General features: G+C 69.4%; 50 protein-coding genes and 1 riboswitch (1 of these 51 running past the window's edge). Of the genes, 28 read left to right on the top strand and 22 right to left on the bottom strand.

Annotated features, from left to right (window positions below):
* A protein-coding gene (locus tag N5079_RS05470; RefSeq protein WP_261582353.1) for a MarR family winged helix-turn-helix transcriptional regulator crosses the window boundary here: on the bottom strand, window positions 1-133 show its 5' end (the start). The gene continues 338 nt to the left of window position 1, outside the view; 133 of the gene's 471 nt are visible here — the first part of the coding sequence; the start codon lies at window positions 131-133; its stop codon lies off the left edge, out of view.
* Window positions 134-249: 116 nt separating this feature from the next.
* Between N5079_RS05470 and N5079_RS05465 the strand changes: the two genes are divergently transcribed.
* Window positions 250-819: an NADPH-dependent FMN reductase gene (locus N5079_RS05465; RefSeq protein ID WP_261582352.1), complete on the top strand. Its 570-nt coding sequence runs from the start codon at window positions 250-252 to the stop codon at window positions 817-819.
* Between the two features lie 92 nt (window positions 820-911).
* Here the strand turns inward: N5079_RS05465 and N5079_RS05460 are convergent, their stop codons facing one another.
* Window positions 912-1,865: an MBL fold metallo-hydrolase gene (locus N5079_RS05460; RefSeq protein ID WP_261582351.1), complete on the bottom strand. Its 954-nt coding sequence runs from the start codon at window positions 1,863-1,865 to the stop codon at window positions 912-914.
* A 130-nt stretch (window positions 1,866-1,995) separates the two neighbouring features.
* On the opposite strand from N5079_RS05460, the gene N5079_RS05455 reads away from it, so the two are divergent.
* Window positions 1,996-2,880, top strand: a complete 885-nt coding sequence (locus N5079_RS05455) for a maleylpyruvate isomerase family mycothiol-dependent enzyme (RefSeq protein ID WP_261582350.1) — start codon at window positions 1,996-1,998, stop codon at window positions 2,878-2,880.
* Between the two features lie 4 nt (window positions 2,881-2,884).
* Here N5079_RS05455 and N5079_RS05450 read toward each other — a convergent pair whose 3' ends face one another.
* The 4 genes from N5079_RS05450 to N5079_RS05435 are packed head-to-tail and all read right to left on the bottom strand — an operon-like array spanning window position 2,885 to window position 6,249.
* Window positions 2,885-3,817: an ABC transporter substrate-binding protein gene (locus N5079_RS05450; protein WP_261582349.1), complete on the bottom strand. Its 933-nt coding sequence runs from the start codon at window positions 3,815-3,817 to the stop codon at window positions 2,885-2,887.
* A 31-nt stretch (window positions 3,818-3,848) separates the two neighbouring features.
* Window positions 3,849-4,511, bottom strand: a complete 663-nt coding sequence (locus N5079_RS05445; RefSeq protein WP_315967786.1) for an ABC transporter permease — start codon at window positions 4,509-4,511, stop codon at window positions 3,849-3,851.
* A complete protein-coding gene (locus N5079_RS05440) occupies window positions 4,508-5,155 on the bottom strand; it encodes an ABC transporter permease (RefSeq protein ID WP_261582348.1) in 648 nt (215 codons plus the stop codon). Before N5079_RS05440 ends, N5079_RS05445 begins: the two co-directional genes overlap by 4 nt.
* Window positions 5,152-6,249, bottom strand: coding sequence for an ABC transporter ATP-binding protein (locus N5079_RS05435; protein WP_261582347.1), 1,098 nt, complete (start codon window positions 6,247-6,249; stop codon window positions 5,152-5,154). The genes N5079_RS05440 and N5079_RS05435 overlap by 4 nt, the downstream gene beginning before the upstream one ends.
* 144 nt (window positions 6,250-6,393) lie before the next feature.
* Between N5079_RS05435 and N5079_RS05430 the strand changes: the two genes are divergently transcribed.
* The 6 genes from N5079_RS05430 (at window position 6,394) to hutI (ending at window position 14,509) form a co-directional block, all read left to right on the top strand.
* The gene (locus tag N5079_RS05430; RefSeq protein ID WP_261582346.1) at window positions 6,394-7,902 is read left to right on the top strand and encodes an aromatic amino acid ammonia-lyase; all 1,509 of its coding nucleotides are present in this window, start codon (window positions 6,394-6,396) and stop codon (window positions 7,900-7,902) included.
* A 24-nt stretch (window positions 7,903-7,926) separates the two neighbouring features.
* Window positions 7,927-8,787, top strand: coding sequence for a MurR/RpiR family transcriptional regulator (locus N5079_RS05425; RefSeq protein WP_261582345.1), 861 nt, complete (start codon window positions 7,927-7,929; stop codon window positions 8,785-8,787).
* 208 nt (window positions 8,788-8,995) lie between these two features.
* Window positions 8,996-10,666 carry a urocanate hydratase gene (hutU, locus tag N5079_RS05420; protein WP_261582344.1) on the top strand — a complete coding sequence of 557 codons (1,671 nt, stop codon included), beginning with the start codon at window positions 8,996-8,998 and terminating at the stop codon, window positions 10,664-10,666.
* Window positions 10,663-11,925 carry an allantoate amidohydrolase gene (locus tag N5079_RS05415; RefSeq protein WP_410007745.1) on the top strand — a complete coding sequence of 421 codons (1,263 nt, stop codon included), beginning with the start codon at window positions 10,663-10,665 and terminating at the stop codon, window positions 11,923-11,925. The genes hutU and N5079_RS05415 overlap by 4 nt, the downstream gene beginning before the upstream one ends.
* On the top strand, window positions 11,922-13,337 hold the full coding sequence (locus N5079_RS05410) for a formimidoylglutamate deiminase (protein WP_410007744.1): 1,416 nt from the start codon (window positions 11,922-11,924) through the stop codon (window positions 13,335-13,337). Before N5079_RS05415 ends, N5079_RS05410 begins: the two co-directional genes overlap by 4 nt.
* On the top strand, window positions 13,337-14,509 hold the full coding sequence (gene hutI / locus N5079_RS05405; RefSeq protein ID WP_261582343.1) for an imidazolonepropionase: 1,173 nt from the start codon (window positions 13,337-13,339) through the stop codon (window positions 14,507-14,509). Before N5079_RS05410 ends, hutI begins: the two co-directional genes overlap by 1 nt.
* Window positions 14,510-14,774: 265 nt before the next feature.
* On the opposite strand, the gene N5079_RS05400 is transcribed toward hutI, so the two are convergent.
* The 3 genes from N5079_RS05400 to speB are packed head-to-tail and all read right to left on the bottom strand — an operon-like array spanning window position 14,775 to window position 17,958.
* Entirely contained in the window at window positions 14,775-15,569 is a 795-nt protein-coding gene (locus N5079_RS05400) for an SDR family NAD(P)-dependent oxidoreductase (RefSeq protein ID WP_261582342.1), read from the bottom strand.
* Window positions 15,566-16,921, bottom strand: coding sequence for a transaminase (locus N5079_RS05395; protein ID WP_261582341.1), 1,356 nt, complete (start codon window positions 16,919-16,921; stop codon window positions 15,566-15,568). The genes N5079_RS05400 and N5079_RS05395 overlap by 4 nt, the downstream gene beginning before the upstream one ends.
* Window positions 16,918-17,958, bottom strand: coding sequence for an agmatinase (speB, locus tag N5079_RS05390; protein WP_261582339.1), 1,041 nt, complete (start codon window positions 17,956-17,958; stop codon window positions 16,918-16,920). Before speB ends, N5079_RS05395 begins: the two co-directional genes overlap by 4 nt.
* A gap of 196 nt (window positions 17,959-18,154) precedes the next feature.
* Between speB and N5079_RS05385 the strand changes: the two genes are divergently transcribed.
* From N5079_RS05385 to N5079_RS05360, 6 genes are read left to right on the top strand one after another with little or no spacing between them, the layout of a single operon-like run.
* Entirely contained in the window at window positions 18,155-20,194 is a 2,040-nt protein-coding gene (locus N5079_RS05385) for an ABC transporter ATP-binding protein (RefSeq protein ID WP_261582338.1), read from the top strand.
* The gene (locus tag N5079_RS05380) at window positions 20,191-21,030 is read left to right on the top strand and encodes an ABC transporter permease (RefSeq protein WP_261582337.1); all 840 of its coding nucleotides are present in this window, start codon (window positions 20,191-20,193) and stop codon (window positions 21,028-21,030) included. The genes N5079_RS05385 and N5079_RS05380 overlap by 4 nt, the downstream gene beginning before the upstream one ends.
* The gene (locus N5079_RS05375; protein WP_261582336.1) at window positions 21,030-22,025 is read left to right on the top strand and encodes an ABC transporter permease; all 996 of its coding nucleotides are present in this window, start codon (window positions 21,030-21,032) and stop codon (window positions 22,023-22,025) included. Before N5079_RS05380 ends, N5079_RS05375 begins: the two co-directional genes overlap by 1 nt.
* A gap of 21 nt (window positions 22,026-22,046) precedes the next feature.
* Window positions 22,047-23,603: an ABC transporter substrate-binding protein gene (locus N5079_RS05370; protein ID WP_261582335.1), complete on the top strand. Its 1,557-nt coding sequence runs from the start codon at window positions 22,047-22,049 to the stop codon at window positions 23,601-23,603.
* Window positions 23,600-24,694 (top strand): histone deacetylase family protein, encoded by a 1,095-nt coding sequence (locus N5079_RS05365; RefSeq protein ID WP_261582333.1) that lies wholly within the window; start codon window positions 23,600-23,602, stop codon window positions 24,692-24,694. Before N5079_RS05370 ends, N5079_RS05365 begins: the two co-directional genes overlap by 4 nt.
* Window positions 24,691-25,362: a TetR/AcrR family transcriptional regulator gene (locus N5079_RS05360; RefSeq protein ID WP_261582331.1), complete on the top strand. Its 672-nt coding sequence runs from the start codon at window positions 24,691-24,693 to the stop codon at window positions 25,360-25,362. The genes N5079_RS05365 and N5079_RS05360 overlap by 4 nt, the downstream gene beginning before the upstream one ends.
* Window positions 25,363-25,396: 34 nt before the next feature.
* On the opposite strand, the gene N5079_RS05355 is transcribed toward N5079_RS05360, so the two are convergent.
* The 3 genes from N5079_RS05355 to N5079_RS05345 form a co-directional block, all read right to left on the bottom strand.
* A complete protein-coding gene (locus N5079_RS05355) occupies window positions 25,397-26,161 on the bottom strand; it encodes a fibronectin type III domain-containing protein (protein ID WP_261582330.1) in 765 nt (254 codons plus the stop codon).
* Window positions 26,162-26,272: 111 nt separating this feature from the next.
* Entirely contained in the window at window positions 26,273-26,881 is a 609-nt protein-coding gene (locus tag N5079_RS05350; RefSeq protein WP_261582329.1) for a hypothetical protein, read from the bottom strand.
* Between the two features lie 554 nt (window positions 26,882-27,435).
* Window positions 27,436-27,597: a hypothetical protein gene (locus N5079_RS05345; protein WP_261582328.1), complete on the bottom strand. Its 162-nt coding sequence runs from the start codon at window positions 27,595-27,597 to the stop codon at window positions 27,436-27,438.
* A 300-nt stretch (window positions 27,598-27,897) separates the two neighbouring features.
* Between N5079_RS05345 and N5079_RS05340 the strand changes: the two genes are divergently transcribed.
* The 4 genes from N5079_RS05340 to N5079_RS05325 all read left to right on the top strand — a co-directional run bounded on the left by N5079_RS05340 (window position 27,898) and on the right by N5079_RS05325 (window position 30,628).
* Entirely contained in the window at window positions 27,898-28,128 is a 231-nt protein-coding gene (locus N5079_RS05340) for an alpha/beta fold hydrolase (RefSeq protein ID WP_261582327.1), read from the top strand.
* Window positions 28,125-28,436, top strand: coding sequence for a hypothetical protein (locus N5079_RS05335; RefSeq protein WP_261582325.1), 312 nt, complete (start codon window positions 28,125-28,127; stop codon window positions 28,434-28,436). Before N5079_RS05340 ends, N5079_RS05335 begins: the two co-directional genes overlap by 4 nt.
* Before the next feature lie 3 nt (window positions 28,437-28,439).
* Window positions 28,440-29,057: a hypothetical protein gene (locus N5079_RS05330; protein ID WP_261582323.1), complete on the top strand. Its 618-nt coding sequence runs from the start codon at window positions 28,440-28,442 to the stop codon at window positions 29,055-29,057.
* 206 nt (window positions 29,058-29,263) lie between these two features.
* On the top strand, window positions 29,264-30,628 hold the full coding sequence (locus N5079_RS05325; RefSeq protein WP_261582322.1) for a PhoX family protein: 1,365 nt from the start codon (window positions 29,264-29,266) through the stop codon (window positions 30,626-30,628).
* A gap of 172 nt (window positions 30,629-30,800) precedes the next feature.
* Here the strand turns inward: N5079_RS05325 and N5079_RS05320 are convergent, their stop codons facing one another.
* Entirely contained in the window at window positions 30,801-31,484 is a 684-nt protein-coding gene (locus tag N5079_RS05320) for a hypothetical protein (protein ID WP_261582321.1), read from the bottom strand.
* A 452-nt stretch (window positions 31,485-31,936) separates the two neighbouring features.
* The gene (locus N5079_RS05315) at window positions 31,937-33,229 is read right to left on the bottom strand and encodes a sensor histidine kinase (RefSeq protein ID WP_261582320.1); all 1,293 of its coding nucleotides are present in this window, start codon (window positions 33,227-33,229) and stop codon (window positions 31,937-31,939) included.
* Between the two features lie 272 nt (window positions 33,230-33,501).
* On the opposite strand from N5079_RS05315, the gene N5079_RS05310 reads away from it, so the two are divergent.
* Window positions 33,502-33,738 carry a hypothetical protein gene (locus N5079_RS05310; protein ID WP_261582318.1) on the top strand — a complete coding sequence of 79 codons (237 nt, stop codon included), beginning with the start codon at window positions 33,502-33,504 and terminating at the stop codon, window positions 33,736-33,738.
* Window positions 33,739-33,946: 208 nt separating this feature from the next.
* Here N5079_RS05310 and N5079_RS05305 read toward each other — a convergent pair whose 3' ends face one another.
* Entirely contained in the window at window positions 33,947-34,273 is a 327-nt protein-coding gene (locus N5079_RS05305; RefSeq protein WP_261582316.1) for an isoamylase early set domain-containing protein, read from the bottom strand.
* 261 nt (window positions 34,274-34,534) lie between these two features.
* On the opposite strand from N5079_RS05305, the gene N5079_RS05300 reads away from it, so the two are divergent.
* Window positions 34,535-34,699 (top strand): hypothetical protein, encoded by a 165-nt coding sequence (locus tag N5079_RS05300; protein WP_261582315.1) that lies wholly within the window; start codon window positions 34,535-34,537, stop codon window positions 34,697-34,699.
* Window positions 34,700-34,842: 143 nt separating this feature from the next.
* Here N5079_RS05300 and N5079_RS05295 read toward each other — a convergent pair whose 3' ends face one another.
* Together N5079_RS05295 and N5079_RS05290 are read right to left on the bottom strand one after the other, a co-directional pair.
* Entirely contained in the window at window positions 34,843-35,463 is a 621-nt protein-coding gene (locus N5079_RS05295; protein ID WP_261582313.1) for a LysE family translocator, read from the bottom strand.
* A 39-nt stretch (window positions 35,464-35,502) separates the two neighbouring features.
* Entirely contained in the window at window positions 35,503-36,246 is a 744-nt protein-coding gene (locus N5079_RS05290; RefSeq protein WP_261582312.1) for a metallophosphoesterase, read from the bottom strand.
* Window positions 36,247-36,371: 125 nt separating this feature from the next.
* On the opposite strand from N5079_RS05290, the gene N5079_RS05285 reads away from it, so the two are divergent.
* A complete protein-coding gene (locus tag N5079_RS05285; RefSeq protein WP_261582311.1) occupies window positions 36,372-37,019 on the top strand; it encodes a CGNR zinc finger domain-containing protein in 648 nt (215 codons plus the stop codon).
* Here N5079_RS05285 and N5079_RS05280 read toward each other — a convergent pair.
* Complete coding sequence (locus tag N5079_RS05280; RefSeq protein WP_261582310.1) at window positions 37,007-37,399, bottom strand: hypothetical protein; 393 nt, start codon at window positions 37,397-37,399, stop codon at window positions 37,007-37,009. The genes N5079_RS05285 and N5079_RS05280 overlap by 13 nt on opposite strands.
* A gap of 130 nt (window positions 37,400-37,529) precedes the next feature.
* Window positions 37,530-39,887, bottom strand: coding sequence for a PQQ-dependent sugar dehydrogenase (locus N5079_RS05275; protein WP_261582309.1), 2,358 nt, complete (start codon window positions 39,885-39,887; stop codon window positions 37,530-37,532).
* A 336-nt stretch (window positions 39,888-40,223) separates the two neighbouring features.
* Here N5079_RS05275 and N5079_RS05270 point away from each other — a divergent pair, with 336 nt between their 5' ends.
* On the top strand, window positions 40,224-40,982 hold the full coding sequence (locus N5079_RS05270; RefSeq protein ID WP_261582308.1) for a hypothetical protein: 759 nt from the start codon (window positions 40,224-40,226) through the stop codon (window positions 40,980-40,982).
* Here N5079_RS05270 and N5079_RS05265 read toward each other — a convergent pair.
* Window positions 40,958-41,749, bottom strand: coding sequence for a hypothetical protein (locus tag N5079_RS05265; protein WP_261582306.1), 792 nt, complete (start codon window positions 41,747-41,749; stop codon window positions 40,958-40,960). The two genes, N5079_RS05270 and N5079_RS05265, sit on opposite strands and share 25 nt — an antisense overlap.
* A 232-nt stretch (window positions 41,750-41,981) precedes the next feature.
* Here N5079_RS05265 and N5079_RS05260 point away from each other — a divergent pair, with 232 nt between their 5' ends.
* Together N5079_RS05260 and N5079_RS05255 are read left to right on the top strand one after the other, a co-directional pair.
* Window positions 41,982-42,584, top strand: coding sequence for a hypothetical protein (locus N5079_RS05260; protein WP_261582305.1), 603 nt, complete (start codon window positions 41,982-41,984; stop codon window positions 42,582-42,584).
* 66 nt (window positions 42,585-42,650) lie between these two features.
* Window positions 42,651-44,960 carry an ATP-binding protein gene (locus N5079_RS05255; protein ID WP_261582304.1) on the top strand — a complete coding sequence of 770 codons (2,310 nt, stop codon included), beginning with the start codon at window positions 42,651-42,653 and terminating at the stop codon, window positions 44,958-44,960.
* A gap of 31 nt (window positions 44,961-44,991) precedes the next feature.
* Here the strand turns inward: N5079_RS05255 and N5079_RS05250 are convergent, their stop codons facing one another.
* Window positions 44,992-47,730, bottom strand: a complete 2,739-nt coding sequence (locus N5079_RS05250) for an ATP-binding protein (RefSeq protein ID WP_261582303.1) — start codon at window positions 47,728-47,730, stop codon at window positions 44,992-44,994.
* Window positions 47,731-47,934: 204 nt separating this feature from the next.
* A riboswitch (S-adenosyl-L-homocysteine riboswitch) is annotated at window positions 47,935-48,009 on the top strand.
* A gap of 14 nt (window positions 48,010-48,023) precedes the next feature.
* Here N5079_RS05250 and metH point away from each other — a divergent pair.
* Window positions 48,024-51,662: a methionine synthase gene (gene metH / locus N5079_RS05245; protein WP_261582301.1), complete on the top strand. Its 3,639-nt coding sequence runs from the start codon at window positions 48,024-48,026 to the stop codon at window positions 51,660-51,662.
* An 81-nt stretch (window positions 51,663-51,743) separates the two neighbouring features.
* Here the strand turns inward: metH and N5079_RS05240 are convergent, their stop codons facing one another.
* Window positions 51,744-52,940 carry an FAD-dependent monooxygenase gene (locus N5079_RS05240; RefSeq protein WP_261582300.1) on the bottom strand — a complete coding sequence of 399 codons (1,197 nt, stop codon included), beginning with the start codon at window positions 52,938-52,940 and terminating at the stop codon, window positions 51,744-51,746.
* Window positions 52,941-53,208: 268 nt separating this feature from the next.
* On the opposite strand from N5079_RS05240, the gene dnaE reads away from it, so the two are divergent.
* From dnaE to N5079_RS05225, 3 genes are all read left to right on the top strand, one after another.
* On the top strand, window positions 53,209-56,793 hold the full coding sequence (dnaE, locus tag N5079_RS05235; protein WP_261582299.1) for a DNA polymerase III subunit alpha: 3,585 nt from the start codon (window positions 53,209-53,211) through the stop codon (window positions 56,791-56,793).
* A gap of 10 nt (window positions 56,794-56,803) precedes the next feature.
* Window positions 56,804-57,154 carry a DUF6300 family protein gene (locus tag N5079_RS05230; protein ID WP_261582298.1) on the top strand — a complete coding sequence of 117 codons (351 nt, stop codon included), beginning with the start codon at window positions 56,804-56,806 and terminating at the stop codon, window positions 57,152-57,154.
* Between the two features lie 280 nt (window positions 57,155-57,434).
* Window positions 57,435-57,671 (top strand): hypothetical protein (locus N5079_RS05225; RefSeq protein WP_261582297.1); only part of this gene is annotated, 237 nt, incomplete at its 3' end.

Here is a 57,671-nt window from a genome sequence, read left to right as displayed (position 1 = left end):
CGTAGTCGGCACCTGACAGTCCGGTCTCGCGCTGGAGCCGGCGTTCCAGTCGGCTGAGCAGGCGCGAGTGCATGGAAACGAACCCCCGCCAGGCGAGCTGCTCCCGATCATCGAGCCACCGGACCTCACTCATGCTTAAAAGAATACGGCGGAATAGTTGACGTGTCATCGGTCCTGTGGTGCGATATAGTTGATCCATCAATCAGATGATCAGTCTGACAGACCTTTGCTTGAGGGAAGAGGAATACGATGACCAAGGTAGCCATCATCCTGGGCAGCACCCGGCCGGGCCGGAACGGCGAGGCCGTGGCCAAGTGGGTGTACGACCTCGCGTCGAAGCGGGATGACGCCGAATACGAGCTCGTCGACCTCAAGGACTTCCCCCTCCCCCACCTGGACGAGCCGCTCCCGCCGGCGTACGGCCAGTACTCCCACCCGCACACGCAGGAGTGGGCCGCGAAGATCGCCTCCTTCGACGCCTACGTGTTCGTCACCCCCGAGTACAACCACTCGACCTCCGGCGTTCTCAAGAACGCCATCGACTACCTGCACGCGGAGTGGAACAACAAGGCGGCGGGCTTCGTCAGCTACGGCAGCGTGGGCGGGGCGCGCGCCGTCGAGCACCTCCGGCTCGTCATGGCCGAGCTCCAGGTCGCCACCGTGCGCTCGCAGGTCGCGCTGTCCCTGTTCACCGACTTCGAGAACTTCAGCGTGTTCGCGCCCGGCGCGCACCAGGAGGACTCGCTCAAGGCCACGCTGGACCAGGTCGTCGCCTGGGGCGGGGCGCTGAAGTCCCTCCGCGCCGCTCAGGCCGCCTGACCCGCGAGCGCGAACTGGGCGTCACGCCGTCCGGCCGGCAGGCCGTGGCGTGGCGCCCAGTGGCTTTGCCGGCAGGACCCGCGGAAAGCTTCCTAAAGCGAACAGTGCAGGGGGCCGCCGTTGAACGTGATGGCGTCGGCGAAGGCGGCGAAGAGATCGACCGCTGTGCCGTCGGCGGTGGCGTAGGCGAGGTGCAGGTTGAGGACGATGCGCTCCCTGTCCGGCCACGCCGCGAACTCGCCCAGGTCGCAGCGCTCGGCCGCCTGAAGCGGGGTGAGACCGTCGGACCGGCCCCGCCGGGCGGTGTCCAGGACGAAGCGGTAGTACCGGGCGTGTGCCTCCAGGACCTCCGCGAAGCCGTCCCCGTCGATGAGCGGGCCGTGCCCCGGCACCACGAGCTCCGCCGGGAACCGCTCCAGCCACCGGACCGAGTCGAGCGCCCCCTGCAGGCTGCCCATGAAGACGAGCGGGGTGACCTGGTGGAAGATCAGGTCGCCGGTGAACAGCACGCGCTCGCTCGGAAGCCACGCCACGACGTCGCCCTGCGTGTGCGCCGCATATCCCGGATGCGACAACTCGATCCGCCGGTCCCCGGCGTAGAGCGTCAGCTCGTCCCGCAGGACGACGGTGGGCGCGCGGTGGGCGGCGATCCCCCAGTCGGGTGACGGCGACCACACCGGCGGCGTGTGCGTGAGGACGGTGTCGGCGAGGATCCCGTCCCGCGTCGCCTGGTGGCCGACGATGACGGCCGACTCGGGGAGCAGGGCGTTGCCGTGCGTGTGGTCGCCATGCAGGTGCGTGTTGACTGCCAGTCGCACCGGCGCTCCACCGGAGACGGCCTCGACCGCGCCGAGGAACCGCCGGGTCCGTGCCGCTGTGGCGCAGGTGTCGATGAGCACCACGCCGTCATCGCCGATCACGGCGCCGGCGTTGTTGACCCACCATGAGCCGTCGGGCTGGATCCAGGCATGTACGCCGGGGGCGACCTGGTGCAACCTGGCCTCGGCCGTCCGCGTGCTCCGCTCGGAAGATGTGGAGTCGCTCATCTGTCTGCCTCCATGCCGTCGTTATGGTTCCTAAGGTCAGCGCACGTGAGGATAACGGCCTCCCACCGGCCGCTTGTTAGCCTGACCCCGTCCAAAGAGCACGGTCCAGAAAGCTCTGGAGGGCGGAAACGTGGCCGGAGAAATCACGCACGGTCAGTGGGATGCGGCACGTGGCTCTCTCAGAGAGACCGGGGAGCGGTTCGCGGCCATGGTGTGCTCCACGCGCGATCCTCATGCCAAGGTGACCGCGGAGTGGTCGGTGGCCGAAACCGCCGCGCATGTGGGCACCATCGCCTCGTGGTACACCGCGATCATGGATCCGGACGGGATCTCGCATCCGTTCCCCACCCTCGAGCAGGACATCCTGGGCGCCACGGTGGACACCGTCGCGAAGCTCAACGAGCAGGTCCTGAGCGAGTACACCGAGCGCGATCCGGAGGCGCTCGCGGAGCGGCTGCGCGCCGACATCGACCGCATCCTGGAGGGGAGCGAGCGCCTCGACCCGGCGAAGCCGGTGTTGTGGCTCGGCAGCGCGCGGGTTCCCGTGGCCGGGGTCGTCGCCCATCTGGTCAACGAGCTGATGATCCACGGCTGGGACATCGCCCGCGCCACCGGCGCGCGCTGGCCGATGCGGCCGCAGGACGCCGCGCTGTTCTTCGACCTGTTCCTCGTCGGCATGCTGCGCCACGACATCGGCCGTCTGGGGGACGACAACGAGGCCTCCAAGGGGGACCGCCGCATCGCGGTCGAGTTCCACTCCAGGCACACCGCACCCGTGACCATCGTGCTGCACAGGGGCCGGCTGTCCGTCGAAGATCCAGGCCCCGGCGCGGACGTACGGCTGTCCTTCGATCCGGTGGCGCTCCACCTGATGCTGTTCGGTCGCATCAGCAAGGCGCGGGCCGCGCTCACCGGCAAGGTGCTCGTCCGAGGCCCGCGGCCCTGGCTGCTGCCCGCGTTCCTGCGCTTTGTGCGCCTGCCGTCGAACTCCCATCCCCGGTCGCCCGGCGCCTGACGCGTCAGCCGGAGAGGCCGTGGGCCTTGGACCACTCGGCGGCCACGGTGTCCGGGTCCTGGTGCTCGACGTCCACGAGGGCGTCGAGCTTGCTCAGCTCCTCGGTGGTCAGCGCGGTGTTGAGCTTGGCGAGGGCCGTCTTGACCGTCTCGGTGGCCTTGCCGGTGCGGATCAGCGGCACGATCCGCTGGGCCGGGATGAGGTGCTTGGGGTCGGTCAGCATGACCCAGCCGTTCTTGACGATGTCGGCGTCGGTGCTGAAGAGGTTGGCCACGTCCACGTCGCCGCTCTTGAGGGCCCCCTTGACCAGCGGCCCGCTGGCGTCGAGCGACTTGAACGCCTTGAACTCGGCGCCGTAGACCTCCTTGAGGCCGACCAGCCCGATCTGGCGGGTCTTGTCCTCGGCCGGTCCGCCGAAGACGAGCTTGCCGTTGTGCTTGGCGAGGTCGGCGAGCGTGCTCAGGCCGTACTTCGCGGCGCTCTCCTTGGTGACGGTGAAGACGTCCGCGTCCTCGGCCGCCGACGGCGGCAGGACGGCCAGGCCTTGAGGGAGCTTGGCGGTGAGCGCCTTCTGCAGGGCGTCGGAGTCGCTCTCGGTCGCCTTGGGGTCCAGGTAGAGCAGGAGGCTGCCCTGATATTCCGGCAGGAGGTCGATGTCGCCGTTCTGCAGGGCGGGCACCACGATCTCCCGCGAGCCGAGGTTGGGCTTGACGGTCACCGTGAGCCCGGCGCCCTTGAGGACGTCGGCGTAGAGGTAGCCGAGGATCTGGTTCTCGGAGAAGTTGGCCGTGCCGATCACGATCGCCGAGTCGCCGGCGGCGGCGGAGCCCGGCGCGGACGCCGGCGTGTCGAGGGTGGTGGCGCCCCCCGAACAGGCGGCGAGCATGGGCAGTACGGCGAGCGCGAGCGCGCCGGCCGCGAAGTTCCTACGGTTCATGGGGGCTCCAAACTGAGGGGTGACACTGCGACTAGGTGAGGCGGTGGCGGAACAGGACGCGGTTGACCCCGGCGAGGATGAGGTCGACGGTCACGGCGAGGCCGGCGACGAGCACTGCCCCGCCCAGGACTTGGGTGAGGTCGCGCTGGGCGAGCCCGTCGAAGATGTAGCGGCCGAGGCCGCCGAAGCTGACGTACGCGGCGATCGTGGCGGTCGAGATGACCTGTACGGCTGCCAGCCGCAGCCCCGTCATGATCAGAGGGGCGGCCAGCGGGATCTCCACCCGCCACAGGGACTGCAGGCCGGTCATCCCCATGCCGCGGGCGGCGTCCTTGGTGTCGGCCTCGATCGCGATCATGCCCGCGTAGGTGTTCGTCACGATCACCGGGATGGCGAGGGCGATGAGGGAGACGTACACCGGGGTCATGCTGAGCCCGCTGGCCAGGAAGACCAGCGTGACGACCCCGACGGTCGGAAGGGCCCGCCCGAACCCGGAGATGTTGATGGCGAAGAACGCGCCCCGGCCGGTGTGCCCGATGAACAGTCCGATGGGCAGGGCGATGAGCGCGGCCACGATGGTGGACAGGAAGGAGTACTGGACGTGCTCCAGGAGGCGCTGGGCGATGCCCTCCGGGCCGGCCCACTGGCCGGAGGAGGTCAGCCAGGCCGCCAGCTGCGACAACAGGTCGATCACGCGCGTGCTCCCTTCCGGATCCACGGGGTGCAGAGCCACTGCACGAGGACGAGCAGCGCGTCGGCGGCCAGCGCGAGCAGCAGCGTGAGGACGACTCCGGCGATGACGGGCGTCGGGAAGTTCCGCTGGAAGCCGTCGGTGAAGAGCTGGCCGATCCCGCCGTACCCGATGTAGCTGGCCACGCTCACGAGGGAGATCGTCATGACGCTGGCCACCCGGACCCCCGCCATGATCACGGGCAGGGCCAGCGGCAGCTCGACCTTAAGAAGGGTGCCGACGCGTCCTCTGCCCATCGCCAGCGAGGCCTCCCGCACCTTGGCGGGCACGCTGTCGAGCCCCTCGACGGTGTTCCGCAGCAGGACCACCAGCGTGTAGATGGTGAGACCCGTGATCGCGGTCGTCCTGGTCAGCCCGGTGATCGGCAGCAGGATGACGAAGAGCGCCAGCGACGGCACGGTGAACATGATGTTGGAGAGCCCCAGCAGGACTCCGCGGAGCGGCCGGATGCGATGCGCGACCACGGCGAGCGGCAGCGCGATCAGCAGGCCGAGCAGCACGGCCGGAATCGCGGTCGACAGATGGTCGAGCGACAGCGCCCACAGGTCATCGGTGTGCGTGGACAGCCACTGCCATTCGATGGTCACGTCAGGCTCCGCTGGCGGGCGTGCAGCACGTCCTGCCCGGTGACGCCGGTGACCACGCCCGCGGCGTCCACCCGCACCGCCACTCCGGCGGGGGAGGAGACCGTCTCGTTGAGCGCCGACAGCAGCGAGTCGGAGTCGCGGAGCCCGCGTGCGGGCGCCAGCGCCAGGCCCGCGACGGCGGAGGTGCCCGGCAGCCCTTCGAGCGCGCCGGTGTCGAGCCAGCCCGCCGGTCCGCCGTCGGGAGAGACCACCAGCAGCCACCGCCCCGCCGCCGCGTCGCGCGCCTCCTTCACGGTGGCGGTGCTCCGTACGGACCCGACCGGCTCGTACGGCACGCCGGCCAGCGTGACGAGGGAGAGCAGCTTGAGCCCGCGCTCGGATCCGAGGAACCCGGCCACGAAGTCGTCGGCCGGCCGGGCGAGGAGCTCGGCGGGCGGGGCGCACTGCACCATGTGGCCGCCGGTACGGAAGATCGCGATCTGGTCGCCGAGCCGTACGGCCTCGTCGATGTCGTGGGTGACGAAGACGATGGTCTTGCGCAGCTCGGCCTGGAGCCGGATGAGCTCGTCCTGGAGGAGAGCCCGGACGACGGGGTCCACGGCGCCGAAGGGCTCGTCCATGAGGAGGACGGGCGGGTCGGCGGCGAGCGCCCGGGCGACGCCGACGCGCTGCTGCTGCCCTCCGGAGAGCTGGTTCGGGTAGCGCTTGCCGGCGTCGGCGGGCAGGCCGACGACCTCCAGCAGCTCGGCGGCGCGGGCCCTGGCCTTGCGCCGCCCCCAGCCGAGCAGCGTCGGCACGGTGGCGATGTTGTCCAGCACCGTGCGGTGCGGGAACAGACCCGCCTGCTGGATGACGTATCCGATGCCCCTCCGCAGCCGGGCGGCGGGCAGGTCGCGGACGTCGCGCCCGCCTAGCGTGATCGTCCCCGCCGTGGGGTCGACCAGCCGGTTGATCATCCGGAGCGTGGTGGTCTTGCCGCAGCCGGAGGACCCCACGAGCACGGTGATGCCGCCCTCGGAGAACTCCACCGAGAGGTCGTCAACCGCCGTCGTGCCGTTGGGGAACCGCTTGGACACGGAGTCGAATCGGATCATTGACACCACCTTGCCGTTCTGCATGTAGTCATGCAGACTCTTGGATGAATGAAGATATGTCAATAGCTGAATGTTAAGTCTTGATTACTCGCGTTTGCGCAGATCAAAGGGGGGACGGGGGTAATGCCGTCTCGTAATGCAGACATGAACATCCCGCTGATCGAGCTGGACGGACGCGGCTTGGATAGCGACACGGTGGCGCTCATCGCCGACGGCGCGGCGCGGGTGAAGCCGGCGCCCGGGGCGCTCGACGTCGTCGCGAGCTCCTGGCGCATGGCGGACGAGCTGGTGGCCACCAGGCGCGTCTACGGGCGCAGCACCGGCGTCGGCGCCAACCGCACCCTCGACGTCGCGCCCGGCGATCTCGGGCTGCACGGCCTGCGGCTGCTCCGCAGCCACGCGGGCGGGATCGGCGACCCGCTGCCGGGCAGGCAGGTCCGCGCGATGCTGGCCGTACGGCTCAACCAGCTCCTCGCGGGCGGCGCCGGGCTTCGGGTCGAGGTGGTCGAGGCGCTCGCCGCGGCGGTGGAGGCGGGGGTGCACCCGCTCGTCAACGAGTACGGCGCGGTGGGCACCGGCGACCTGTCCGCGCTCTCCCAGCTCGGGCTCGCCCTCGCCGGAGAGCACCCCTGGCTCATGGCCGCCGACAGTGGCGAGGGCCCACGCTCCGCGCCGCCGTCCCCGATCAGCCTCGAAACGAGCGACGCGCTCGCCCTGATCAGCAGCAACGCGCTCACCCTCGGGCAGGCGGCGCTGGCGCGCAGCGCCGTGGACGGGCTGCTCCGGGCCTCGCACGTCGTGGCCGGGCTTTCGCTGCTCGCCGTCGGCGGCTCGCTGGAGGCGTACGCCGAGCCGGTGCACGCCGCCCGTCCCCATCCGGGCAACGTCCGCGCCGCGGCGGAGGTCCGGCGGGTGGTGGGCGCGCCCGACCGGCCGGGCCCGCCGACCGGCCGGATCCAGGACCCGTACGCCTTCCGCTGCTTCCCGCAGATCCACGGGCCGGCGCTGGAGGCGTCCGAGGCGCTGGAGCGCGTGCTCGCGATCGAGCTGAACGCCGGCGCGGAGAATCCGCTGATCAGCGCGGACGGCCCCGACGGGCCCGCCGCCTACCACCACGGCGGGTTCTACTCGGCGCACCTGGCGCTGGCCCTCGATCAGCTCTCCCTCGCCACGCTGCCGACCGCCCGGCTGTCGGCCGCGCGGCTGTCGGCCCTCGCCGAACCGGCCATCACCGGCCTCCGGCCGTTCCTGGCCGACGAGGTGTCGGCGGGCTCTGGGATGCTCATCCTCGAATACAGCGCGAACGCCGCCATCGCCGAGATGCGCAACGCGGCCGCCCCCGCCTCGCTCGGCCATGCCGTACTGTCCCGGAGCGTGGAGGAGGCGGCGAGCTTCGCCTCGCAGGCGTCCCGCCAGGCGCTGCGCATGGTCGAGGCGTACCGGCTGGTCCTCGGCTGTGAGCTGGTCGCCGCCGTGCGGGCGCTGCGCCAGCGCGACGACGTGAAGAAGGCGGAGTGGAGCGACCTTTCTCTCCCGGCGGGGCGGGCGTACGCGCTGGCGGACGCCACACTTGATCCGTCGATGGAGGACCGCCCCCTCACGGCGGACGTGGCGGCGGCGGCGGGCCTCCTCGGCGCACTGGCCGAGCTGTAATGGACGCACCCCCCTTGGAGAGCCATGAACCCGGACGACGCCGCGCCGGAGGCGCGCCTGCTGCGCCTGTTCGAAGGGCACCGGCTGACCCCCGCCCAGCGGCGCATCGCGCACTGCCTGGTGCAGCACGCCGCGCAGGCGGCCTTCCTGTCCAGCGTCGAGATCGCCGAGCTGGCGGGGGTCAGCCAGCCGTCCGTGACCCGGTTCGCGATGACACTCGGGTTCGACGGCTACCCGGCGCTGCGCAAGGAGATCCGCGGGCTCGGCGTGTCCGACTTCCCGGCCGCCAGTGAGAAGGGCGAGGACACGTCGCTGAGCGAGCCGCAGCGGGCGGTGCTGGCGGAGATCGCCAACCTGCAGCACCTCGCGGGGCTGCTGGCAGACAAGGGGCCGGTCGTGCGGGCGGCCCGCCTGCTGGCGCCCTCGCGGCCGCTGCTCGTGCTCGGCCTGCGCGCGGCCGCCGCCCAGGCGGCCGGGTTCGCCTACTTCGCGGCCAAGGTCCACCCCGACGTCCGGCTGATCGACGAGGGGGGCTCCATGCTCGCCGACCGGATCGAGCAGGCGGCGGGAGCCGGAGCGAGCGCCCTGCTCTGCTTCGCGCTGCCGCGCTACCCCGCCGAGCTGACGGACGCCCTGTCCATCGCAAGCAAGGCCGGGCTGAGCGTGGTGACCATCGCCGACAGCGCCTTCGCGCCGGCCGCGGCCCTGTCGGACGTCCTGCTGCCGGCGGCGGTGGGCACCCAGCTCGTCTTCGACACGGCCTGCGCGCCCATGATGCTCGGCCGGGTGCTGCTGGAGTCGATGGTCGACGAGATCCCGGGGGCCGAGGCCCGGCTGGAGGCGTTCGAGCACTCGGCGGCGGCCCGAGGTCTATTCACCGATTAGCCGGCACCCCCCTCATTGCGTGATCATGCACCCATTCCTCGGCATCCCAGCTGACGTGCGATGTTGCCGTACGTGATCATGCAGTGAGGGTAAGACGCATGATCACGGGCGAAGATGCCCCAGAGGTATTGACTGAATCTATTCATTCTCCTTAGATGTGAATGAATGTCTTAGACTGGTCCGGCGGTGGCCGGCGGGGAGGTCCAACATGCAGAGCAGCGGTCCGCGTCCAGTCCGGGCGCCGCGCGGCACGACGCTGAACACGCGGGGCTGGCAGCAGGAGGGCGCCCTCCGCATGCTGATGAACAACCTCGACCCCGAGGTGGCCGAGCATCCGGACAAGCTGGTCGTCTACGGAGGCACCGGCAAGGCCGCGCGCGACTGGCGCTCCTTCGACGCGATCACCCGCACGCTGGCCACGCTGAAGGCCGACGAGACGCTGCTCGTGCAGTCCGGCCGCCCGGTGGGCGTGATGACGACGCACGAGTGGGCGCCCCGCGTGCTTCTGGCCAATTCCAACCTCGTGGGCGACTGGGCCACCTGGCCGGAGTTCCGCCGGCTGGAGCAGCTCGGGCTCACGATGTACGGCCAGATGACCGCCGGATCGTGGATCTACATCGGCACCCAGGGCATCCTGCAGGGCACCTACGAGACCTTCGCCGCCGTGGCGGCCAAGAAGTTCGGCGGGTCGCTGGCCGGGACGATCACCCTCACGGCCGGCCTGGGCGGCATGGGCGGCGCCCAGCCGCTCGCCGTCACCATGAACGACGGCGTGGCGATCTGCATCGACTGCGACCCCCGGTCGATCGACCGGCGCATCGAGCACCGCTACCTCGACGTCAGGGCCGCCGACCTCGACGAGGCCCTCCGCCTCGCCTACGAGGCCCGCGACCAGCGCAGGCCGCTCTCGATCGGCGTCGAGGCCAACGCGGCGGAAGCCGTACCCGACCTGCTCGCGCGGGGTGCGGAGATCGACATCGTCACCGACCAGACATCGGCGCACGACCCGCTGGCCTACCTGCCGATCGGGGTGGCGTTCGAGGACATGGCCGCCGAGGCGGCCAAGGATCCCGAGGGCTTCACGACCAGGGCGCGCGAGTCGATGGCCAGGCACGTCGAGGCCATGGTGGGCTTCCAAGACGCCGGGGCCGAGGTCTTCGACTACGGCAACTCGATCCGCGGCGAGGCCCAGCTCGCGGGGTACGGCAGGGCGTTCGACTTCCCCGGCTTCGTCCCCGCCTACATCCGGCCGCTGTTCTGCGAGGGCAAGGGCCCGTTCCGCTGGGCCGCGCTGTCGGGCGACCCGAAGGACATCGCCGCCACCGACCGGGCCATCCTGGAGCTGTTCCCGGAGAACGAGTCACTGGCCCGCTGGATCCGGATGGCCGGGGAGCGCGTCCACTTCCAGGGCCTGCCCGCGCGGATCTGCTGGCTCGGGTACGGCGAGCGCGACAAGGCGGGCGAGCGGTTCAACGACATGGTGGCGTCGGGTGAGCTCCAGGCTCCCATCGTCATCGGCCGCGACCACCTCGACGCCGGGTCCGTGGCCTCGCCGTACCGGGAGACCGAGGCGATGCTCGACGGCTCCGACGCCATCGCCGACTGGCCGCTGCTCAACGCGATGGTGAACGTCGCCTCCGGCGCGTCGTGGGTCTCGATCCACCACGGCGGTGGCGTCGGCATCGGGCGCTCCATCCACGCGGGCCAGGTCACCGTCGCGGACGGCACGGCTCTCGCGGGCGAGAAGATCCGCCGCGTGCTGACCAACGATCCGGGCATGGGCGTCATCCGGCACGTCGACGCGGGCTACGACCACGCCGTCGAGGTCGCCCAGGAGCGCGGCGTGCGGATCCCGATGCGCGAGGGCGAGGAGGCGTGACCGACCCCGGGCAGGTGGAGGCGGGGCAGGTGGAGGACGGCTTCCGCGTGATGTGGCGCGAGCTTCTGCCGGTGGGCCGGCACGGCTCGACGGGCGGCTACCGCCGGCACGCGTGGACGTCCGCCGACGCCGAGTGCCGCGCGTGGTTCGAGGAGCAGGCGCTGCGGCGTGGCCTGACTTATGAGCTCGACCGGAACGGCAACCAGTGGGCCTGGTGGGGAGACCCGGCGGCGGGAGATGCAGTCGTCACCGGCTCCCACCTCGACTCCGTGCCCGACGGCGGGGCGTACGACGGGCCGCTCGGCGTCATCTCCGCCTTCGCCGCCCTCGACGCGCTGAGGGAACGGGACGCGCTGAGGGAACGGGACGCGCTGAGGGAGCGCGGCGTGAGGGGCGGCCGCCCGCTCGCGATCGTCAACTTCGGCGACGAGGAGGGCGCGAGGTTCGGCGTGGCCTGCGTCGGGTCGCGGCTCATGACCGGTGTCCTCGACCCCGCCCACGCGCGGGACCTCCGGGACGACGACGGCGTGACGCTCGGCGCCGCCATGGAACACGCCGGTTACGACCCCGGCGCGATCGGCCGCGACGACGAGCGGCTCGCCAGGGTCGCCGCGTTCGTCGAGCTCCACGTCGAGCAGGGCAGGAACCTGGGCGACGCCCCGGTGGGGGTGGCGTCGGCGATCTGGCCACACGGCCGGTGGCGGTTTGACTTCCGGGGCGAGGCCAACCACGCGGGGACCACCCGCCTGGAGGACCGCCGCGACCCGATGCCGGCCTTCGCCGCCGCCGTTCTCCACGCCCGTGCGCGGGCGGAGCGCGCCGGGGCCCTCGCCACGTTCGGCAAGGTCTCCGTCGAGCCCAACGGCACGAACGCCATACCCTCCAGGGTCACCGCGTGGCTCGACTCCCGCGCCCCCGACTCCGTCACGCTCGACATGCTCGTGAAGGAGCTCACCCACGAGGCCGGGGCGACGGTGACCTGCGAGTCCTACACGCCGCTCGTCGAGTTCGACGGGCCGCTGAGAGACCGCCTCGCCCGCCTGCTGGGCGGGCCATCGGGTCAGGTTCCCGTGCTGCCGACCGGCGCGGGGCACGACGCCGGCATCCTCGCCTCGGCCGTCCCGACCGCCATGCTGTTCGTGCGCAACCCGACCGGCGCGTCCCACTGCCCCGGTGAGCACGCCGAGGAGGCCGACTGCCTCGCCGGGGTCGCCGCGCTGGCCCACGTCCTCGAAGACCTGCTGCGGGAGGCCGCGTGAAGTCGGGAGGCGGCGTCAGTTTGGGAGGCGGCGTGAACGGCCGTTTCTGGGCCAGGCACGCCTGGACGGGGACGCTGGAGCACGACGTCCTCAACGATGTCCTCAACGATGTCCTCAACGATGTCCTCATCGAGGTCTCCGACGGGAGAATCCGTGAGATCCGGCCGTCGGCCACCCCCGGCGACGCCGTCGTCCTGGACGGCCTGGTCCTCCCCGGGCTCGCCAACGCCCACTCCCACGCCTTCCACCGGGCGCTGCGCGGGGCCACCCAGTCCGGCGGCGGCACGTTTTGGACCTGGCGCGACATCATGTACCGCGTGGCGGCCGCCCTCACGCCGGACAGCTACCTCGAGCTCGCGCGGGCCGTCTACGCCGAGATGGCCCTGGCGGGGATCACCTGCGTCGGCGAGTTCCACTACCTTCACCACGCTCCGGGCGGCACCGCCTACGACGACCCCAACGCGATGGGCGAGGCGCTGATCGAGGCGGCCGCCCAGGCCGGGATCAGGATCACCCTCCTCGACGCGTGCTATCTGTCGTCGGGGTTCGGCCTCCCGCCCGACGAGACCCAGCTCAGGTTCAGCGACGGCTCCGCGGACGCGTGGGCGGAGCGGGTCTCCGCGCTGAAGGACCGGGACCACGTCCGCGCCGGCGCGGCGGTGCACTCGGTCCGCGCCGTGCCCGCCGCCGACCTCGGTGTCGTCGCCCGGTGGGCCGAGGAGCGGCGCGCTCCCATCCACGCGCACGTCTCCGAGCAGCCCGCCGAGAACGAGGGCTGCCTCGCGGCGTACGGCGTGACGCCCACCCGGCTCCTGGCCGACCACGGGGTGCTGGGCCCGCGCGCCACCGCCGTGCACGCGACCCACCTCACCACCGAGGACATCGCGCTGCTCGGAGGCTCCGCCACGACCGTGTGCATGTGCCCCACCACCGAGCGGGACCTCGCCGACGGGATCGGGCCCGCTCGCGAGGTCCAGGAGGCCGGGTCGCCGCTGTCGCTCGGCAGCGACAGCCAGGCCGTCATCGACCTCTTCGAGGAGGCCCGCGCGATGGAGCTGGACGAGCGGCTGCGCACCCGCCGCCGCGGCCACTGGACCGCCGCCGACCTCCTGCGGGCGGCCACCGCCGACGGTCACGCGTCGCTCGGCTGGCCGGAGGCGGGCAGGCTGGAGGTCGGCGCGCTCGCTGACCTCGTCACCGTGTCGCTCGACTCGGTCCGCACCGCCGGTCCGTCGCAGGGCCTGGCGCACGGCCTGGCGAACGGCCTGGAGACCGCGGTCTTCGCCGCCACCGCCGCCGACGTCACCGACGTCGTCGCCGGAGGTCGCGTGATCGTACGGCACGGCGTCCACCAGCTCGTTCCGGACGTGCCCCGCGCGCTCCGGGAGGCCATCGCGGGCCTGAGGGCATGATGGGCTCGCTGTTGATCACCGGCATCGGGAGCCTGGTCACCAACGACCCGTCGCTCGGAGACGGCCCGCTCGGCATCGTGAGGGACGCCGCCGTCGTCGTCTCGGGCGAGAATGTCGCCTGGGCCGGACCGGCGTCGCGCGCCCCGGCCACCGACGACGCGTACGACGCCGGTGGCCGGGCCGTGATCCCCGGCTTCGTCGACTCCCACGCCCATCTCGTCTTCGCGGGTGACCGGACGGCCGAGTTCAACGCGCGCATGTCCGGCCTGCCGTACACGGCGGGTGGGATCCGCACGACGGTGGCGGCCACCCGGGCGGCGAGCGACGAGGAGCTGTCGGCGGGCGTGGCCCGCCTGGTGGGCGAGGCGCTGCGGCAGGGCACCACGGTCATCGAGTGCAAGTCCGGTTACGGGCTCACGGTCGAGGACGAGGCCCGCGCGCTCCGCATCGCCGCCGAGCACACCGACGAGGTGACCTACCTCGGCGCGCACGTCGTCCCGGACGAGCACACCCCCGAGGCGTACGTGGAGCTGGTGACCGGGGCGATGCTCGACGCCTGCGCGCCGTACGCCCGCTGGGTGGACGTCTTCTGCGAGCGGGGAGCGTTCGACGGCGACCAGGCGCGGGCCGTACTGGAGAGCGGCATCGAACGCGGCCTGGCTCCGCGGATCCACGCCAACCAGCTCGGCCACGGGCCGGGCGTACAGCTCGCCGTCGAGTTGGGCGCCGCCTCCGCCGACCACTGCACGCATCTCACGGACGCCGACGTGGACGCGCTGGCCTCCGGGACCACCGTCGCCACGTTGCTGCCGGGGGCCGAGTTCTCCACCAGGGCGCCCTACCCGGACGCCCGCCGCCTGCTGGACGCGGGGGTCACGGTGGCGCTGTCCACCGACTGCAACCCGGGGTCGAGCTTCACCACCAGCATGCCGTTCTGCGTCGCCGTGGCGGTGCGGGAGATGGGGATGACCCCCGACGAGGCGGTCTGGTCGGCGACGCTCGGCGGCGCGCGGGCGCTGCGCCGGACCGACGTGGGCCGGATCTCCGAGGGGGCGCGGGCCGACCTGGTCCTGCTGGACGCGCCCTCGCACGTCCATCTCGCCTACCGCCCCGGCGTCCCCCTGGTCGCCAGGGTCTGGCAGCGCGGCCGGCACTCCCCCCTGCCCGCGTGATCATGCAGGGTTTCCCCGGCAGCACGGGGACGTGGGGCTCCCCGGATCGGGATCATGCACCGATTCCGCCGCGCACGGCCTGATCAGGACCGGCGTCATTTGTGATCATGCAGTGTCCGCCCCCTCGGGCGCACCCGCGTGATGCATGATCACGCTGCGCGAAACACCGGGTAGGGAGGTGTGTGCCGGAACATGTGCATGATCACGCTTCAGGAAACGCCAGGTAGGGCGGTGTGTGCGGGAACTTGTGCATGATCACGCGTCCCTACTGCTGGGCTGGGTTGGGAAGCAGGACGCCCCCCTCCTCCTGGATGGAGTTCCCGCCGTCGACCACGAGGACCTGGCCGGTCACGTAGCTCGAACTCGGCGACGCGAGGAAGGCGACGAGGCCGGCGACCTCGTCGGCGGTCCCCGGCCGGCCCACTGGTGTGGCGGCCCCCATCGCCCGCTCTCGTTCCGTGGAGGAGCCGGTCGCGATCCAGCCGGGAGCCACCGAGTTGACGGTCACCCCCCGGTGCGCCACCTCGATCGCCACGGCCCGGGTGAGGCCTACGATCCCGGCCTTGGCGGCGTGGTAGGCGCTGTCGCCCCGGTAGGCGAGGACCGCGCCGGACACCGACGCCATGTTGACGATGCGGCCGTAGCCGGCGGCGAGCATGGGGTCCAGAGCCGCCCGGGTCATGAAGAACACGGTGTCCAGATTGCGGGCGATCGACCGTCTCCACTGGTCGTCGGAGAGCCGGCCGATGTCGGCGGGGTCGTCGGGGTCGCTGACGGAGGTCATGCCGGCGTTGTTGACCAGCACGTCCAAGCGGCCGAACCGCTCCATGGCGACGCGGACGAGTTCCTCCGCCGCGGCCGGCTCGGTGAGGTCCGCCGCGACGCCCACCGCGTCGGCGCCCTCCTCCCGCAGCCGCGCCGCGCGCTCCTGGATGCGGTCGGTCGTGGAGGAGATCACCACCCGCATCCCATCGGAGGCGAGCCGCCGCGCGCACGCGAATCCGATGCCGTCGGCGCTGCCGGCGCCGGTCACGATGGCGGCCCTGCGAGAGTTCGTCATCGGCCCACCAGCTCCTTGACCGCGTCGCGGAACAGCCTGCCGTGCAGCGCCACGTCGTCGATCGTCGTCTCCGGGCACATGAGCGCCATGTTGTGGAACGGCGTGAGCAGGATGCCCCGGTTGGCCAGGTAGAGGTGCAGGTAGTCGTCGAGCTCCAGGTCGAGCGCCGCCCGCGACTCCGTTCCGTTCACCGGAGCGGGGGAGGCGAACCGGTACTCGGCCCGCGCCCCGAACTGCTGGATGCTCCAGGGCAGGCCGAACTCGGAGATGACCGCGTTCACGTCGGCGGTGAACCGTTCGGAAAGCGCGGTCATACCGGCGAACGCGGTGTCGGTGAGCACGTGCTCCAGGGTGGCGCGCATCGCCGCGACCGACAGGGCGTTGCCCGCGAGCGTGCCGCCGACGCCGCCCATGTCGACCAGGTCCAGATCGGTGCGGGCGAGCACCCGTTCGGCGAAGTCGGCCGACATGCCGTAGGCGCCCGCGGGGACGCCGCCGCCGATCGCCTTCCCGATGGTCAGCATGTCCGGTTCGAGGCCCCACAGGGCGGTGCAGCCACCGGGCCCGGCGGAGAAGGTGTGGGTCTCGTCATTGATCAGCAGAGTTCCGTACGCCCGGGTCAGCTCGCGCACCTGCTCCAGATATCCCGGCTGGGGCAGGACGATGCCGATGTTCGTCAGCGCCGGTTCCATGAGCACAGCGGCGACGTCGCCATGGGCGAGCTGACGCTCCAGCCCCTCCAGGTCGTTGTACTCCGCGACCCGGCTGGTCATCGTGACGTCGACGGGCGCGCCGACGTTGCCCTCGCGGCTGACACCTTCCCCGTCGGGTCCGGTCACGATGAGCGCCTCGTCCACGCTGCCGTGGTAGCAGTAGCTGTTGAAAAGGATCTTCGGCCGTCCGGTGATCGCGCGGACGATCCTGATGGCCCACCGGTTGGCGTCGGTGGCGGTCAGCGAGTAACTCCACTTGGTCAGGCCGAACCGCCTGCTCAGCTCGGCCCCGACCCATTCGGCGTCCTCGGTCGGCATCATCGCGCTCGCGCCGCCCAGATCGCGGAACCGGCGCGACACCGCGTCGACGGTCGCCCGGGGCGAGTGCCCCGCCATGGCCGCGGTGTCGCCGAGCGCGAGATCGACGTAGTCGTGCCCGTCGATGTCGGTGACCCGCGCGCCGTGCGCGGTCGCGAGATATAGGGGGAAGTCGCCGGCCCGTTTGTTCATCCAGGTCATCGGCACCCGGCCGAACAGGTGCTCGGCTTGCTCGAAGGCCCGCCGCGACGCCGGGTTCCGCGCGGTGAACTCCGCCTGCTCGCGCTCCATGAGTGCCCTGAGACGGCTGCGGTCGATCATGTCGTTGTCTCTCCTTCGGGTCTCTCGCCAGTGGCACGCCGTTTGTGGGCGAGGCCGGCGAGGACTTCCCAGACCAGGCGGTGGGCGTTGTTGACGGTCAGATCCGAGACGTCGTACGGCGGGCTCACCTCGACGACGTCCATCGCAATCACGTTGGTCTCCATCGCGATGCGCCTGACCATCCGCAGCAGGTCCACGGGAGCCAGGCCGCCGGGTTCAGGGGTTCCCGTGCCCGGCGCGAATCCGGGGTCGAGCACGTCGATGTCCACCGAGAGGTAGACAGCGGCCGGCCCGTCGAGCGCCTCGGCGATGACGTCGTCGAGCACGGCGTTCGCGCCACGCTCCCAGATCTCGTGCATGAAGTGGGTGCGCATTCCCTGCTCGCGCATCCACTGGACCGTCTCCGCGGGGGGCCAGTATCCGCGCAGGCCGACCTGGACGAAGTTCGACCCTCGCACGGCGCCTGACTCGATCAGCCGTCGCATGGGTGTGCCGTGGCTCGCCAGGTTGCCGTCGATCTCGTCGGCGGTGTCGGCGTGCGCGTCGAAGTGGATGACGCCGAACGAGCCGTGCCCGCGGGCGTCCGCGACCGCCGTGGCGGAGGGCCATGTGATCGAGTGATCACCACCGAGCACGACCGGCATGATGCCCCGGGAGGCGATCTCCCCCACCCGCTCCCTAATGGCCGCGGCGGACGGCTCCCAGAGCCCGTGCCTGATCAGGGCGTCGCCGTAGTCGACGACCCGCAGGTAGTCGAAGATCTCGATGCCCAGGTCCAGGTGGTAGCTCCCGTTGACGTGGGTCAGCGCGCGGAGCGCACGAGGCCCGAAGCGGGCACCCGGCCGGTAGGTCGTGCTCGCGTCCCACGGAGCCCCGACGACCGCGACGTCCGGCGACCACTCGTCCAACTGCTCGGGCTCGGTCAGGAACAACTGCTTGCCGAAGGTCGCCGGCCCCATGTAGGACTCCGCCTCCAGCTGTGCCAGGAGACCGGAGGGTAGCCCCCCCGGATTGCCGGATTGTTTCCGTTCGGTCATCAATCGCGCTCCAGACAAGTTGAACGTTCGTCCCACTCGGGGCTCATCTATACCGTCCTCTAGGGCACTCCTGTCAACCTCTTGCGGTCTGACCTAGAGATATGTCACCGTCATTGCCTCGCACCTCATTCGGACGCATCCGAAGAGTTGAACGTTCGACCTAATACGCTGGAGTTGCACCTAGGAGGCGTCCGCATTGCCCCCAGAGGACCGCCGTGACCCCGCACGGTCGCCGTCGACTGGCCCCGATTCCGCGATCCTGTCCGGCCCCGGTTCCGCGATCCTGTCCGGCCCCGACTCCCCGATCCTGTCGGTCCAGGACCTCCACGTGACCTTCCGCCGTCCGAGACGGCCCGACGCGTACGCGCTGCGAGGGGTCGACCTCACGATCGGTCGCGGCGAGATCGCCGGGCTCGTCGGCGAGTCGGGATCCGGCAAGAGCGTGCTCGCCTCCTGCGTGCTCGGCCTGCTGCCCGAGCATCCGGCGCCGGTCGTCACCGGCCGGGTTCTCGTCAAGGGCGTCGACATGCTCACCAGCCCCGAGACGCGCCGCCGGGCCGTGCGCAGGCTGGATCTCGGATCTGTCTTCCAGGACCCGATGAGCTCGCTCGATCCGACCATGCGCGTCGGCAGGCAGGTCGTCGAGGCCGCCGGGTCGGCCGAGGAAGCGGTGCGGCTGCTCACCGCGGCCGGCATCCCGGACGCGGAAAGCCGGATGCGCGTATACCCGCACGAGCTGTCCGGGGGGCTCAGGCAGCGCGTCATGATCGCGATGGCGGTGGCCGGCAATCCAGCGCTGATCGTCGCCGACGAGCCCACCACGGCGCTCGACGTGACCGTGCAGGCCCAGATCCTGCGGCTCCTGCGGCGGCTCCGCGACGACTTCGGCTGCTCCGTCCTGCTGATCACCCATGACCTCGGCGTCGCGTCGCAGGTGTGCGACCGCCTGGTCGTCCTGTACGGAGGCCGGCTCGCGGAGACCGGCCCGACCACGCCGATGCTGTCCGAGCCGCGCCACCCCTACACCGCCAGCCTGCTCAGAAGCCGGATCAGCCTCACCTCCGACGTGGCACGGCCGCTGCCGACCATGCCGGGAGAGCCGCCCCGGCCGACCCGCCCGCTGCCCGGGTGCGCATTCGCTCCCCGCTGCGATCTGCGGACGGACGACTGTGAGAAGGCGCCGCCCGAGCCGCGGCCGGTTCCCGGCGAGCCCGGCCGCCTCAGCGCGTGCCTGCGTCTCGACGAGCTGGCCGAGCGCCCCGCCGAGCCCGGCTCGGCGTCGTGGCCGCCCAACGCGGTGTCGGGACGAGGTCCGCTGCTGACTCTCAGAAACGTCCACCAGCGTTTCCGGGTCCGCGGGCAGGGCCGTCACGTGCGCCTCTCGGCCCTCAGCGGAGTGGATCTCACGGTGGAGGCGGGAGAGAGCGTCGCCATCGTCGGGGAGAGCGGCTCCGGCAAGTCGACACTACTTCGCGCGGTCGCCGGGCTCACCCCGGTCAGCTCCGGAGCGATCGAACTCGGCGGTGACGCGCGACCGCAGATCGTGTTCCAGGACGCGGGCGCGTCACTGACCCCGTGGCTGTCCGTCGCGACGCTGCTCGGCGAGCGGCTCTCCCGGCTGCGCCTCTCGAAGGCGGAGACACGACGGCACATCGCTCGGACATTGACGCTGGTCGGGCTGGGTGACGACGTGCTGCACGCCAAGCCGGGCGCTCTGTCCGGCGGCCAACGGCAGCGGGTGGCGATGGCGCGGGCCATCATCGATCCCCCGGAGCTCCTGCTGTGCGACGAGCCGACCAGCGCGCTGGACGCGTCCCGCGCGGCCGGGGTGCTCAACCAGATCGGTGAGCTGCGCCGCGAGCTGGGCATGACCGTCCTCTTCGTCACCCACGACCTGGGCGCGGCCCGTGTCGTCGCCGACCGGATCGCGGTCATGTACCTCGGTCGCGTCGTCGAGATCGGACCTGCGGATGCCGTCGTGGGATCACCCGCGCACCCCTACACCCAGGCCCTGGTCTCGGCGATTCCCGAACCGGGGCGGGCCATCGCGGCGCCGGCGGGGGAGGCGCCGGACCCGCTGCGGCCTCCCAGCGGCTGCCGCTTCCGCACCCGCTGCCCGGCCGCCCGCGCCGAGTGCGCGTCGCGCGCGCCCGCGCCGGTCCGGCTCGACGCGGGCCACCTGGTCGACTGCCTCCTGTACGAGGAGCGCACCACCGCCGGGTCGGCCGCGTCATGACCGCCATCCTCACCTCCACGCGCGCATCCGGCCGGCTCGCGGGCGGCCTGTCCAGGCTGAACGGCGGGCTCGTCGCCGTGGCGGTCATCACGCTCCTGGCCGTGCTCGGTCCCCTAGTCGCGCCGCACACCGCGACCGAGGCGGCGGGGGTCCCGTTCACCCCGCCGGGCGCTTCGGCGCTGTTCGGCACCGACGACGTGGGCCACGACGTCTTCTCCCGCGTGCTGTACGGCTTGCGCCTGAGCTGGCTGTCGGCTCTCGCCGTGGTCGGCGTCGGCATGCTGATCGGCCTGGTCGCCGGCGTGCTCGCGGGCCTCGGGCCGCGCTGGCTCGACGAACTGCTGATGCGGATCACCGACGGGTTCCTGGCGATGCCCGGCGCCCTCGTCGCTATCGCCGTGGTCGCCGCGATCGGGCCGTCGCTGGAACACACGCTCATCGGCGTCAGCGTCGTGTGGTGGCCCTACTACGCGAGGATCGTCCGCGGCGAGGTGCGCGCCATCCGTTCGCGGCCGCATGTCGAGGCCGCGCGGCTCAGCGGGATCGGACGGCTCAGGGTCGCCACGCACCATGTCCTGCCGGGCACATGGTCCTCGCTCGTGGTCGCCGCGAGCCTGGACCTCGGATACGTGGTGCTCACGCTCGCGGGCCTGTCCTTCCTCGGGCTCGGAGCGCCGCCGCCCGCGCCGGAGCTGGGCGCCATGGCGACCCAGGGCCTGTCCTCGATCCTCACGGCATGGTGGATCCCCGTCTTTCCGGGAATCGGCGTGGCCGTCCTCACCTTCGCGGCCAACCTGTCCGGTGACCGGCTGCAAGCCCAGTCAGGGAGGATCTGATGCTCGCACTGGCCGGTCGCAGGCTCGCCGGGGCGGTCGCCATCTGCCTCGGCCTGACGGTCGTTCTCTTCGTCCTGCAGCATCTGTCGGCGACCGATCCCGTGCGCGTGCTGGTCGGCCCGTCGGCCTCCACGGCGCAGGTCGACGCCGTGCGCCACCAGTTGGGCTACGACCTCCCGCTGTACGCGCAGTGGTGGCACTACGTGACGGGCGCCGCCACGGGGGACCTCCAGACCTCGCTGCGCACCCACAGACCGGTGGCGACCGACATCGCGCAGTTCCTTCCCGCGAGCATCGAACTGGCCCTGTTCTCCTGCCTGATCGCCGCCGTCCTGGCCCTCGTGCTCGGGATCGGTACGGCCGGCCGCTGGCGTGGCGCGGCCCCGCTGAACACCGTGCTCCTGGCGATCGCCTCCGCGCCCGCCTTCCTGCTGACGCTGCTGGGCATCATGGTGTTCTACCGGAACCTGGGCTGGCTGCCCCCCACCGGGCGCACGTCGATCGCCGATCCTCCCGGCGGTCCTACGGGACTGCTGACCGTCGACGGGTTGCTCACCGGCCGCCCCGACGTCACGCTCGACGCCCTCCGCCATCTGGTCATGCCCGCGGTCTGCGTGGCACTGCTGCCCGCGATCGCGGTCGGCCGTACGCTGCGCTCCAGCCTCACCACGGCACTGGAGTCCGACCACATCCGCACCGCGAAGGCCAAGGGCCTCTCGCGACGGGCGATCCTGCTGCACCACGGGCTGCGCAACTCGGCGACCACCCCGCTGTCGATGGCGGGGCTCCAGCTCGGCAGCGTCTTCGCGAGCCTCGTGGTCGTCGAGACCGTCTTCGCCTGGCCGGGGCTCGGGCTGTACATCTCCCAGAGCATCCCCACCTCCGACTTCCCCGCCATCGCGGGCACCACCCTGCTGCTCGCCGTCGCGTACGTCGCGGTGAACACCGCCGTCGACATCACCCAAGCCGTCCTCGACCCACGACTCGCCCGCTAATCACCATCAAAGGTCACGACCATGCGCACGGTCACCTCGGCACTCGTCCTCACGCTCACTCTCGGCGCCGGCCTGACGGCCTGCTCCGGGAACAGCCCCTCGGCCCCATCGACCTCCACTCCCACCACGCTGCGCTTGGCGCTGAGCGCCGACCCGGCGCCACTCGATCCGGACACCTACTACGAGGCCGAGGGCCTGCAGATCACCACTGCGGCCTACCAGGGCCTGCTGACGTACAAGCCGGACTCGGCGGAGATCACCGGCCTGCTCGCCAAGAGCTGGAAGGTGTCCTCCGACGGGAAGACCTACACCTTCGCCCTGCGGACGGACGTCAAGTTCAGCGACGGCACGGCCTTCGACGCCGCCGCGATGAAGGCGAGCTTCGAGCGGCGCGTCGCGCTCGCCGGTGGTCCCGCCTACACGCTGGCCGAGGTCGAGTCCACGGACGCTCCCGATCCCGCGACCTTCGTCGTCCGTCTCAAGAGGCCGGTGGCGCCGTTCCTGGACTACCTGGCCTCGCCGTACGGGCCGGTCGCGGTCAGCCCGGCGGCGGTGAAGGCCCACGCCGCAGGGGACGACCACGGAGCGGGATGGCTCGGCGCGCACACGGCGGGCACGGGTCCGTACCAGCTCTCCAGTGTCGTCAAGACCACGCGCTACGTGCTCACCGCCAACGCTCACTACTGGGGCGGCAAGCCGCGTTTCGCCGAGGTCGACTTCGCCGTCGTCCCGGACTTTTCCACGCAGTCCATCGAGCTCCAGGGCGGCCAGCTCGACATGGTGCTGCACGGTCTGAACACCCGGGACTACGCGGCGATCAAGCAGAACCCCGGCTTCCAGGTGCAGAATTTTCCCACCTTGTTCAAGACGCAGATCTGGGTGAATCCGGACTCGGCCGTGTTCGGCCCGCACGCCGCCCGGCAGGCGCTCCGGGACTCGCTCGACACGGTGGCGCTGACGAAACAGATCTACGGGGACAGGGCGACCGCCTCCACCGAGGTCTACCCGGAAGGCATGCTGCCGAAGGGCGCGGCTTCCGACATGTGGCAGGCCAACCCTCAGGCGCTGGCCGCCTTGTCCGGAAATAAAGACAAAAGCATCACGATCGGCTACTACGGCGACAACTCGCTGCAGCAACTCGCGAACACGCTCCAGATCCAGATGCAGCAGGCCGGCCTGACCGCGACCGTCCGCCCGTACGGCCCGGCCCAGGTGTTCGCGCTTCCGGCCGAGCCGAAGCAGCGTCCCGACATCCTTGTCGCGGCGATGAACCCCGACGCGGCACACGTCGACACGTGGATGTCGATCTACCAGGCGGCGAAGGCTCCGGTCAACTTCCTCGGGTGCTCGGTCCCGGCCGCCGACAAGCTCGCCGACGCCGCTCGGGTGACGGTCGACCGCTCCGAGTCCCAGGAGCTCTACACGAAGGCGGCGCGCGAGTACCAGAACTCACTGTGCTGGATCAACATCGCGGACGTGCGTGACACCATCGCGGCCAAGGCCGGCCTGACCGGCTGGCGCCACCAGATGCCGTGGGTGTTCACCGTCGACCTCGCAACCCTGGAGCCCACCTCATGACGACCCCCGGCACGCAGGTTGTCGCGGCCGCCTCGACCGCGGTCGTGACCTGCCCTTCTCATGTCGGCCACGCGCCCTCCGTCGAGGTGCAGTGCGGCCGGGCGATCCCGGCGTTCGACACCACCGCCCGCGTCGACGCCATCCTCACCGCGCTCGCGGGACGTCCCGAGGTCACGCTGACGGCACCGGGTTCGTACGGCCTGGCGCCCATCCGGCGCGTTCACGAAGCCGGCCTCGTCGAGTTCCTCCGTACGGCATGGGCGTCGGCGGAGCCGCCCCGCGACGGCATCGATCTGGTCTTCGCGGACACCTTCTTCCACGACCGGCTACGCCAGGGGATGGGACCGCTGACTCACGGCGGTGGCGGCGCGCTCGGCCGCTACTGCTTCGACACGATCACCGGCGTCGGGCCGTCCACGTGGGAGGCCGCCGCCGCCTCGGTCGACACCGCGCTGACCGCCGCGGAGCTCACCCTGCGGGGCGCTCCGCTGGCGGTGGGACTGTGCCGCCCACCCGGCCACCATGTCGGTCCCGAGTTGTTCGGCGGAGGGTGCTACCTCAACAACGCCGGAATCGCCGCACAGTGGCTCCGCGACGGGGGCGTGTCCCGCGTGGCCGTCCTCGACCTCGACTTCCACCACGGCAACGGCACGCAGGCGCTGTTCTACGACCGCGCCGACGTGCTGTACGCCAGCCTGCACGGTGACCCGGAGCGTCACTATCCCTACTTCACCGGCTGGCCTGACGAGACCGGCGCCGGTGAAGGCTCGGGGTGCACGGTCAACCTTCCGCTGCCACCCCGCGTGGGAGGGGACGACTATCTCGATCTGCTCGATACGGCCACCGGTCGAATACTGGACGGCGGCTTCGAGGCGGTCGTGGTGTCCCTCGGGTTCGACACCTACGACGGGGACGTCTCAGGGGACGCGGCGCTCACGACGGCGGACTATCGCCGGATCGGACGGCATGTCGCGGGCCTCGGCCTGCCGACGGTAGCGCTGCTGGAGGGAGGATACTCAGTGACCGTCCTGGGCGATAACCTGTGGTCCTGGATCGAGGGTTTCCGGGCGGAACAGGGAGAGCGGCCATGACGTCCCCCGTCAACGACCTGCCTGATGAGCTCGGCACGATGCCGCCCAGCGAGCGGGGGATCACCCGCAAGACCGAGATCCTCGACGCCGCCCTCCGCATCATCGGCCGTGATGGGCTGGGTGGCCTGTCGATGCGGGCGCTCGCCGCCGAGGCGCAGATGCCGCTGGGTGCGATGGGCTACTACTTCCGGGGCAAGCAGGAGTTGATCGCCGAGGCGTTCCACCGGCACACCCAGCGTGAGACGGATCGGGTCGTCAAGACGATCACGGACCTTCGCGAGGGGCTGCCATCGGAGCACCTCGCCGACAGGTTGGCCGACTTCGTCATCGAGGGGTTGGGAGACGCCCGCGAGCAGTTGCTGGCGGAGTACGCCTTCCTCGTCGAATCCAGTCGGAGGCCGGAGCTGGCACGGACCTCGAGCGCCTGGCAGAACTCGCTCCGCACCCAGCTCAGACGGGTCCTCGCCAGCCTGGGCTCGCAGAGCCCCAACACCGACGCGCGCCTGGTCCTCGCCGTGCTCGCCGGTCTTGAGGTGGACAATCTGGCCGAAGTGCTGCAACCGTCCCAGGCCCGCATGGTCCGTGCCGTGCTCCGGCGGCTGTTCCTCGCGCTCGACTGCGTCCGGACCGTGTCGAGCGAGAAACTGACGGTGTCGAGCGAGAACTGAGGAGTGTAACGACGGCTGAGCTGCGGGGGGATCCTCAGCCGTCCGACGACGGATCCGCGCCGGTCGTCTGGTGCGCGACGTTGGACGGCGTCCCGTAGTAGAAGGCCCGGACGCGGAAGGAGGCGTGCTTCTCTTCTGGCAGCGTGATCAGGCCGAAGGAGTTGACGTCCGGGTCGAGGACCGCGGCCACCCGGAAGTCCGGGCTCCCCGCGGCCTTGACCTCGATGAGGTACCCCTCCTCGTCGCTCGCATGATCCGTCCAGGTGAACTTGACGCCGTTGGCGTGCATGATCGTGGCCTTCAGGTCCGTGGGGGCTCCGGCCGCGGTGGTGCCGGTGTTCCGGATCGACTGCGTCGCCACCGGTCCTCCGGGGACCGTCCGGGGGGCCATCCAGCTGTGGTCCTTCTTCTGGATCTTCTTGGTCAGGGCGCCCTTCGGCATGGTCACCTGAAGCGCCTGCGACGCCGGGCCGTAGACCGATCGGAGGCGGTAGTAGAAGGGCGTCTGCGGGATCAGGTCCGGGTGGGTGAACGTCGTCTGCCGGGCCTGCAGGAACTCGATGATCGTCCATTGGCCCTGTGGCTCGGTCGCGAACTCGACGGTACGGCCGACCGCGTCCGGATCGTCCCCCTGCCAGGCCAGGGTGATGTCGACCGGCGAGACGAGCGTGGCCGTGAGCCGGATCGGCGTTGGCGCGGTGACCCTCCCCGCTGACGCGGGGGTCTTCGCCGGCGGCACGGTCTTCTCCGGGGGCGCGGTGGAGCAGCCGACCAGCCCGGCCAGGAGAAGCGACAACATCAGGGATGGAACTTTCGCACTCAATGTCAGCCTCGCGTAGGGGGAGCGACCGCCCCGGCGGGCCGGTGATTCCGGCCGGGACGGTCGCGGAGGGTGGTGCCTCCTGCGAGGCTACTTACGCCAGAACTGGACGTTGCTCCACTGGACCGTGATCGGCCCCTTGCCGCTGGCCGTACGGTAGGCCCCGAACTTGTCGTAGAAGCTGCCGCTGGGGCTGGACCTGCTGTACTTCAGCGACCCGTTGATGAAGACGCGGAGAGTCTTGCCGACAACGTGCACCGTGTTGACGCGAACCGTGGTGCCGACCGTCGCGCCGCTCGCGATCGTGGTGCCCCCCTCCACGGCGTAGAGCCGGCCGCCCTTCTCGACGCCGAGCAGGAAGAACGGGCCCCCGGCGAACGTCTGCTTCAGGCTGATCCGGGTGCCGCCCATGCTCGTGATGCGGAAGTACCCCTCGAACTGGCGCGAGCCGCTCGAGTACGTCTCGTACCGCCGCTCGGCCCGCTGGTCACCGCTGGAGGTGGAGCAGGTGAGCGTGAAGGTGAGGTCGCTGACGTTGCCACACCCTCTCTCCTGGACGGAGAAGGTGGGGGAGTACGACGTCCAGCCGGTGCCGTCGACCGGGTCGGCCGACGCGGGGAGTGCGACCAGCGTGGCGAGGGGCAGCGCCGCCATGAGCGCGCCCGCGCACAATCGCGCCGGCCGGGTGAGAGATCCCATGATTTCTCCTTGCGTGGGGGGTGTAGAAACTTTTAGGAAAGTTTCTTAATGCGGAAGGCAACCACTCGTTACAGGTGAACGTCAAGAGAGTTCGCTTCGGAAGTTGCGGGGACCGGGGCCGGACCCGACGACCCGCGATGGGCCCTTCGGATCGATCCATTGCCTGATGAACTGCGGAGTGTGGGGCGCTGCGGGCCGTACGCTTCGCGCCTGCTCGCGGTGCCGAGCGGCATGCGCCGGACCTCACTGTCCCCAGCCCGGTTCGCGCTGGCGGGATCGTTCCTCCCGGCGGCGCTCGCGGTCAGTGATGGGATGAATCGCGGGGGAGGTCTCTAGCGGCTCTGGCCAGATGACCGTACAAGAGAGATCGTTTACGCGAGCTGAGCGGCGCTGCGGCAACGGCGACGGACGAGCCGCATGTGGCTCTGAACCGGGTCCTAGTACTACATAGCCACTTCGACCCGCGACCTGCTGCGATGCCGTCATTGTCGGCCTGTATGAAAGGCGTTGAGCAGCCATATCGCGAGGGCCGCAAACGATCTAGCGATGTAGTACTAGCCCTTTCGCGCGGCCTTCCGGCCTCTGGGCGTGATGGTGTTCAGTTGCCGGGCGAGCGCCTCCAGCATGGTGACGATCTCATGGATCCGCTGGGCGTCGCCGATGCCGAGCGCCGCGCTCAGGGCGTCGTCGACGGACGTCGTGCGTATGGTTTTCACGCGCTCGGAGGCCTCGGGAGCTTCTCGGATGAGAAGCCGGCGGCGGGTCCCGGGGGTCGGTCGCCGTCACGATGGAACCGGCCTCGCGAAGCCGCGCGACGGCGGCCGAAACGGCGCTCTGCGGCAGGCCCGTCCGGGTGGCGGTTTCGCCGACGGAGGTGTCCGGGTGCTCGCGTATGTCGGCGGCCACGATCAGAACCGTCCGGACACTCGTGGAGTGCGGGCCGATCCCCTCTGTCGGCATGGCGTCCTCGCCTGCTGCTGATCTCCCAGAGCGGTGAGGGCGACGCGGGCCGGAGCGTGGATCTGGTCGATCACCTTGTCGTGGACTACACGGTCGTGACCTACGACCGGCGAGGGCTGTCGCGCAGCAAGGTCCACGATCCGGCGCGAGAGGTGACCATGGAGACGCACGCGGACGACGTCCACCACCTGCTGGCCTGTCTGACCGATGAACCGGCGCTCATGGTCGGTTGCAGCCTCGGCGCCGTCATCGGCCTTCATCTGGCCATCCGGCACCCCGGCCAGTGAGCACGCTCATCGCGCACGAGCCCGTCGCCCCACGGCTGCTGCCCGGCGCCGAACGGATCCACCACGAGCGAGAGCTACGAGAGCTGCAGGCGATCTACCGCCGTGACGGCCTGGCGGCGGTTATAACGCAGGTGGCCAGGGTTCTCGGGATCGACCCCGCCGGCCAGGAGACGGAGCCGGACATCACGCGGCACCCGTTCACGCCCCAGCGGGCACCCGAGGGCATATGCGGAGCGAGTCCGCGAGCTCCTTACAAGGGGATGAGCTCCCGAAGTCGCCTCCTGACCGGGCCGCAGGTCGTACGGTGAAGCATGGGCTCCGCTCACAGTCACGGCCACGGTCACCGCGGGACCGGGGGTGAGGAGCCGTCCGTCGCCGCCTACGTGGGGGAGCGCGCCATCCTGGTCGAGGACGTCGAGGCGCGCGTGGACGCGCTGCGGCGAGGGCCGCTGGCGGGAAGGTTGCCGCAGCCGGGGACCGCTGATGGGCGGAACCTGCGGCGCTGGGTCGTGCAGGTGATGACCCACGAGGCGGTGATAGAGATGGAGGCCGCCGCCCTGGGGCTGTCCGCGGACCCGGAGGACGGGGGAAAGCAGTCGCTCACGTTGCCCGTGGCGCTGCGGATGGGCGGAGTGGCGGCCGCCGTGCTCGCGTCGATGCCGCTGGCCCGCGCTCTGCGACGCCGCATCGGGCAGGACGTCGCCGTCCCGGCGGAGGAGTGCCGCGCCTATCACGAGCGCAACCGCGACCGCTATGCCGAGCCGTACTACCAGGTCAGTAATGTGATCGAGGCCGAGTTGCGCGAGGCGGCGGTGGATCGCGAGTTCACCGCGTGGCTGGGCCGCCGGCACGCCGCTCTGGTCCGGCTGATGCCGGGCTTGGAGCACCCCGCCGACCCCCGTCATCCCGACGCGACCCATCGGCATTAGCCGCCCTCACGCGGTCGGTCGATGGGGCCCTGGCGCTGAGTTGGATCGTTTGCCGGGCGTTCACCGATGTGATCGCATCAGGAGAAGAGCCGTTCACGCCGGGCGGATTGGGTCCAGTCATACCTTCAGATATGTAGCGAAAAGGTACTCCTGTGACTTCCTCCATTTCTCGCCGCGACCTACTCCGTTCCGGGGCGGCGGGCGGCTTGGGTATCGCCATCATTGGCAGCATCGACGCGATCGCCGGCCCTGCCGCGGCTCAGGCCGCTCAGGCCGGGCTGAAGCCGGTGGGCTACGGCCCTCTTGTCACCGATCCGGCCGGCCTGCTCGCCCTTCCCAAGGGCTTCTCCTACAAGATCGTCGCCCAGGCGGGGAAGACGCTGCTTGAGACGGGAGAGCCGACTCCGAGCGACGCCGACGGCACCGGCTTCTTCCCGAGCCGCGACGGCGGCGTCCTGGTCAACAACCACGAGATCGGCGGCGGCGAGCCCTTTGGCGTGCCCACCCTGCCGGGCCTGACGTACGACCCGGGCGCGCACGGCGGGACCACGAACATCGAGGTCGACAAGCACGGCAACCGCGTCCGTGAGTACGTCAGCGTGGCGGGGACCCACAACAACTGCGCGGGCGGCATCACGCCCTGGGGCACGTGGCTGACCTGCGAGGAGACCGAGCAGCGGGCCGGCGGCGCCTTCCAGAAGGACCACGGGTACGTCTTCGAGGTGGACCCGTTCGACCGCAAGGCCAACATCGACCCGGTCCCGCTGAAGTTCCTCGGCCGGTTCTCGCACGAGGCCGTCGCGGTTGACCCGCACACATCCGCCATCTACGAGACCGAGGACGCGAACGCCCCGCACGGCCTGTACTTCCGCTGGACCCCGCCGGAGAACTTCCGGGCCGGCAAGGGGGCGCTGCGCGCGCTCGCGCTCAGCCAGGGCGGCGACACCGCGGGCACCCTGCAGGCCATGAGCTGCTCCAAGGGCACCCGGCACATCGCCGACCTGTCGGAGGCCACCCAGCCGGGCACCAAGTACAAGGTCACGTGGGTCGACGTGCCGGACCGCGGCGCGGCGACCGTCTCCGTGCGCAAACAGCTCACCAACGATCAGGTGACCCGGGCTCGCAAGCTGGAGGGCGCCTGGTGGGCCGACGGCGGCGCCTACTTCGTGTCGAGCTACGCCCGCACGAGCGACGGCAGCGTCAATGAGCACGACGGCCAGGTGTGGTTCTACGACCCGGAGTCGGAGACCATCACCCTGAAGACCATTTTCGGCGTCAACCCGGACCCCGAGCAGGACACCAACTACGACGGGCCGGACAACATCACGGTCTCACCGTACGGCGGGATCATCCTGGCCGAGGACGGCGAGGGCCTGTCCCACCTGGTCGGCGTCACAAAGCACGGCACGGCCTACCCGATGGCCCGCAACGAGCTCAACGACAGCGAGTTCACCGGGCCGACCTTCAACGGGGACGGCAAGATCCTGTTCGCCAACATCCAGACGCCGGGCTACGTGCTCGCGATCACGGGTCCCTGGGGCCGGCCGGGCGACGGCCACGGCGGTCACTAATGGGGACCGCGTCTGACAGCCGCGTCTGAGAAGCGCGTGGCCACGCCGTCCTGCGCCGTTCAACGGGGCAGGACGGCGTGGCCGTCCGCGTCATTCAGGATCACGAGCCTCGCCGGGCGCATCGGGCGTCTGGTCCGCTGGTCCGCGACACCCGCCCGGCATCAGCGGCCTTTCATTTCCGCAGGCGAGCCTGGACGGTGGCCTTCTCCTCCTTCAGGATCGTGTCCGCCTCCTGTGCCAGCTCCCTCCGGAACAACGCCCTGTCCCGCAGGGTCAGGTGGTAATCCGTCCATGACGGCAACCTCTCGGCGACCTCGCGGGCATGGGCGGGAATCAGGTTGTCGTACAGGTTGGTGTCGTAGTCGTCTCCCGGCTGGGCCGCGTACTCGCTGTGATAGAGGGTGACCAGCTTGTAGTACAGATCGATGTAAACTTCTCTCCGTATTGGGCCGAATATGACGGTCTGGCCGATTTCGGCGGCGCTGTCGAACGAGCTGTAGACGGTGATTTTGAGGTCATCGCGGAGCTCGTACGGGTACGGATGCGGCTGCCCCGGATCCCATTTGCGCTGGCGCTGCAGGTTCTCCATTTGCTCGATCCCGGTCCGGCAGCCGGAGGCGACCCGCTTGTGGCTCCAGTAGACGTCGGGGCAGGCGGGACGCTCGGTGTAGACCCAGTCGACGACGTACTGGGCGGGATAGACCTCCTCTGAGATGAGCTGCTTGAGAAAGCCGTCGATGAACTGCTGCTCCGAGTGGCTGGCGTTGATCCGGACCTGGTGCTCGACGTACACGCCCACCGTCGTGTAGACGCCGATTCCCGTGCTGGCGAGCGTTCGCGTGGGATTCGGCGCCACCGGCACGACACCTGGCCGAGGGATGAAATGAAATGTCGCGATATTGCGCTGCTTGGCGACATCGTTCCGAGTCCGCCACTCCAAGGCGTCATGCGAATAGCCGTCGGACCCGTACTGTTCCGCCGAAAGCGCAACCTCGTAAACCACCGAAACTCCCTCCCGCCCCGCCGATCGGCTCTGGACGCTATCGCCAAAACACACCGGTCGGAGGGAACCGTCAACCTCTTCAGGTCGAATTCCGTGGTTCCGTTACGTTCAGAGAATCTCCAGAACGACCTTTCCGCAGGTTCGTCCCTTTGCGAGGACGGTCCGGCTTCGGCGGCGCGCCCCAGCGGATAGGTCGCGCCGACCCTGACGGTGAGCTTGCCCGCGTCCGCCAGCTCCCACCGGGGCGATCAAGAGCGCCGTTGCGAGGCATCCTGACCGGGTGAAGGGCCGGACGCCGCTCAGCCTTACGCGGCGGGGCGGTAGCGGGGGAGGTGCAGGACGAACCGGCCACCGTTCTCGCTGTCCTCGATGGTCAGCGTGCCGCCGTGCACCTCGGCGATCTTCCGGGCGATCGCCAGCCCCAGCCCGGATCCCCCGGCGTCGCGGTTGCGGGCGGTGTCCAGCCGGGTGAAGCGGCGGAAGACGATTTCGCGCAGGTCGCCGGCGATGCCGGGACCGTCGTCGATCACCTCCAGCACAGCGGTCGAGGCCTCCTCACGCACGACCAGGGAGATCTCGGAGATGGCGTGCCGTTCGGCGTTGTCGAACAGGTTCATCAGCAACCGGGACATGCGCATCCGGTCACACGTCACGATGACGCCCTTCTGCAGATGTTTCACGATCCTTACCCGATGGGGGCGGCGGTCCACCTCGGCCTCGACTATTTGCGCGAGATCGGCCGGGGCGCAGGGGATGGACTCGCCCGCGTCGAGCCGGGCCAGGTCGAGCAGCTCGCCCATCAGCGCCTGCAGCCGCTCCACTCCCGCCAGGACCGCCTGTCCCGTCGCCGGCCAGTCGGTCTCGTCCGGATACATCAGAGCCCCCTCGACCTGCGCCCGTATGGCGGTGAGGGGGCTGCGGACCTCGTGTGAGGCATCGGACGTGAAGCGCCGTAGCTGCTCGTAGGCCGCTTGCAGTCGGTCCAGGGTGCTGTTCGCCGTGTCGGCCAGCGCCTTGAACTCCTCCTGGTTCTCGGGCACCGGCACCCGGCGGTCCAGATGGTTGGCGGTGATCTCCGACAGCTCGGCGCGGATGGCGTCCACCGGGGCGAGCGTCCTGCCGACCGCGCGGTAGGTGACGGCGCCCATCGTCGCCGTGATCAGCAAGGTCACGAGGACCAAGAAGACCGCCAGTATGGGGTTGGCGTACCAGGGGGCCGCTGGAATCGCGATGTACACAAGCCACGTCCCCTCCTGCTGGACGACCTTGTACGCGGCCACGGTCATGCAGCCCCGTAACCCGGCCGGAGGGCACAGCGTGCGCTTCTCGCGCATCCTGTGAGCGGGTGGGCGGAAACCGGCCATGGCCGGCCTGCCGGACAGCTTCGGGGTCGAGGTGACGACCTGACCGGCCGGGTTCAGGACCTGGATCTCCTCGTCCCCGCTCCTGGCCAGCGGGTGAGGGAAGTTCCGGCCTCTGATGTGGTTCAGCATCCGGTCGGTGGCCTCGGTGATCTGCTCCCGGCCCGAGGTGACGTCCATCGCGCGGACGGTGACCACGACGAGCGCACTGACGCCGATGCCGATCAGTGCGGCCAAGACGGCGGCCGCACATGTGATCCGAACCCGGAGTGATGAGTGATTAGGTCTGCGCACCTGCCCCCCAAGAGGTGAGGTGAGCACCTCTTGAACTCAAAGCATGCGATGACACGGGCAAGCCGAGCCTCATGGCGGGGCAAATATTCGGTGAGAAAGGCGCTTGGGCCGCGCATGTCGTGCTCGGCTACCGCTGACCCTAGGGGCGCTCGCCGGCCCGGCGACTCGTTCTGGGTAACATTCGCTACCTCACGCGAGGTTCGGGGGAGATTCGCATGGAGTTCGTGCAACGAGACGACGTCCGCAGGCTGCTGGATGCCACGGAGCCGGACGCGGCGCTGACCCTTGTCGGAGGCAAGATCGTGGTCGCTGCCGAGAACGAGGCGGAAGGGCTTGTGATCGTGAGCCGTCAAGACCTGGAGGAGCGGCTCGCGGGAGAGGACCTGAGCGATCACGACCTGGACCGGCTCGCCGACGCGCTGGACACCGTGGCCCGCGACCTCGGCGCCTGAAAGCCTGAAAGGCGGAGGGGCGCCATTCCGGCGGCTCTGACACCGAGGCCCGAACGGGATCTCCATGACGGAGACACGCCGTTCGGCGCTCATGGTGTGCGAGCCGGCGGTCCAGCGCCCGCTCGTCCGTCCGGCTGCGAAGCCTTCTCGAAAGTCTTCCCCGGCTCCTGGGTGAAACCCTCGCGGGGAAGTCGTCAGGCCGGCGGCGTCAGGCGCTCACGGCGAGGGGCTCTTCATCCGCCTCAGCGCTCTGGGCGACCGGTTTGATGTGGCCGCCGTGCTCGTCGTGGTAGTCGGCGTCGACGTCGTCGAACCACACGCCGCCGTCGGCGAGGTAGCGGAAGCAGATGGGCCGGTCGGCGGGAACGGTCACAGTCAACTCGTAGGTGTCCTTCTTCACCTGCATGGGGTGGGCGTAGGGATCCCAGTCGTTGAAGTCACCCACCACGGACAGCCCGCCCGGGGCCTGGTCGACCGGAACGCTGAAGGTCAGCTTCGCCTGGCCGTTCTGTGCCGGCTTACCTTGTTTGATCACGACGCCTCCTGGGATCGCTGGCGTGGCGGCTGAGCGCGAGCAGGGCGACGCGGGACGCGAGCGTCAGGCCACGCGGGACGGCAACCGATATACGGCTGTCCTTATCGGACGGCCGCGTCCAGCACCTACCCCTCGCCGGATGACGAAAATCTCCGCCTCGCCGAACCATGCCGGTGATCTACCGAATACGTCCGGTGATCCGGATCAACGTCCAGGGATTCACCCCGCGCTTTGCCCGTCGGCGTACGGAGATCAGCCGCCGTGACGGTGAAGGTGGGCGAGGCGATCCTGGAGCTTCTCGTGGCGGAACTGGTAGACCGGGCCCGCCTGGCGGAGCAGGCCGACCCGGTGGGCGTTTGGACCCCGAGGGCGACGCTGGCGAGTTGCGCCCAGTCGGTCGCCTTCCGACCCGCCCTTCCCGCGTGATCATGCGCATGTTCCCGCACGCACCGTCTTACCTGGTGCTTTGTTCGGCGTGATCATGCACGTGTTCCACCGCCACCGACGCGCTCGCCGCGACCTGAGCCTGTCCGAGTCGGAGCGGCCTGTCCGCCCGTCGTGATGTGCGATCACCTCATGGCGGCCCGGAGTCCGAGAGCGATCAGCACTGTGCCGGTGATCCTGCTGAGGACCGCCTTGAAGCTCGGGGACCTCATGGCGTGCGCCGCTCGCGCGATCACCGCGGTCCACAGCAGCAGCCACAGAGTGATCAGCAGCGCGTGTCCGGTGGCCAGGATCAGGATCTGGATGAACACCGGGTCGTGGAGGTCGAGGAACTGGGGAATCAGGGTGAGGTAGATCGAGGCCGCCTTGGGGTTCAGAACGTTGCCCAGCAGGGCCTGGACGTACGTGGAGTGGCCGGCCCAAGGTAGGGACGTGAGCGCCTGCCTGGCCGCCGGCCGCACTGTCGCCGAGCGCCAGGTCCAGATGCCCAGGGCGACGAGGTAGACCGCTCCGGCGAGCCTGACCGCGGCGAAGGCCTGGCTGGAGTGCATGACCAGCCCGGACAGACCGAGCGCCGCAAGCGTCATGTGGACGTACAGACCCGTGGCGGTGCCCAGGATCACCAGCAGGCCCTGGCGGGGCCCGCCGTCGCTGACCCGCTGAGTGAGCAGGGTCAGGCTCGCTCCGGGCGTCGCGACCATGGGGAAGACGGCCGCCAGGAAACCGGCGATGGCGGCGAAGTGCATCGGGTGTCTCCCAACACGGCGGAGCCGTCGGCCGGCAGGTCACAGAACTGCGCGGTAGTGGGTGGTGATCCGTCGCTCCTCGTCGAGCACGTGGAAGGCGATGACCGGTGGGTGGGACTTGTCCATGAACTGCTCGCCCTCCCAGGGCAGTCGCAGGGTCCAGACAACGCCCGGCGCGACGAGCAAAGGCCGTCCGGCGAAGGACGAGGCGGCGGCCGTGTGGGCGTGCCCGGTCAGAACGCCGACCACCTCGGGGTGCCCGGCAAGGAGGCCGGCGAGTTCATCGGCTTGCGTCAGCCGGCTGGAGTCCGGCAGCGGATGGTGGAGAACGACCGGTGGCTGATGGAACGCGATGAGGACGGGCACGTCGCCACCCAGGTCGCCCAGAGTGGCGGCCAGCCAGCCGAGCGTCTCTCCGTCGAGGAGTCCCTCGTCACGTCCGGGGATGGTCGAGTCGCACATCAGAATCGCGGTCCCCTGGATGTGGTGCACCTTGTTGATCGGGCCGTCGGAGGCGGCCTCGCCCAGCAGCGCCTTGCGGTAGGGGCCTCGGACGTCGTGGTTACCGGGACAGGTCAGCACGGGAAACGGCGCGTCGAGGATCCGCGCGGCCTCTTCGTATTCGGCCGGATCGCCGTGGTCGGCGATGTCCCCCGTGACGAGGACCGCGTCGACGGGCCGGGGCAGAGCCCTGAGGTAGTTCATGACGCGGGTGGCGCGCTCTGTCAAGCGCTCGGTCCCGTCGAGGTGGAGATCACTGATGTGAGCCAGCAGAACCATCATCCGCTCCGTCCTGTTGAAGGCGCCGTCCGCCCAGGCGCGCTGTCTAACGGTAAAATCTCGTTATGCGTTAGACGTTAGAGTATTCCGGGCGTCGCGATCAAGCGCGTACCGGGAAAGGGGTCGCAGTGGATCGGTATCTGGCCCTGGAACTGGCCGTCACCATCCGTCACGACGGTCAGGGAGGCGTCGCCGATGACCTGGAGACCGTCCAGGGGCTGACCGACTGGGTGCGCGACCGGGCCGAACTGCTCGACGCTCGGGATTTCGTGGCGGATGAGGCGTCCAGAGTCGCGGTGGTCGCGATCCGTCAGGGTGTTCGGGCCCTCTTCGCACGGGCGGTGAGCCCCGCCCCGCCCAGCCCGGCGGACGCGCACCGCCTGTTGCCCCTCGACCAGGCACTTACCCGAATCAACGCGGCCGCCGCGCTCCAGCCGGTGACTCCTCTGCTGGATTGGCCTGCCGACACCGCGCCCACGTCGATGCTCTTGCCCACGCCCCCTGACCCCGACGCGGCCGTCCGGCTGACGGCGGCACTCGCCCGTGCCGCCATCGAATTTCTCAGCGGTCCGCAACGCGAGCGCCTGCACGCCTGCACCGCCCCCCGATGCGTGCGCTACTTCATCAAGGAACACGGCAGGCAGGAGTGGTGCAAGCCGTCCTGCGGGAACCGCGCCCGAGCCGCTCGTCACTACCAGCGCCGTAGAGCAGCACTCGAGGAAACGCCACAGACCCGCCTGGACGCAGCGCCCTCGGTGGCCGATCAGTCCCGGTAACGAGTTGCGTGGTTATGCTCGCAGTAGTCCCCGTGTCCATGGTGCGACCTGCCCCTCAGGTTCACCGCCGGGCCAGCCCGCGGGCGCAGAAGGAGATCGGCCTGTGGGCGCCGGGGGGAACAGGAACCGCTCCAGCGTGTGGCGGTGAGGCGGGCGGTCGCGCGCAGCCGCGGTTCGGGCTCGATGGCGACCACACCTGTGACGGCCGGCGGGTATCGGGCGAAGTTGAGGCCGTTGCCCGCGCCGATCTCGATCACCCGCCCGGACAGCCCGGCCAGCAACGCTCGGCGGTGTTCGGCCAGCCCGTGCTGGTCCAGCACCTCACTGACACGGGTGTAGAGCCGGGCGAAGACCGGATGACTGATGCGACTCGTCGGCATGGCGTCCCCCTGTTCATCATCCGTCTGTTCACCAAAGACTCGGGGGCTCGGCCAGGTCGCCGCGGTCTCTCCCCGACCCCCGGCCGATGACGCGGGGGTCAGGGAGAGGACGGACTTTCTCAGACGGCGATCACCAGGGCGCTTTCGTGACCATGAGGTACTGCAGCTTCACCTCGATGGGCGTCACCACCCGGTCGAGGAACATGAGGCTGTCCATCCGGCAGTTGCACGGGTTGCCTTCCCGGGTGTTCTGGGGGAAGCTCCCGCCGATCTTGATACCCCTCGGGTCGGTCGGCGAGGCGTAGTGCGGGCCCTCGCCTCCGATCTCCCACGGGTCGCCCGGGACGACGTAGAACCCGTCGACGGGCTCGCCGTTGCGGTACAGCTTCATGGTGCCCTTGTCGTAGTCGAACGTCGCCGCGAGGAACACCCACTCGTTGAGCGGCAGCAGCTTGTGCCAGTCCTCGTTGGCGGCGAACGTCTGAGAGGCGCCGCCGTCGACGCGCCGGCCCAGCGCCACCAGGCGCATCTCGTCGCCCACCTTGATCAGTTCCAGCAGGGCCCGTACGGCGTGGCCGTCGGAGTCTCCACTGAGGAGGCCGGCGAGCCCGATCGCGCCGTAGGTGGCGCCCGGGGTCGCGCTGCCGGGGTTGGGGCTGGGGTTCTGCCCGGTCATCTTGACCCAACCCATGATGGTCGCGCCCTTGACCCCGTTGAAGGCGTGGAGCGTCGGCACGCCGGTCTCGGAATAGATCCCGGCCTTCCAGTCGTCGTTGCCCCCCTTCACGGTGGGATTGACCTGCTGCGTCTGGAGCGCCGAGTTGCTTCCGGGATAGGCGCCGTCCTTCACGCGCATCGCGGCCCCGCCGTTGACGAGCGTGATGGCCGTGCCGGACGAGCCCTGGTCGAGCTCCACGCCGGTGCTCGCCACGAAGGGGTGCTCGAAGTCGTAGAACGCGACGAGGTTGCGATTGAGGGTGGGCAGCACGTCGGGGGTCGGGGGCACCAGGCGCGTGCCGGTGACCTTCCAGATCTTGCCGTTGGCCTTCGCGAGCAGGTAGAGCTCGCCCGCGAGATCAGTGCCCAGCCGCAGGTCGACTCGGGCGTCACCGGCCAGGTCGCGCATGGTGACCCGCCTGCCGTCGGGACCGAAGATCTTCAGCTCGTAGATCGTGGCCAGCCGCCCGTCCTTGCGGTGCATCTCGCCGGCGTTCGCGTAGAAGACGCGACCGTCCACGAGGTCGGCGAACACGTACTTGCCCTGCAGGCCCGGCAGGCGGTGGCCTCGGTAGACGAAGCCGCCGCTGATCGCGTGGCCGCTGTCGCGCGTGCAGGGCCAGCCCGCCGGCGGGTCGTGGTCGTACGCCGCGACCGGGTAGGTGTAGCCGTTCTTGTCGTCGTCGGGCGGCAGGGGGTACAGGTGGCACCGGTCGCTCTTGTCGAAGACGAACGGGCCTTCCCGCTCGCTCCAGCCGAGGTTGTCGCCGGCCCCGACCTCGTAGACGGCCTCGATGGCGTGCTCGCCGATGTGGCCGAGGAACAGCCGGTTGCCCCCGCGGCTGTCCCAGCTGAAGCGGTGGGGGTCGCGCATGCCGTACGCGTAGATCTCGCCGAGGGCCCCGGCCCTGTTCACGAACGGGTTCGACCGAGGAACGCCGTACTTGCCGTTGGCGCTGTCGTGGCCCTTCGGGTCGATCCGCAGGATCTTGCCGAACGGCACGCTGAGGTCCTGCGGGACGCTGCTCGACACACCGAGTCCGCCGTCCCCGGCCGCCAGGTAGAGCAGGCCGTAGTCCTCGTCGCCGCGCTTGGCCGTCGGGTTGAAGTCGATCTGCTGAATGGCGTGGGTCAGTCCGTTGAACCCGAGTCGCAGCACCTCACGGTGGGTTCCCTTGAAGGTGTTCGCGGACGGGTCCTCCGCTGTCCATTCGGTCACCACGCTGTGGAGGATCGGGTTCGGCTGTGTCCAGTCCGGTGTCTTCGACTGCAGCGCGCCGAACGCCTCGGTGTGGACCGTGTAGAAGATGCCGTTCTTCGCGAATTCCGGGTGGAAGGTCACGAACCCGAAGCCGGAGCCGAGGCCCTTGCCGGAGAAGAAGTCCGGCCCGGTCTCCGCTCGCACGTCGAGGTACGGCTGGGGCGCCCCTCCATCGAGGATGTACATCGTGCCGTTGAGATCGGGGACGAACTTGCGTCCCGACCCGTCAGGGATCTCGCCGAGGTAGTTGATCCGGGCCTGCCGCATCAGCCGCCGGTCGGTCGGCGGCGGGACGGGCTCTGACTTCGGGAAACCGGCGAACTCGGTGAGTGTCAAGCCGAGGTTGGACGGGACGGGGTCCTGGGGGATCGGGTCGGTGACGGGGGCGTCGGCCTGTGTCGTCGTGGGGGTGTCGATTTGTGTGGCTGCGGGGGCGCGGGATTCCCCGGCCGCGTCCGGCGTCCGTGCGAGCGCCTGTGGCGCCGCCAGCACGGCCACCAGGAGAGACACGGCCGGGAGGACTAACCATCTGCGTTTCGGGAGCAACCTTCTGGGCTTCGACAAGGAGAACCCTCCATCCACAGGGGTCGCGACAGCACATGGGAAAGCGCTTTCGTCGAAAGTAAACTGGCGGGCGGGACGTGGCAACAGTCACAGCCGAGATCTGCTGACTGTGCGTGTAAGGTCTCGGCCGGTGCCGAGGCGCGGCGTCTTTACATCGGGGGCGAACGGCACTTGACAGTGCCACGCAGAAATATAGGCTTCGCCGGAAGTGGTCTCGAAAGCGCTTTCCGTCGATGCCGAGGAGACGATCCGATGCGGCCGGCCCGCGTTCTCCACAGATTCGTGTCCCTTTCCCTGGTCGTGGCGGCAGGCATCGTGGCGGTCGCCGGTGAGCGGCCTTACCGGGCGGCCGCCGAGGTCTCGCCGTTGAGCGACGCAGGGCGGGTCGCGGCGTGCCACATCGGGCGAACCCGCGTGAGCGGCGTGACGGCGGCCTCCGACTGGGCGCCCGTGACGCCTTCGAAGTGGCGTTTCCCAGGGTCGGAGGTGGTCCTCGCCGAGGCCGGCACCCCCCAGCCCGGCCCGCGCCGGCCGTACGAGTATGCGATCCTCGCGCGGGGCCCGGAGTTCGGGTCGGTGCAGATCGACGCCGAGGTCAGGCTCGACACCCCGGTGCAGATCACCAATCGCGACGTGATCATCGTGTTCGGGTACCAGTCGCCCACGCAGTTCTACTACGCACACCTTTCAACCGATAACACGATTTATCCACACAACGGGATCTTCGTGGTGGACAACGCCGACCGACTCCGCCTGGACGACCAGTGGAACGGCAAGGTCGGGGCCCCGCCCGCGATCACCGACGCCGAGTTCCACAAGGTCCGGGTCCGGCGGTGCGCCACGACGGGTGAGATCGCGGTCTACGTCGACGGCGCGTCCACGCCGTTGATGACCGCGACGGACAAGCGGTTCGAGGCGGGCCGCGTCGGGTTCGGCTCCTTCGACAACATAGGCCGGATGCGCGGCCTCACCGTCACCGGAACCTGCCACCACGACCGCGGCTCGTCCGACGACGATCAGCCCCCGAGGGATCGGACCTGAACGGCCGGCGGAGCCTTCACCATGCTTGTCCCCCAGTCAGAAAAGGTCATCTCCGCCCGCTCCTTGCCCGTCAGGACGTACCGAACCGGGCGGCCCTGCCCATCAACCCACAGCTCATAGGTGACTGATGGGCCGAATTCCGCGAGGATCTTGTCGCGCAAGCGTGTTTCCGCGTCCCGGTCTCCCTCTCTGACCTTGTCGTACTCCTCCACGTCCTTCTGCATCAATGGCATCGGATCACGGAGGGCAATGTAGGTTGCGAGCTCGAGTCCCTTGGCGGCCTTGGATGTATCGATCCTGATCACGTAGTGAGCGAGATCGCCCTCTATGGCTGTCGCGGTCAATGTTCCGGACGTGGCGAACATCTCATACACGCGATAGACGTCGACCAGGTTGGTGGCCATCATGGCCAGGACGTCCACTGCGAACAGGTGGTACGGCTCGTAGTAATCGGTGACCTTGTCGAACGACTTCCCGGCCTCGACTTCCTCGCCCAGCGGCATCTGGAAGTATGAGGCATCCGTTGTCTTGATGAGGCGGCCGCTGATCTCCTGGCCGAGGTCGGCGGACAGATCCGTCTCCAGTCCATTCGATATCAAGGTGACGTTGCACGCTTCCGAGCGGAACACGCGGGTGACGTTCTTGTGCGAGGCCAGATAGTCACTCGCCAACCTCGCGATATCGGCGACGGACCTGGGTGGTGGCCAGGGAACGACACTTCCCGTAAGCAGGATGCACGCGGCGATGGCCAGAACAAGTCTGCGCATATCCCGACACAGTGCCCGACGCGTGTGCAGGGCGGTGAACATCTCCCGTGCACGTTCCGTGCAGGCGTTCCCAGGTGGCCGGGGCACTTCGCGGACATCCGGCGGGTATTGGAGATCATCGCCGGGAGGATCATCATCGAGGTGAAGGCGTTCACGCCCGCAGCCGGCAGGCTAACGAGCGGGTCCACGCGGACGCACCCCCCTCTGATCTCGCAGCGTGAGGAGCCCCCCAGTGACTGCCATCGCCGCTATCGTCCAGGACGGCCGCGTCTACATGGCCGGCGACTCGGCCGGATCCTGTGGCTGGGACATCCGCCTGCGCTCCGACCCGAAAGTCTTCCTCAACGGCCCCTACGTGTTCGGTTTCACCACCAGCTACCGCATGGGGCAACTTCTGCACTACGCGTTCACCCCGCCCGAGCCTCCCGCCGAGAGCGATGTGCACGCTTTCATGGTCACCACGTTCGTGGACGCCGTCCGCGCATGTCTGAAGGAGGGCGGCTACGCCCGCAAGGACTCCGAACAGGAGTCCGGCGGCACGTTCCTCGTCGGTGTGGCCGGGCGGCTCTTCGAGATCGAAGACGACTACCAGGTGGGGGAGTCCGCTGACGGGTTCGCCGCGGTCGGGGGCGGCGCGGCCGTCGCGCTCGGCGCCCTCCACGCGACCGCCGACCTCGGCATGGAGCCCAACGAACGGCTCCGGCGCGCTCTGGCGGCGGCGGAGCGCTTCAACAACGGCGTCCGCGGCCCGTTCGTCTACGCGATCGGCACCGTGGACATCGCTGATCGCCACACCACGGGAGAGACCACGCGCGGGGATTCGGCCCGGTCATAGCATGGGTTTATCGGTTCGTTATAACGCATGGTTGATCCATTGCTTGAGCCGGGCGCGAGGCGAGGGATGAACGCGACAGTCAGTTCTCCGGAGCGGCGGCGGTTGCGCGGTGGTGGGCTGCCGGTCGAGGGCACGAGCTTCGTGGGGCGTCGGCAGGAGGTGGCCGACGTCAAGCGGATGCTGTCCGGGGCCCGGGTGGTGACCTTGACGGGTGCGGGCGGGGTCGGCAAGACCCGGCTGGCCTCGCGGGTCGCCGGTGACGTCCGGCGGGCGTTCCCCGATGGCGTGTGGCTGGTCGAGCTGGCGGAGCTCGCCACTCCGGAGCTGCTCCTGGAGACGCTGACCGAGGTGCTGGAGATCCGCGCTCCCTCGGCGCGGCCGCGGTTGGAGGCGGTGGCCGAGCACCTGCGCGACAAGCGGGCGTTGGTGGTGCTGGACAACTGCGAGCATCTCCTGCCCGCCTGCGCGATGATCGCCGAGCGGTTGCTGCGGTCGGCTCCGGGGCTGCGAATCCTGGTGACCAGCAGGCAGCCGCTGGGGGTCTCCAGCGAGCGGATGCTTCCGGTCCCGGCGTTGGCCGACGGCGACGCGGTGCGGCTGTTCACAGAGCGGGCACGGGCCGTGCTGCCGGATTTCACGGTGACCGAGGACAACCGGGAGGCAATCGAGCGGATCTGCCGGCGGCTGGACGGGATTCCGCTCGCGATCGAGCTGGCGGCGGTGCGGTTGCGGGTGTTGTCGGCGCAGCAGTTGCTGGACCGGCTCGACGACCGGTTCCGGCTGCTCACCGGCGGCTCGCGGGCGGCGTTGCCGCGCCACCAGACGCTGCGGGCGCTGATCGACTGGAGCTACGGCCTGTGCGGCGACCAGGAGCGGCTGCTGTGGGCGCGGGCGTCGGTGTTCTCCGGAGGGCTGGATCTGGACGCGGCCGAGCAGGTCTGCGCCGGTGACGGCGTCCGCCGCGAGGAGATCGTGGACCTGGTGGGCGCCCTGGTGGACAAATCCGTGCTGGTCCGCGAGGACCACCCCACCGGAGTCCGTTACCGGATGCTGGAGACCATCCGTCAGTTCGGCCAGGACCGGCTTCGGGAGTCCGGGACGGAGCACGAGTTGCGGCGCCGGCACCGCGACTACTACCGGTGGCTGGCGGCCGAGGGACGCGAGCGGGTCTTCGGCCCCTCCCAAGTGGCCTGGGCCACCCGGCTGAAGGCCGAGCATCCCAACCTGCGCGCCGCCCTGGAGCACTGCTTCGCCGACCCGCGAGAGGTCAGGACGGGTCTGGACATGGCCGGCGACCTCCTCTACCACTGGATCACCAGCTACTACCTGGGCGAGGGACGCCGCCTGCTCGACCGGGGGCTCGCCGTCGAGACCGGACCGAGCGAGGTCAGGGCGCGGGCTCTGTGGGTCAACAGCTGGCTGGCGATCGTGCAGGCCGACATCGCCTCCGCCGAGAGAATGCTGGAGGAGAGCCGTGTCCTCGGGGAACGGCTGGGGCAGCCGTCCGTCCGGGCGTATGTCGCGCTCTTCTCCGGGATGATCGCCATGCACCGCAGAGAGGCCGAATCCGCGGTCGCGCTCTACGAGCAGGCGGTGGCCCTGCACCGCGCGGCGGAAGACCCCGTCGGCCTCGCGCTGGCCCTCATCCGCCTGTCCCTCGCCCATTCCTTCCGGGGCGACCTGCCGCGCGCCATCTCCCTCGCCGAAGAATGCCTCAGGCTGTGCGACGCCCATGAGGAGAGCTCGCACCGGGCGTGGGCGATGATGGCGCTGGGAATCGCGGTCTGGTGTCAGGGCCACAACCACCGTGCGGCCCTCCTGGAGAAGGAGAGCCTGCGGTTCAACCGTTCGCTCGGCGACCCGCTGGGCATCGGGCTCAACCTGGAGGCACTGGCCTGGATCGCCGCCGGCGAGGGCCGATATCAGCGCGCGGCGTCGCTGCTGGGAGTCCTCCAGACCCTCTGGAAGGCGATCGGCGCTCCGCTGTCCGGATACGGGCTGGCCGGCTACCACGACCGATGTACGGCACGGACCCGCCAGGCACTCGGCGAATCCGCCTTCCGCGCAGCCCTGACGAAGGGGGCAGAGCTGCTCTTCGAGACCGCGCTCGAGTATGCCCTGCAGGACTCCCGACCCGTCGATGAGCCCGTCGATGGGCCTGTTGAGCGGGCCGCGCGCCACGCGCCGCTCACCCGCCGGGAGACGGAGATCGCCCAGCTCGTCGCCGAAGGGCTGAGCAACAAGGACATCGCGGCCTCTCTCACCATCGCCCAGCGCACGGCCGAGGGCCACATCGAACACATCCTGACCAAGCTCGGCTTCCACTCCCGCACCGAGATCGCCGACTGGATGCGGGAGCGGAGCAGGACCGGGTGACGCCCCTTCCGCCGGCGTCCGGGGTGACCCGTCAGCCCAGATCGGAGTCTTCGGCGGCGAAGGCATGCAGCTGGGCCCGGGTGGTGATCCCCAGCTTAGGGAAGATCCGGTAGAGGTGAGAGCCGATCGTGCGGTGGGACAGGAACAGCCGTTCGCCGATCTCCTTGTTGGTGAGCCCCTGGCCGGCGAGACTGACGATCTGCAGCTCCTGGGCGGTCAGCAGCTTCGTGAGCGACGGCTCCGGCCCGGCCGGCCGCACACCGGCGGCGCTCAGCTCGATCCGGGCGCGCTGCGCCCACGGTGCGGCTCCCAGTCGCTCGAAGACGTCGAGCGCGGCGGTCAGCTCGGCTCGGGCCGTTTTGATCTGCTTCTGCCGGCGGAGCCGCTGGCCGTACTCGAGGTGGGCCCGGGCGCGCTCGAACGGCCACTGATCACCGGCAGGGTCGCCCAGGGCGGCCTGGAAGTGCCGCTCGGCCTCCTCGTCGGAGGTGGCCAGGATGGCGCGGGCCGTGCTCATCAGCAGGCCGAGCCGTACGGTGGGCCGTTCCGATAGGTCGGCGGACGCGGCCCGGAGCACGAGCTCGGCCTCGTCGGCGCGGCCGGTGAGGACCGCGGCGGCGGCCAGGTCCGCGAGCGCGTAGTAGGACAGGTGGTCGTGGACGGGGCCGCCGCCGGATGTGAAGAGCTCCCGGAAATGGTCGTAGGCGATCTCGTGGTTGCCCTCGGCGGTGGCGGCCAGGCCGAGAGCCCGCTCGCACCGCGCGGTGACGACGCGGCTCTGCGGGTCCGCGGCGGACATCGCCCGCTGCGCGAGCGTACGGGCCTCGTCGGCCTGGCCGCGCAAGGCCGCCAGAGTCGCCTGGAGAGACCGCGCCATCGCGGTCGAGAACCCCGGGTTGATCTCGATGGAGATCCTTACCGCGTGGGCGGCCATGGATTCGGCCTTCTTCCACTTCCCGGCGTCAAGACAGGCGAAGCCGTAGAACGACAGGAACGAGCTGTTGCTGCCCGGCAGCGCCGCCTCCCGTTCCGGGTCCAGGAGGCCACCATGCAGGTCGATCGCCGCGGCCGTGTGGTCGCTGTGGAACGCCATGAAGCCCAGCAGGAGCCGGGTGAAGAAGTCGGGGTTGGAAGTGGCGCGGGCCCGCTCCACTTCGACGCCTATCCAGTCATGGGCGGCGAGCATGTCGGCGCTGGCCTTCACCCACATCGGCATCGGGTTGCCCGGATCGAGCGGCTCCGTGATGAGCGCGGCGGTCCGCCGGATCTGCTCACGGTGCTCCCGTACGCCGGAATAGACGGCCACGCTCCCCATCACGCTCAAGATCCCCAAGGCGGCCATCGGTGAGTGCGACGCGGCCGCCTCCGCCGCCGGGACGAGCAGGTTCATCGCCGAGTCCTGCCGGCCGCTGTTGGAGATGGCCCAGCCGACCAGCGGCGGGAGCTGAGCGAGCACCTCGGGCTCGTCGGTCAGGGTGGCGATCGTGTCGCCGTACTGCTTGACCCTCTCGACCATCTCGTTGAAGAGAGCGAACTGGGCCGCCCTGGCCAGCCGCCGGGCCCGGACCCGGCGGTCCGGGGTCAACTGCGCCGCGCGGTCCATGGCCGTGAGCGCTTCGGCGGGCGCGCCACGCCGTTCGGCCCGTTCGGCCACCTCCTGGAGCAGCGAGGCGACCTCCTCGTCGGGTCCCGCCGCGGCCGCCGCCAGGTGCCAGGCCCTCCGGTCGGGATCGTGCTGTACGGCACGGGCGATGGCCAGGTGAGCCGTACGGCGCGCCTCGACCGAGGCGGCCTGATAGATCGCCGAGCGGATCAGCGGATGGCGGAAGGACGGGCCGGACCCGTCGCGGCTGACCAGCCCGGCGCGCTCGGCCGGCTCCAGCGCCGTGGGGGGCACGGCGCCGGACGCGGCGGCCAGCACCGCCCGCCACTCCGCGCCGTCGGCGGTGGACAGCAGCAACAGCAGTTCCCGGGTCTGGCGCGGCAACTCCGCCAGGTGCATGGCGTAGACCTGCTCCAGGCGCTCGGTGAGCGGAAACGTCTCGGCCGACCAGAACGCGGCCCGCCCCATCTTCGCCCCGGCGACCTTGGCGAGTTCGATGATCGCCAGCGGGTTGCCCCCGGCCTGGCTCAGCACCCGTCGCGCGAGGGTCCTGGCGGGCGGGTCCGGCTGCCGGTCCAGCAGTGCCCCCGCCGCGTCGTCGCCGAGCGGCCCCAGCCGGAGCTCGGTGAAGTCCTCGCCGAACGCCGGGGGAGCGGACTCGCGCGTCGCCGCCAGAACAGTGATCGGCTCGCCCGGCAGCCGCCGGGCCAGGAAGCCGACCACGTCCTGCGACGCCCGATCGATCCACTGAACGTCGTCGATGACCAGGAGCACCGGGCCGCGCTCGCCGAGTTCGGACAGCAGCGTGAGCGTCGCCATGCCGACCAGCATCCGGTCCGGCGGCCCGCCGTCGAAATCCATGGCGAACGCCCCGCGCAACGCCGAGCGTTGCCGTTCGGGAAGGGAGTCCATGCGGTCCAGCACCGGCCGCAGCAGTTGGTGCAGCGCGGCGAACGGAAAGTCGGCCTCGCTCTGGTGTCCCCTCGCCACGAGCACGGTGATCCCGTCCGGTATCACGCTGCGGACAGCGGTCTCGATCAGGGCGGTCTTGCCCATCCCCGGATCGCCCCGGACCAGCAGGGCCTGCGCGGTGGCCGGCCTCTCATCGTGCCTCAGCCGGACGAAATCCCCGATCAGTGCCGCCTCTTGCTCACGGCCAACGATCACTGCCCACCCCAGACGTTCCGTGCTCCCCGACGCCGACCACGGCTAGGACATAATCGGGTCATCCCAAGTATGAGCAATCGGAAGTATGAGGCGCGAGCCGCCCTGATCGGATGCCGTCGCGGGGGTGGCCCGCGTGGTCAACTGAAGCACGATGGGACAATCCGACGCTCGGAACGGCGCATGTCGCCCTTGTATCCTTGGTTTCAAGCCGAGAGGCGCTGCGACGGGCCGAGGTCCGCCACGCTCGGCCGGGACTTTCCTCAAGGGCGCCTTCCATAACGGGAGGTGGTCCGGTGGACAGGTCCTTGAACGGCGGAGCGGGCGTTGGGGCTCAGGCTCTGCGAGAGCTGCTGGACGAGCGGGTCCTGGTGCTCGACGGGGCCTGGGGAACGATGCTGCAGGGCGCCGGGCTGACCGCGGCGGACTATTGGGGCGACCGCTTCCGGGACCATCCGCGTGATGTGACCGGTGACCCGGACCTGCTGAATCTGACCCGGCCGGATCTCGTGCTGGATGTGCACCGGCGATATCTGGCTGCGGGCGCCGACATCACCACGACCAACACGTTCACCGCGACGAGCATCGGCCAGTCGGACTACCTGCTTCAGCCGTTCGTGCGGGAGATGAACCTCCGGGGCGCCCAGTTGGCGCGGCAGGCCGCGGACGAGGCCGGCGGGCGTTTCGTCGCCGGCTCGATCGGACCGCTGAACGTCACGCTGTCGCTGTCCCCGCGGGTGGAGGATCCGGCGTACCGGGCCGTGACGTTCGACGAGGTCCACGCCGCGTACGCCGAGCAGATCGAGGCGCTGGCCGAGGGCGGCGTCGACCTGCTGCTGATCGAGACGATCTTCGACACGCTCAACGCGAAGGCCGCGATCGCCGCCGCGCGTGATGTGGCCCCGCACCTGCCGCTGTGGATTTCGCTGTTCATCGACGTGAGCGGGCGGACGCTGTCGGGGCAGACCGTCGAGGCGTTCTGGAACGCGATCGAACACGCCGGCCCGCTGGTGGTCGGCGTCAACTGCTCGCTGGGCGCGGAGGAGATGCGCCCGCACGTGGCCGAGTTGTCGCGGCTCGCCGGCGTCTACACGGCGTCTCATCCCAACGCCGGGCTGCCCAACGCGTTCGGCGGCTATGACCAGCAACCCGACGAGACCGCACGGCTGCTCGGCGAGTTCGCCGGATCAGGGATGGTCAACATCGTCGGCGGGTGCTGCGGGACGACCCCGGCGCACATCGAGCGGATCGCGGCCGCCGTGTCCGGCCTCCGGCCGCGCCCGCTGTCGGCGCCGTCGGCGCGTACGAGATTCAGCGGTCTGGAGCCCTTCGAGATCGGCCCGGACACCGGATTCGTCATGATCGGGGAGCGGACCAACGTCACGGGGTCGGCGCGTTTCCGCCGCCTGATCGAGAGCGGCGACCATCAGGCCGCCGTCGACGTCGCGCTGGAGCAGGTGCGCGGCGGCGCCAACGTGCTCGATGTCAACATGGACGCCGACCTGCTCGACAGCGAGCAGGCCATGACCACGTTCCTGAACCTGATCGCGACCGAGCCGGAGGTCGCCCGCATCCCGATCATGGTCGACAGTTCGCGGTGGAGCGTGCTGGAGGCCGGCCTCAAGTGCGTGCAGGGCAAGGGCGTGGTCAACTCGATCAGCCTCAAGGAGGGCGAGGGCCCGTTCCTGGAGCAGGCCTCGCGCATCCGCGACTACGGCGCCGGCGTGGTCGTCATGGCGTTCGACGAGCAGGGACAGGCCGACACCGTCGAGCGCAAGGTGTCGATCTGCGCCCGCGCCTACGACCTGCTCACCCAGCGGGCCGGATTCGCCGCCGAGGACATCGTGTTCGACCCCAACGTGCTCGCGGTCGCCACCGGCATCGCCGAGCACAACGGCTACGCGAAGGCGTTCATCGACGCGCTGCCGCTGATCAAGCGACGCTGCCCCGGAGCGCGGACCAGCGGTGGCATCTCCAATCTGTCGTTCTCCTTCCGCGGCAACGACGTCGTACGCGAGGCGATGCACTCGGCGTTCCTCTTCCACGCCGTGCGCGCCGGCCTGGACATGGGCATCGTCAACGCGGGCCAACTCGCGGTCTATGAGGACATCCCGGCAGACCTGCTCGAACTCGTAGAGGACGTGCTGTTCGACCGCCGCGCCGACGCCACCGACCGGCTCGTCGCGTTCGCCGAGACGGTGAGCGGCACGGGGACCCGCCGTACGGTGGACCTGTCGTGGCGTGAGGCGCCGGTCGAGCAGCGCCTGGCGTACGCGCTGGTGCACGGCATCGTGGACTTCATCGAGTCCGACACCGAGGAGGCCCGTCTGCGGGCGGCCCGCCCACTCGACGTCATCGAGGGGCCGCTCATGGACGGCATGAAGACCGTCGGCGACCTGTTCGGCGCGGGCAAGATGTTCCTGCCACAGGTCGTCAAGAGCGCGCGGGTGATGAAGCGCGCCGTCGCCCATCTCGAGCCCTACATGGAGGCCGACAAGGAGCGGGCGCGGCTGGAAGGTCGCGCCGACATCGGCCGGGGCAACGGAAAGGTGGTGCTCGCCACCGTCAAGGGCGACGTGCACGACATCGGCAAGAACATCGTGGGCGTCGTTCTCGGCTGCAACAACTACGAGGTCATCGACCTCGGTGTGATGGTCCCCGCCGCCGTCATCCTCGACACCGCGATCGCCGAAGGCGCCGACGCCGTGGGCCTGTCAGGGCTGATCACCCCGTCGCTGGACGAGATGGTCACGGTCGCCGCCGAGATGGAGCGCCGCGGGCTGAAGCTTCCCCTGCTGATCGGCGGTGCCACGACCTCACGCCAGCACACCGCGGTTCGCATCGCCCCCGCCTACGACGGCACCACCGTCCATGTGCTCGACGCGTCCCGCGTCGTCGGGGTGGTCTCGGACCTGCTCGACGCCGACCGGGCCGAGGAACTGGCCGTGAGCAACCGCGCCGAGCAGGAGCGCCTTCGCGAGCAGCACGCGACCAGGGAGCGGCGCCCCCTGCTGACCCTGGCGCAGGCCCGCGACAACCGTGAGCGGGTTCCGTTCGATGACCTGCCGGTCCCCGCGTTCACCGGTGTGCGCCTCGTCCAGCCGGATCTCGCCGCCCTCCGAGCGATGATCGACTGGCAGTTCTTCTTCCTGGCCTGGGAGTTGAAGGGCAAGTATCCGGCGATCCTCGACCAGCCGGCGGCCCGGGAGCTCTACGACGAGGCGAACGTCCTGCTCGACCAGATCATCGCGGACGGGTCGCTCCGCGCGCGAGGCGCCTACGGCTTCTGGGCCGCCCGCTCCGAGGGCGACGACATCGTGATCAGCGACCACCGCGGCGACCTCCGCCTCCCGATGCTGCGCCAGCAGACGGCCAAGCCCGCGGGCCGCCCCAACAGGTGCCTCGCGGACTACGTCGCCCCGGCGGGGGATCACGTCGGCGGATTCGCCGTGGCGGTCCACGGAGCCGAAGACCTCGCCCATGCCTTCGAGACGCGACACGACGACTACCGGGCGATCATGGTCAAAGCCCTGGCGGACCGCCTCGCCGAGGCGTTCGCCGAGCACATCCACCTCCAGGCGCGGCGCGCCTGGTACGAGCCGGACGCCGACCCCTCGCTCGAAGACCTGCACGCCGAGCGCTTCCGCGGCATCCGTCCCGCCTTCGGCTACCCCGCGAGCCCGGACCACAGCCAGAAGTCGGACCTGTTCGACCTGCTCGACGCCAAGCGGCTCGACATGGGCCTGACCGAGTCCTTCGCGATGACTCCCGCCGCCAGCGTCAGCGGTCTCCTCTTCGCTCACCCCTCGTCGCGATACTTCACTGTGGGACGCATCGGCCAGGATCAGGCCGAGGACTACGCCCGACGGCGAGGCGTCCACCTCGCCGAAGTCGAGCGCTGGCTACGCCCCAACCTCGCCTACGACCCCCGGTGACCCCACGCCGCTGCCGTACGGGCCCGGCCTGGCCGAGCGCATTCGGGAGCCCCCGGCAGACGGCTCTCTGACCATGAAGGCCTACGCGCCTGTTCTGGCGCCCCCGACGTAGTGCTTGAGCTTGATGTGGTTCGCGGCGCTGGTCGTCATCCTGTTGAGGACGCCCACGAAGAGCCGGGAGGCGAGGATCTTGTAGATCGTGCCGCGTCGCTGGATCTTCTTCGCGGTGGAGGGGGCGAAGAACGGCCCCACACCGGCCGCTACCCGCTGGCACGCTTTCGCGTAACCGCGGATCTGCTGCTCATACTGCGGGAAGGCCACGGAGTGGTCGCCGCCGGCCGCCGCCAACTCCCCGGCCAGCACGTACGAGGAGATCATGGCCATTCCGGCGCCCATGCCGCCGGTAGTCGCGCCGTACCCCGCGTCGCCGAGCAGTGCCACGCGTCCCTTGGTGTAGTGGTCCATCTGGACCAAGCCGATCGTGTCGAAGTAGAACTCGCGCGCGCCTGGGAGGGCGGCCACGAGCTTCGCGCTTTCCCAGCCCATCCCGGCGAAGGCCTCGGCCACGATCCGCTTCTGCGTGGCGACGTCGCGCCGGTGGTAGTCGAGGGGCTCGGCGGCGAAGACGCACATGGCGTTGGCCTCCCCATCCCGCGTGCCGTACACGAGCATGCCTCGCCCCGGCTCGCTGTAGAGCATCGACTCGGCGTGGAGCCCGAGGTGGTTGGGCGCGCTGAACAGCGCGACGTAATAGCCGGAGGATTTCACGTACTGCGACTCGTCGCCGAAGGCCAACCGCCGGACGTTGGAGTGCAGCCCGTCGGCGCCGACGACCAGGTCGAAGCTCCGGGGGGCGCCGTGCTCGAAGGCCACGTCCACCCCTGTGGCGGTCTCGACCATGGACGCGATGGAATCGCCGAAGATGTACTCGACCCTGTCGCGGGTGCGCTCGTACAGGAGCCTGCTGAGGTCGCCGCGAGCGATCTCCACCTCTCCGCCGGTGAACGAAGCCGGCAGGCGCACCTGCTCGGCACCGTGGGCGTCGAGCAGGATGAGCGGCCCAGGCGGGGTTCGGTGGCGCTTGATGTCGTCCAGGATCCCCATCCGCTTCAGCATTGTCAGGTGCGCCTCGCCGCGGAAGTCCACGGCCTGACCGCCCTCACGCAGGGTCTCCGCCCGTTCGACCACCGTCACGTCGAACCCGTACTGGTGCAGCCAGTACGCCAGCGCCGGACCGGCGATGCTCGCACCGGAGATCAGGATGTTCTTGCTCTTCATGTCGCGGTCCCCTCGGGTCGTCCACCTTGATGAGCCGAGGTTCGTGGACCGCACTGACCGATGGCTTACGAGTCGCTGACGGTCCGACGTAGGGGCTCGCACCGTGTGGCGCCCCCGGGGTGAGTTCGATGCGCAGATGTGTTCGGGGATGTTCGACCACCGATCGCATCCTTTCCGGGCGAGCGCGACCGGCCATAGCGGCTCGGTCGATAGAGTTGGGTCGCCTCGCGCGCCCCACTCGCCCCACCACGAAAGGCCAAGATCACCCGTGGCTGATTCGTTCGTTCACCTGCATGTTCACACCGAGTACTCCATGCTGGACGGCGCGGCGAAGATCGGAAAATTGGCTACGCGAGCAGCCGAACTGGAAATGCCCGCGATCGCGATGAGCGACCACGGCAACCTGTTCGGCGCCTACGAGTTCCAGGCCAAGATGAAGGCCGCCGGGGTCAAACCCATCATCGGGATCGAAGGCTACGTCAGTCCCGAGTCCCGCTTCTACAAGCAGCCGGTGTTCTGGGGCGAACCCCATCAGCGCAAGTCTGACGAGCGGACCGGGCTGGGCGGCGACGTGTCGGCCAGCGGAACCTACCTGCACAAGACGATGTGGGCGGTCAACGCCCAAGGTCTGCGCAACCTGTTCAGGATCTCTTCGCTGGCCTCCCTTCAGGGCCACATGAAGAAATACCCGCGCATGGACGACGAGCTGTTCGAGCAGTACCACGAAGGGATCATCGCCACCACCGGCTGCCCGTCCGGCGCGATCCAGACCCGGCTCCGGCTCGGACAGTACGACAAGGCGCTGGAACACGCGGCCAAGTATCAGGAGATCTTCGGGCGCGACAATTACTTCCTGGAGATCATGGATCACGGCGGGATCCCGATCGAGACGGGCGTCCGTAGCGACCTGCTGCGGATCGGCGAGACTCTCGGCATCCCACCATTGGTCACCAACGACTCCCACTACGTCACCGAAGACCAATCCACCGCGCACGACGCATTGCTGTGCGTGGGCACGAACTCCCAGATCAGCGACCCCAACCGGTTCCGGTTCTCCGGCAACGGCTACTACGTGCGCACCGCCGAGGAGATGTGGGCACTCGACCCGAACTCCGAGCTATGGGCGCAGGGTTGCAAGAACACCCTGCTGATCGCCGAACGCGTCGAACCCTACGACGAGGTGTTCGCCCACCGCGACCTTGCCGCCAAGTTCCCGGTCCCCGAGGGGGAGACCGAGATGAGCTGGCTCCGCAAGGAGGCCCAGCGCGGCGCCGTCCGCCGTTACGGCGACCCCGTACCAGCCCATGTCCTCGAACGGATCGAGTACGAGCTCGGCGTCATCGAGAACATGGGATTCCCCGGCTACTTCCTCGTCGTCGCCGACATCTGCCAGTACGCACGTGACAACGGCATCTGGCTTGGCCCGGGCCGAGGATCGGCCACCGGCTCCATGGTGGCCTACGTCACCGGCATCACAGAACTCGACCCCATCGAGCATTCCCTGCTGTTCGAGCGGTTCCTGAACCCCGAACGCATCTCCATGCCCGACGTCGACCTCGACTTCGACGAGCGTCGCCGCGGCGACATGATCCGCTACGTCACCGAGCGGTACGGCGAGGACAACGTCTCGCTGATCATCACCTACATGACGATCAAATCGAAGGCTGCGGTCAAGGACGCGGCCCGCGTCCTTGGCTACCCCTTCGTCGTCGGGGAAAAGATCACTAAAGCGTTCCCGCCCGCCGTCATGGGCAAGGAGATCCCGCTCGCCGGCATCTTCGATGACAAGCACCCCCGGTACGCCGAGGCGACCGAACTGCGCAAGCTGTATGAGGAAGACCAGGACGTCAAGAAGGTCATCGATACCGCACTGGGTCTGGAGGGACTGACCCGGGGCACCGGCGTGCATGCCGCGGGCGTCATCTTGTCCTCACAGCCTCTGATCGACGTGATGCCGATCTTCATGCGGCCCGACGATGGCGCCCGCATTACCGGCTTCGACGGGCCCAGCAGCGAAAACATGGGCGCGCTGAAGATGGACTTCCTCGGCCTGCGCAACCTGACCGTCATCGGTGACGCCGTCCAGAACGTGAAGGACAACCGCGGCATCGACTTGGACATGCTGACGCTGTCGCTGGACGACAAGAAGACATACGAAGTACTGGCGCGGGGCGAGACGCTCGGGGTGTTCCAGCTCGACAGCTCAATGATGCGGGACCTCACCAAGCTGATCGCCCCAGCCCGGTTCGAAGACATCTCATCGGTCCTGGCGCTGGGCCGTCCCGGCCCGATGGGGGCCAACGCCCACACGAACTACGCGCTGCGTAAAGCCGGGCAGCAGGAGATCACACCGATCCACCCCTCACTCAAGGAAGCTCTCGACCCGATCCTCGGCACCACCTACCACCTGGTGGTCTACCAGGAGCAGGTCATGGCCATCGCCCAGCAACTGGCCGGCTACACCCTCGGTGGCGCCGACATCCTGCGCCGGGCGATGGGCAAGAAGAAGAAAGAGGAGATGGACAAGCAATGGGCTACCTTCTCCTCAGGCATGGTTGCCAAGGGGTACACCGAGGAAGCCGCCAAAGCCGTCTGGGACGTCCTGGAACCTTTCAGTTCCTACGGGTTCAACAAGTCCCACACCGCCGGCTACGGGCTTGTTTCCTACTGGACCGCCTACCTCAAGGCAAACTATCCGGCCGAGTACATGGCCGCCTTGCTTACCTCGGTCGGCACCAACAAGGACCGGATGGCGCTCTACCTTGCTGAATGCCGCCGGATGAAGCTGAAGGTCCTACCGCCCGATGTGAACCAGTCCGGGCTGCGCTTCAGCGCCGTCGGCGAGGACGTCCGGTTCGGGCTCGGCGCGATTCAAAACGTCGGGGAAAACGCCATCAACGGCATCATCGCCGCTCGAACCCAAAAAGGTGCCTTCAGCGACTTCAATGATTTCCTGACCAAGGTTCCACAGGTTGTATGCAACAAACGCACCATTGAATCGCTGATCAAGGCCGGGGCGTTCGACGGGCTTGGCCACACCCGGCGGGGCCTGGTCCAGATCCATGACCAGGCCGTGGACTCAGTCATCGATGTCAAGCGTAAGGAGGCATTGGGCCAGGACTCGCTCTTCGGCGCGTTCGACGACGACAGCGGGGCGGCCAGTGTCTTCAACGTCATGGTCCCCGAAGGCGAGTGGGACAAGAAGACGAAACTGTCCTTCGAGCGGGAGATGCTTGGCCTCTATGTCTCCGATCATCCACTCAACGGCGCGGAACGTGTGCTGGAACGCAATCGCGACGTGACCATCGCCCAGGTCCTCGACGGCCAAGCAGGATTCGGCAACGTCCGCATCGCCGGCATCATTTCCAGCGTCGACAAGAAGGTCACCAAAAAGGGTGACGTGTGGGCCATCCTTAAGATTGAAGACCACGACGCATCTATCGAGGTGCCCTGTTTCCCCCAGACCTACCAGCTGTACGGGACCAACCTCGCGCCCGACCTGGTCGTCTCCGTTACAGGTCGGATCCGGTCACGTGGCGATGGCGAGGAGGCCACCATCTCCTTCAACGCCACAGACATTACGTTCCTTGACATTTCTGGCATCCAGGATGACGGCCGCGAACCGATCGTGATCGCTCTCCGCGAGGAGCGCATTAACAAAGAGCTCGTCTATGAACTGAAACGCATCATGACGGTACACCCGGGTGAAACTCCTGTTCGCCTTCGAGTAGAACGGCTCAATCGAAAAATTCAACTGGTCGAACTACCCGATTACGCAGTGAACATCAGCAACGGAGCATTCGCCGGGGACATCAAAGTGCTTCTGGGCGCCAACGCGTTGGTCGTGCCATGACAGACGATCGATGAATCCTTCGGCGCGCATGGAAGTCATCCCGTCTGAAGAACAACCGGAATGCGGGCGATGCGGCAAGGAGGGCATCCTGTCCGCCCGGGTCCCACACCACCTCGTCAACGCCCGAGAGGAAACCGTGATGGGAACCTCCATTGTCGTTCTGTGTCCGCGTTGCGATATCAGGCAACCCGAGGCCGGTGCGCTTATCGCATGGTTCGTCGTGAACGCCAAAATAACCAGCGATAACCTGACGTCGGCCGCAGAGCTCGTCCATGCCTGGGCGTCTTTCGCCAGTGTTCCTCCTCTCAACGAAGCCGCACTGGAAGCGGAAGTTGAGGCATGGCGGGGAGGCAACCTTTAGTTCCCGGCCACGTTGGTAGTACCAGCTGTCGGTCGGCCCGCACGGCTGCGACCGGCACAAGTCGACACGTACCGCGACCGTAAGAGAGTTGACGAGGTCACTCCGGCTGTGGCAAGCTGAAGGCGGCACTGAGGTTGACGCTTATAGTACGTGTAGACACGCGTTTGTCTTTTGCGTTACGCTGCTCCCTCGCGCCGTCTTTTGATGTCCCCGGATTCCGCCCGGGGCATTTGGTGTGCGCGCAGCTCGATTCCATCCGTGCTCTCCGGAAGGACATCTGTTGGCAGCCTCGCGCAACGTCTCCGCCGTACCCGCCGGTCCCCGTCGCGTGTCTTTCGCGCGCATCCAGGAGCCCCTGGAAGTTCCTGACCTTCTCGCCCTGCAGACCGAGTCCTTCGACTGGCTGCTCGGCAACGAGAAATGGAAGGGCCGGGTCGAGGCGGCTCGCCAGGCCGGGCGCAAGGACGTTCCGGCCCAATCCGGTCTCGAAGAGATCTTCGAGGAGATCAGTCCCATC

This window comes from Planotetraspora sp. A-T 1434 (genome assembly GCF_025420585.1).
Classification (GTDB): Bacteria; Actinomycetota; Actinomycetes; order Streptosporangiales; family Streptosporangiaceae; genus JAOEGB01.
Note: the sequence above shows the minus strand (reverse complement) of the source record. Positions and strands in the feature narration are given on the sequence as shown.

Excerpts from the sequence above, each read along its gene's own strand:
- N5079_RS05465 (WP_261582352.1), top strand. The coding sequence starts at position 250 with ATGACCAAGGTAGCCATCATCCTGGGCAGCACCCGGCCGGGCCGGAAC.
- N5079_RS05460 (WP_261582351.1), bottom strand. The coding sequence starts at position 1,865 with ATGAGCGACTCCACATCTTCCGAGCGGAGCACGCGGACGGCCGAGGCC.
- N5079_RS05450 (WP_261582349.1), bottom strand. The coding sequence starts at position 3,817 with ATGAACCGTAGGAACTTCGCGGCCGGCGCGCTCGCGCTCGCCGTACTG.
- N5079_RS05435 (WP_261582347.1), bottom strand. The coding sequence starts at position 6,249 with ATGATCCGATTCGACTCCGTGTCCAAGCGGTTCCCCAACGGCACGACG.
- N5079_RS05430 (WP_261582346.1), top strand. The coding sequence starts at position 6,394 with ATGAACATCCCGCTGATCGAGCTGGACGGACGCGGCTTGGATAGCGAC.
- N5079_RS05425 (WP_261582345.1), top strand. The coding sequence starts at position 7,927 with ATGAACCCGGACGACGCCGCGCCGGAGGCGCGCCTGCTGCGCCTGTTC.
- hutU (WP_261582344.1), top strand. The coding sequence starts at position 8,996 with ATGCAGAGCAGCGGTCCGCGTCCAGTCCGGGCGCCGCGCGGCACGACG.
- hutI (WP_261582343.1), top strand. The coding sequence starts at position 13,337 with ATGGGCTCGCTGTTGATCACCGGCATCGGGAGCCTGGTCACCAACGAC.
- N5079_RS05400 (WP_261582342.1), bottom strand. The coding sequence starts at position 15,569 with ATGACGAACTCTCGCAGGGCCGCCATCGTGACCGGCGCCGGCAGCGCC.
- N5079_RS05395 (WP_261582341.1), bottom strand. The coding sequence starts at position 16,921 with ATGATCGACCGCAGCCGTCTCAGGGCACTCATGGAGCGCGAGCAGGCG.
- speB (WP_261582339.1), bottom strand. The coding sequence starts at position 17,958 with ATGACCGAACGGAAACAATCCGGCAATCCGGGGGGGCTACCCTCCGGT.
- N5079_RS05380 (WP_261582337.1), top strand. The coding sequence starts at position 20,191 with ATGACCGCCATCCTCACCTCCACGCGCGCATCCGGCCGGCTCGCGGGC.
- N5079_RS05375 (WP_261582336.1), top strand. The coding sequence starts at position 21,030 with ATGCTCGCACTGGCCGGTCGCAGGCTCGCCGGGGCGGTCGCCATCTGC.
- N5079_RS05370 (WP_261582335.1), top strand. The coding sequence starts at position 22,047 with ATGCGCACGGTCACCTCGGCACTCGTCCTCACGCTCACTCTCGGCGCC.
- N5079_RS05365 (WP_261582333.1), top strand. The coding sequence starts at position 23,600 with ATGACGACCCCCGGCACGCAGGTTGTCGCGGCCGCCTCGACCGCGGTC.
- N5079_RS05360 (WP_261582331.1), top strand. The coding sequence starts at position 24,691 with ATGACGTCCCCCGTCAACGACCTGCCTGATGAGCTCGGCACGATGCCG.
- N5079_RS05355 (WP_261582330.1), bottom strand. The coding sequence starts at position 26,161 with ATGTTGTCGCTTCTCCTGGCCGGGCTGGTCGGCTGCTCCACCGCGCCC.
- N5079_RS05350 (WP_261582329.1), bottom strand. The coding sequence starts at position 26,881 with ATGGGATCTCTCACCCGGCCGGCGCGATTGTGCGCGGGCGCGCTCATG.
- N5079_RS05330 (WP_261582323.1), top strand. The coding sequence starts at position 28,440 with ATGGGCTCCGCTCACAGTCACGGCCACGGTCACCGCGGGACCGGGGGT.
- N5079_RS05310 (WP_261582318.1), top strand. The coding sequence starts at position 33,502 with ATGGAGTTCGTGCAACGAGACGACGTCCGCAGGCTGCTGGATGCCACG.
- N5079_RS05295 (WP_261582313.1), bottom strand. The coding sequence starts at position 35,463 with ATGCACTTCGCCGCCATCGCCGGTTTCCTGGCGGCCGTCTTCCCCATG.
- N5079_RS05290 (WP_261582312.1), bottom strand. The coding sequence starts at position 36,246 with ATGATGGTTCTGCTGGCTCACATCAGTGATCTCCACCTCGACGGGACC.
- N5079_RS05280 (WP_261582310.1), bottom strand. The coding sequence starts at position 37,399 with ATGCCGACGAGTCGCATCAGTCATCCGGTCTTCGCCCGGCTCTACACC.
- N5079_RS05265 (WP_261582306.1), bottom strand. The coding sequence starts at position 41,749 with ATGCGCAGACTTGTTCTGGCCATCGCCGCGTGCATCCTGCTTACGGGA.
- N5079_RS05255 (WP_261582304.1), top strand. The coding sequence starts at position 42,651 with ATGAACGCGACAGTCAGTTCTCCGGAGCGGCGGCGGTTGCGCGGTGGT.
- N5079_RS05240 (WP_261582300.1), bottom strand. The coding sequence starts at position 52,940 with ATGAAGAGCAAGAACATCCTGATCTCCGGTGCGAGCATCGCCGGTCCG.
- N5079_RS05230 (WP_261582298.1), top strand. The coding sequence starts at position 56,804 with ATGAATCCTTCGGCGCGCATGGAAGTCATCCCGTCTGAAGAACAACCG.